Below are 56805 nucleotides of genomic sequence, written 5' to 3'. Positions count from 1 at the left end.
CCCATCGGGCGGTCCTCGCGGCGGTGGAGGCCCATGGCCAGCGAGAGTCGGGAGGAGTTGCCGTCGGCGGCGACGACCAGCGGGGCGTGGAAGGTGACCGGGGTCTTCTCCTCGCCCAGCTTCGCCTCGACGCCGGTGATGCGGCCCGTGCGGTCGTCGATGACGGGCGCGCCGACGTTGCAGCGCTCGTACAGCCGGGCGCCGGCCTTGACGGCCTGCCGGGCGAGCTGCTCGTCGAAGTCGTCGCGCTTGCGGACCAGTCCGTAGTCCGGGAAGGACGCCAGCTCCGGCCAGTCGAGTTCGAGGCGGACGCCGCCGCCGATGATGCGGAGGCCCTTGTTGCGCAGCCAGCCCGCTTCCTCGGAGATGTCGATGCCCATCGCCACGAGCTGCTTGGTGGCGCGCGGGGTGAGGCCGTCGCCGCACACCTTCTCGCGCGGGAAGGCCGTCTTCTCCAGGAGGAGGACGTCGAGGCCGGCCTTGGCCAGGTAGTACGCGGTCGTGGAGCCGGCCGGGCCCGCCCCGACGACGATCACATCAGCGCTGTGTTCGGTAGGGGTCTCGGTCACGGCGGCTCTCCCGTTCGGCAAAGGGGATTCGGCAAGGGACGGTCACTGCCGGGTCGAGTCTATGAGCCGGGCGGGTACGGACGGTCGCGAGGTCCGCCGTTACCCACCCGGCTCTACGGTTTCGGTACGACGGATCAGCTCGCGTTGTACGGACCGACCCACCAGAAGCGCAGCGCTGTGTCGAAGATCTGCCGCGCCTCGGGGTAGAAGCGCTCGCGCTCGGAGAACATGACGGCGTATTCGGTGCCGGACTCGTCCACGTACGCCTGGTTCATCGCCCGCATGACCTCGCCGTTCTTCTCCTTCCAGGTCCACTCCCAGAGGGCGCCGGGGCGGCCGAGGAAGGTGTTGCGGGTCATCGTGACCCGCGTGTAGCCGTCCTGCTGGGAGACGTTCTTCTCCAGCTCCTGGAAGTGGTCGTACGAGGACTTCCCCTCGCTCGGCACGATGCCGATCCGCAGCTGGCCCGGGCCGGTGGGGCCGTGGTAGTCGATCTGGTCGCCGCCCTTGGTGTAGCGGCGCCAGTACTCGGGGACCGCGAGGGAGAAGCCCTCGGGGGAGGTCATCCGGATGTAGCCCTTCGGGGGCTCGCCCGTCGGGGGCTTGGGCTTGGCGCCGGGGTCCGGCGTCGCGGGGGTGGGGGCGGAGGGCCCGGTCGTGGGGACGGAGGGCTCGTCCGATGCCGAAGTCGACGGCGGCGACGTGGGTGACGACGGGGACTCCGGGGACGACACGGTCGGCGGCTGTGCCTTGTCGTCGGCCTTTCCGCTGCCGCTGTCGTTGCCCACCAGCATCACGCCCGCCGTCACGGCACCGCCGACCAGGAAGGCCGCCAGACCGGTGGCCGCCCACAGGAACGGGCTGCGCGCGGAGCCCGCGCGAGGGGGGACGGGTGCGGGGGCGACGGGTACGGGGGCGGGTGCGGCGTACGCCAGGGGCACGGGAGCCGTCGGGGGCTCCGGGGGCACGGTGGGCTGCGCGACGGGCGCCACGGGCGGAGCAGGCGTCACTGGCGGAGCAGGCGTCACGGGTGGAGCAGACGGAACGGGCGGGGCGGGCGGGGCCGTAGGCGGCTTGGCCGGTACGGGCGGCTGCGCGGGCACCGGGGGCCGGTCCGGCGCGGGCGGCACCACGGCCGCAGCCACACCCACCACACCCACACCGCTCGTCCCCTGGCGCCCCAGCACTCCTGCCAGCAGCACCGCGCCCGCCGTCCACAGCAAGCCGAACAGCAACAACTCCCCGGCGTTCGTGCCGACCGACGCCTCCATGCCCCGCAGGCGCCCCGAGAAGGGAGAAGAAGAACCGGAGGCCATCCGCATGTCGCCGCCGGAGACGAACGACAGCAGCCACACCGCCGCCAGGAAGAACGCCCCGGACAGCACCTGCTCCACCCGGTCCGCCGAGCGCCGCGCCGCCAGGACGGCGAGGATCACCGCGCACACCACGCCCAGCGCCACGGCGCCGGCCTGGGCCCAGCCGCCCGCCAGTTCACCTATCTCGGAGAGGCCGAGGGTGCCGCCCACATGGCGGCTGTGCTCGGTGGACGAACCCTCGACGCCCGCGCCCCAGGAGGCGCCGAGCGCCATCAGACCGAGGTTGACCAGCACCGGGAGCGAACCGACGACGGTCCAGCCGCCCACCTCGTCCTGGTGCGTGGCGAGGACGACGAACACGACCAGCGCGCAGAGCGCCACCGACAGCCCGAGGGCGCGCAGGGCGGTGCCCCACGCCCGTATGACCACCTGTGCGCCGGCGCCCAGGCGCTCGACGAGCCTGTCGCGGCACAGCATCGCGCCGCTCACCGCGCCCGCCAGCGCGCACGAGAACAGCGCCGCGAGACCGGGCGAGGTGGAGACCGACAGCTGCTCGGCGTCCGGCTGCCCGCACAGGGCGAGCACCAGCACCGCCGCCCCGCACAGCAGCGCGACGCGCACGGCGGCCTCGGCCACCCCGCCCGCCCCGTTCGTCACTCCGGTCACGCGCCGCAGCCGGGCCGTGCCCAGAGCCACCGCTCCGGCCCACAGAATCGTGACCGTCAGCGGCCATATGGAGAGATAACCGCTGCCGCGCAGGAACATCGACATCAGGGTGTCGCCACCCCGCAGCTCCACGTCCAGGGTGCCGCCGAGGCCCTGGACCAGCAGGGCGAGGACGACCTGGAAGCGGTCGGACCAGTCGCCGAGGCGCACGCGGTCGAACTCGTCCGAGGACGGCAGCGAGATCACGACCGCGAGGACGAGGAGCAGGGCGGACGGCCACGCTGCCGCCCTCGCCGCCCCCGCCCAGTCCCCGGCGACCGTACGGCGCAGGAACAGCGCACCGCGCGAGGGCGGGGCGCTCAAGGGTGGCGGGGGATACGACGGCGGGGGTGGCGCGGTCGGCACAGTGCCTCCGGGGCTCGGGAAGGGTCATGGGCAGGGCGGTCAAGATCGTATCGATCTTGACCGCCCTGCCCATGACAATCGCCCTCGGTCCGGCCGCCCACCCGTCGGTACGGCCGCCCCTCCGTACGGCCGCCCGTCAGTCCTGCGGCTTGAACCCCCGGTGCAGCGCGACGACGCCGCCCGTCAGATCGCGCCACGCCACCTTCGACCAGCCGGCCTTCTGGAGCCGCGCGGCGAGCGCGGGCTGGTCGGGCCACTCGCGGATCGACTCGGCGAGGTAGACGTACGCGTCGGGGTTGCTGCACACCGTCCGGGCGATCGGCGGCAGGGCGCGCATCAGGTACTCGCTGTAGACCGTGCGGAACGGCGCCCAGGTGGGCTGGCTGAACTCGCAGATCACCACGCGCCCGCCCGGCTTGGTCACACGCAGCAGCTCGCTCAGCGCGGTGTCGGTCTCCTGGACGTTGCGCAGCCCGAAGGAGATGGTCACGGCGTCGAAGACGCCGTCCGCGAAGGGCAGCTTCGTGGCGTCGCCGGCGGTCAGCGGCAGCCAGGGGTTGCGCTTCTTGCCCTCGCGCAGCATGCCGAGCGAGAAGTCGCACGGGACGACGTAGGCGCCGTCCATGGCGAACGGGAGCGAGGACGTGCCCGTACCGGCGGCGAGGTCGAGAACCTTCTGCCCCGGGCGGGCGTCGACGGCCCGTGCCACGGCCTTGCGCCAGATCCGGGCCTGACCGAGCGAGATGACGTCGTTGGTCAGGTCGTACTTCGCCGCCACGTCGTCGAACATCGCGGCGACTTCGTGCGGCTGCTTGTCCAGGGATGCTCGGGTCACGGACCCATTCTTCACCACGGGCCCGAGGGACCTCGGGCGGGGACGGCAGGACCTTGGACGGGATCTTGGACAAGGCCTTGGACAGGACCTTGGACGGGGACGGCCGCCCCGGGAAGGACCGGCCGTCTCGCGGTGCCGATTGCGCTCGCTCCTGTGGGCCCGCCCCGAGAACGTCCGGTCCCCCCACCCGCGGCCCCCTCGGCAACGGGTTTCCTACCGGTCGTGCGCGTTCTCGCGGCCTGTCATCCGACGACTGGGCCCGTCACACCTTCGCACCGCGGGACGACCGAAGCGGCCGTCCCCGCGATCACCATCCTGCCGGGCGGAAGCGGTACGGACGGCTCCTCTTGATGCCGCCCTGACGTGCGGGGATGTGGTCCTTACGGATCACTGACGGGTGGCGGTCAGAGTTCGACGAGGGTCGCCAGGTCGATGGTGACGGGGAACGGGACGTCGGTTTCCAGCTTGCCGCGGTGCACGGGGTGCAGAGGTGCCGGGATGTAGGCACGCTTCCCGACAGGAAGCCAGAACTCGTGCACCTCGGGCAGTCCGTCATCACCCCGCTCCACGCGCCAGTAGTACTGGACACCAGCCGCCGCGTACATGGCCGGCTTACGGACCCGGTCGTCCTGGCGTGAGCCCGGAGAGACGACCTCGATGAGGAGGACAGCTTTCTCGACCGGGACGTACTCCGCATCGAGGAGGTCGAAGCCCTGCTTCTCGAAGACGACAACGTCAGGAACGGGGGGGTTGTATTCGTCGACCAGAACGCACTGTTCAGCGAGAACGGCGTAAGGCTCGGTGCGGCAGTCCTCAAGATGCCGTTCAAGAGAAGACCTCACCTTGTTGTGCCACGGCACAGCCCTACCCCGAACCACGACCACTCCGTCCACAAGTTCCCAGTCGAAGGGCAGTTCCAAGTCCTTCACCTGGTCGAACGTCCACCCCTCTGCAGGCGGGAACATCCAGTTCTCAGGAGTGGCCTTCTCCAGCCGTTCTGCGATCATCACTGCTCCCATAGACGCGAGTGTGGACGCGGGTGCGGATCGCGGTCCCATATACGACGGTAGCGTCACCCGAAGTAATGAACGGGCTCCCTCGCCGCCCTCAGCGGCGCCGGTGGACCAGGCGTCCCGCCAGGACCGTGGCGACGCACGTGCCCGCGCCGCGCTCCAGCAGCGCCGCCTCGTCCGGTACGTCGAAGACGGCGAGGTCGGCGCGGCCGCCGACGGTCAGAGGGGACGCGACGGCGTCCGCCAGCGCCGTCACCCCGCGCAGGGGGTCGAGGTCCGGTTCGCCCGGCGTGGCGACGGGCAGCACCCGCAGGCCGGAGCGGGCGATGGCCGTCGAGAGCGGCAGGCTGTCGAACGCCCCCGCCACCGCCGTCGTGCCGTGGCGCAGCATCTGCTGAAGACCCCGGCGGAAGCTGCCGGACCAGCGGGTGTCGTCCATGGCCAGCGCGGCCAGCCGGTCGCCGGTCAGGGGCCGCTCGCCCAGCTCGGCGTGCTCGCGCGGGTCCGGGTGGTAGGCGCCGGTCAGCAGGGCGGCCGCCCGCCGCTGCACGAGCCCCGGCACGATCACCCCCGGCCAGCGCCGCACCCGCGCCCGCGGGTACGCCGCCGTGAGCTCCTCGTACGGGCCGAGCGCCGCGACCGTGTCGCCGTCGACGACCACCGCCCCGCCCGGCACGGGGGCCGTGCCGGGGACGGCGATCAGCAGGTCGGCCGCGTGCAGCGTCAGCAAGGGATCAGCCCGTCAGCTCGCCTCAGCTCGTCTCAGCTCGCCTCGACGATCTTCAGCTCGGGGTGGGCCGTGCCGCCCTCGATCGCGGTCGAGGACAGGTGGGAGACGACGCGGTCGTCGACCGGGTCGTTCGCCGGGTCGTCGTGGACGAGCAGGTGCTCGTACGTCGTGGCGCGCTGCGCCGGGACGCGGCCCGCCTTGCGGATGAGGTCGATGATCTCCATCCGGTTGGAGCGGTGCTTGGCGCCGGCCGAGGAGACCACGTTCTCCTCCAGCATGATCGAGCCGAGGTCGTCCGCGCCGTAGTGCAGCGACAGCTGGCCGACCTCCTTGCCCGTGGTCAGCCACGAGCCCTGGATGTGGGCGACGTTGTCGAGGAAGAGCCGCGCGATGGCGATCATGCGCAGGTACTCGAAGAGGGTCGCCTGCGTCCGGCCCTTCAGGTGGTTGTTCTCGGGCTGGTAGGTGTACGGGATGAAGGCGCGGAAGCCGCCCGTGCGGTCCTGGACGTCACGGATCATGCGCAGGTGCTCGATCCGCTCGGCGTTGGTCTCGCCGGTGCCCATCAGCATGGTGGAGGTCGACTCGACGCCCATGGTGTGGGCGATCTCCATGATCTCCAGCCAGCGCTCGCCCGACTCCTTCAGCGGCGCGATGGCCTTGCGCGGCCGCTCCGGCAGCAGCTCGGCGCCGGCACCCGCGAAGGAGTCCAGGCCGGCGGCGTGGATGCGGCGGATGGCCTCCTCGACGCTCACGCCGGAGATCCGCGACATGTGATCCACCTCGGACGCGCCGAGGGAGTGGATGACGAGCTGCGGGAACTCCTTCTTGATCGCCGCGAAGTGCTCCTCGTAGTACTCCACGCCGTAGTCCGGGTGGTGGCCGCCCTGGAACATGATCTGGGTGCCGCCCAGCTCGACCGTCTCCGCGCAGCGGCGCAGGATGTCGTCCATCGGGCGCGTCCAGACCTTCTCGCTCTTGGGAGGGGCGTAGAAGGCGCAGAACTTGCACGCCGTGACACAGGCGTTGGTGTAGTTGATGTTGCGCTCGATGATGTACGTCGCGATGTGCTCGATGCCCGCGTAGCGCTTGCGGCGCGCGGCGTCGGCGGCCGCGCCGAGGGCGTGCAGCGGAGCGGAGCGGTAGAGCTCGAGCGCCTCCTCCGGGGTGATCCGGCCGCCGGCTGCGGCGCGGTCGAGGACGGACTGAAGGTCGGCGTTCTCGGTCACCGGGCGTCCCTTCGGAGGGGGTATGCGAATACTGGGTCAGAGCCTACGCGAGGGGCTTCTACGGGCCCGATACCGGGCCGGTCAGCCACGGCTCTTCGTCAACGTCGCCCTGATCTTGCCGCCCCTCACGTCGCCGGAGGTGAAGCCGAGGGTGCCGTCCGGTTCGAAGGTGTACGTCACGTTCGCGGTCTGGCCCGTGCAGCCGGGCCCGGCGGTGCCGTCGGTGCTCTCCTCCAGGGTGATCCTCCCGGTGGTGGCCGAGGTCAGTCTCGCCTTGCTGTGGCACTGGATGACGCCGAGCACGTCGTAGGTCGTACGGACGGCGTAGGGGGCCTTGGGGTCGGCGGTGATGACGCTGGTCATGGTGCCGTTGGGGGTGCCGTCGGACTGGACGACCTGGCCGGTCCACGTGCCGGCGAAGTCCGTGAGGACGGTGGACGACGGTGCGGCGGCGCTCGCGCTCGCGCCCGCGCTCGCGGCCGGGGGTGCGGGTTTGCCCGCCTCGGCGCGGCCGCCGGCGGTGCCTGTGCCTGTGCCCGTGCCGGGCAGCAGGCCGAAGGCGAACAGGGCCGTGGTCGTGGCTACGGCCAGGGCGGCGGCGACCGTCAGGGCGAGGGTGCGGCTCAGTTTCCGCTTCTGCTTCCGCTTGCCGCCGACGGCCACGGCGGCTTTGGCGGGCGCGGTCGGCGCGTGGGCGAGGTCTTGCCCCTGTCCCGCCCTTTCACCGTTTCTTTCGGGGGCTCCGCCCCCGGGCCCCCGCTCCTCAAACGCCGGAGGGGCTGGAATCGGGCCCCGCCCCCGGGCCTGGTCCTCAAACGCCGGAGGGGCTGGATTGTTCGCCGGAGGGGCTGGGGCTTCCGCCCCCTGAACCTCCAGATCCAGTAGCTCCACCGCCTGCCTGCTCACCCGTTCCACCAGCGGGCCCGGCAGCCAGCCCGGGCCGATGAGGGCCGACGCGCCCGCCGGGCCGGCGAGGCGGCGGGACAGCTCCCCCGGGGTCGGCCGGGCCGCCGGGTCCTTGGCCAGGCAGGCCCGTACCAGCTCCCGCAGCTCGCCCGTCAGGGCCGGGCCCAGCACCGGCTCCTCGTGGACGACCTTGTAGAGGAGAGCGGCCGAGTGGCCGCCGGTGAAGGGCGGCTCGCCCGTGGCCGCGTAGGTGAGGACCGCGCCCAGGGAGAAGACGTCGGCGGCGCCCGTGACGTCCTCGCCCACGATCTGCTCGGGGGCCATATAGCCGGGCGAGCCGATGGAGACGCCGGTCGCGGTCAGGGACGCGGTGCCGTCCGTGGCGCGGGCGATGCCGAAGTCGATCAGGCGGGGGCCGTCGAGGGCGAGCAGCACGTTGGAGGGCTTGACGTCCCGGTGGACCAGGCCCAGCCCGTGCACCGCCGCCAGCGCCTCCGCCAGGCCCGCCCCGACCGCCCGGACCGCCGGCTCCGGCAGCGGGCCCACATCGGCGACGGCCCCGGTCAGCGAGGGCCCGGCGACATAGCCGGTGGCCACCCACGGAACGGCGGCGTCCGGATCGGCGTCGAGCACGGGCGCCGTCCACGCGCCCCCGACTTTCCGGGCGGATTCCACTTCTCGCCGGAAACGCGCCCGGAATTGCGCGTCCAGGGCGAAATGCGGGTGCACGGCCTTGACGGCGACGGTACGGCCGCCGGCGCTGCGCCCCAGATACACCCGGCCCATCCCGCCCGCCCCGAGTCGCCCCAGCAGCCGATACGCGCCCATGACCTGCGGGTCTTCCTCCGACAGCCGTTGCATCGGGACCTTTGCCTCCCCCTTGAGCGGGCCCTGCGACCCCGATTTTCAGCCTATGACTCAATTCACGGGACGTCCGAGGAACCCCGGACCCTGGTTTGCCCATCAACTAGGACGGAACAAACCGTCATGTCCTTCGGGGCAGCAGCAGCATCCGGAGCGACGCGATGGCTCACTCACCCAACGGGGGCTACCGGCCCAACGGGGGATATCAGCAGCAGGGCGGCGGCTACCCGCAGGGTGGCGGCTACGGCCCGCCGCAGGGCGGCCACCCCCAGCAGGGTGGCGGCTACGGCGGCCAGGACCGCGGCTACCAGCAGCAGGGTGGCGGCTACCGTCAGCAGGGCGGCCCGGGCACCTACCCGCCGGCCGACGGCTACGGCCCCTACAACGGCCAGGACGGCCGGGACGACCAGTACGGCGGTCAGTACGACGACCAGTACGACGGTTCGTACCAGTCGCAGGGCCGGCGTCGCGCCTCCCGGGCCAAGATCTGGACGATCGTCGTGGCGTCCATAGCCATAGTCGGCCTGATCACGGGTGGCGTGCTGAAGTACCTGGAGATCGGCCCGTTCTCCAAGAAGGGCGACCCGGTCAGCTTCGGCCAGGGCGCCGACAAGAACGGCGGCCAGGCCGGCGGCACCGACGGCGGGTCCAGCGACTCCAAGACGCTGATGCCGACGGGCCCGGCGGCTCAGTTCAAGAACGCCAACACGCTCGGCGACGGCACCGAGATCGGCGTCGTGACCATCACGGGCAAGAAGTCCGGCTTCACGGGCAAGGTCTGGGTCTGGGCGCCCAAGCAGTACAAGGACCCCAAGTACGCCAAGAGCGGCTTCCCGGTCCTCATCGCGCTGCCCGGTGGCCCCGGCTACCCGAACAACTACTGGATGGGCACCGACCTCGGCCTGGAGTCCTCCATCGCCAAGTGGTCGGACGAGGGCAAGAGCAAGCCGTTCCTGCTGGCCATGCCCATCCTCAACCCGAACGACAAGAACTACTACGACGGCAGCGACATCCCCGGCCAGGCCAAGATGGGCACCTGGCTCACCGAGGACGTCCCGGACCTCATGAAGCAGAACTTCCGCACGCTGAAGTCGCGTGACGGCTGGGCGTTCATGGGCTCCTCCTCCGGTGGCTTCGCCGGCTTCAAGGCCGTCATGAAGCACCCGGACAAGTTCAAGGCCGTCATCGCCTCCGGCCCGGACATCGTCCCGGACTCCCCGCTGTGGAAGGGCTACGACGCCGAGAAGCGGGAGAACAACCCCGAGGTGCTCTCCCAGCGGCTGATCGACACCAAGTCGAAGAACGACGTCTACATCGCGTTCCAGTACGGAACGCTGGAGGCCGCCATCACACGGCAGGGCGTCGACAAGTACATCGCCCAATACGGCAACAAGGGCCCCATCCACACCCATCTCGAGGTCATCCAGGGCGGCAAGCACGACGCCAAGACCTATGTGAAGGGGATGGGCAACAGCAGCATCCAGTGGATCAGCGAGCAGATGGAGGGGCCGACGCCCTCCTCCTGACCCCTGACCCGCGCGGCCGGGCCCCGGTGGTTCCACGGGGCCCGGCCGTCGGCATACGGAACCGTCGGCGTACGAAGCCCTGATCCCTCTCCGGAGGGGTCAGGGCTTCAGCAGTTCCACCCGGATGTCGGCGGGGAAACCGGTCGTCGGGCCGGTGCGGCGGGCGAACTCCGACACGCCCGCCAGCTGGTCCGGGCCGAAGCGGAAGTCCAGCGTGGTGAAGTAGCGCTCCAGCAGCGCGGCGTCGAAGGACTCCCAGCGGGCGGCCTGCTCGGCGACCTTGCCGACCTCCTCCAGGGAGAGGTCGCGGGAGGCCAGGAAGGCCTGGTGCACCTGGGCGACGAGCTCCGGCTCCCGGGCCAGGTAGTCCTTGCGGGCGGCCCAGACGGCGAAGACGAACGGCAGGCCCGTCCACTCCTTCCACATCGTCCCCAGGTCGTGGACCGTGAGGCCCAGCCTCGGGGCGTCGTGCAGCGAGGCCCGCAGGGCGGCGTCGCCGATCAGGACGGCCGCGTCCGCCTCCTGCATCATCGCGGCGAGGTCCGGCGGGCAGGTGTAGTACTCCGGCGACACGCCGTAGCGCTCGGCGAGCAGCAGCTGGGCGAGCCGGACCGAGGTGCGCGAGGTGGAGCCGAGGGCGACCCGGGCCCCGTCCAGCCGGTCCAGCGGCAGCTGGGAGACGATGACGCAGGACATGACGGGGCCGTCGCAGCCGACCGCGATGTCGGACAGCGCGACCAGGTCGTCGGCGTTTCTCAGGAACTCGACGAGCGTGACCGGCGCGATGTCCAGCTCCCCGGCGATCAGCTGCTCGCTGAGCTTGTCGGGGGTGTCCTTGGTCAGGTCCAGGTCCAGCAGCGTGCCGGTGCGGGCGAGCCCCCAGTAGAGGGGCAGACAGTTGAGGAACTGGATGTGGCCGACACGCGGCCGCTCCGGCACATCGACGGCGGTCGCTACATCTGAGGCTGAATTGTCCACATCCGGAGGCTAGCCCCGCCTCCCCCGGACCGCCGGGCCGGGGTGCCGCTACAGGTGCCTGACAGGCGATCTTTTCCGCTGGGAAGGGCCGGAAAACCCGCCTTGGGCGTGATCTTCAACTCCTTCCCCGGAACAACGTCGCGTGCTAGGCTCGCCGCAAGTTGCAGTTTGGTTTCCCTTGCAGTACAGAGCCTGCGGAGCATGTGACCCCGCAGGCTTTTGTAGTTTTCAGACTTCTCGCAGGTTCTGGAGCAGGGCAACCCTTTGGCCCAAGGAGGGCTTATGGCTACCGGAACCGTGAAGTGGTTCAACGCTGAAAAGGGCTTTGGCTTCATCGCCCAGGACGGCGGGGGCCCCGACGTCTTTGTCCACTACTCCGCGATCAACGCCGCTGGCTTCCGCTCCCTCGAGGAGAACCAGCAGGTCACCTTTGACGTCACGCAGGGCCCGAAGGGTCCGCAGGCGGAGAACGTCACCCCGGTGTGATTGCCCGATCCCCGGTTCTCCGGGGATCACCTAAGGAGCCCTGCCTTCCGCTTCGGCGGAGGGCAGGGCTCCTGCCTTTTCGGGCGTTCACAAAGTTTTTATACGGGCACACCGGACCGGCACATCGGAGCGGCTTCCTCCGGTAAAACGTTCACTCACTCGTGCCACTTATTTCACTTTCGAACCTGTCTTCGTACCTGTCTTCGTACAACGCCTCGATTTCTGCGGCATAGCGCTCCGCGACCGCCGTCCGGCGGAGTTTCAAGGTCGGCGTCAGGGTGCCGTTCTCCACGCCGAAGTCCCCGGCCAGGATCGTGAACGCCCGTATCCGGGCGGGCCGCGCCACCCGCTCGTTGGCCGCCGCCACCGCCTCCTCGCACAGCCGCCGCACCGCCGGGTGCCGGGCAGGCCCTCCGGCGTCCCCTCCGGCGTCCCCTCCGGCAGCGAAATCCACCCCTTCGCGGGCTGCCCAGGCCATGATTTCCGCTGTGTCGAGGGTGAGCAGCGCCACCGGGTACGGCCGGCGGTCCCCGACCATCACCGCGCGGGAGATCCAGCGGGACTGCTGAACGGCGAACTCCCACAGCGAGGGCGTCAGGTTCTTGCCGCTGGACGTGATGATCAGGTCCTTCTTGCGGCCGGTGATACGGAGGTAGCCCTCCTCGTCGAGGGTGCCGATGTCGCCGGTGCGCAGCCAGCCGTCCGCGTCGAGGGCACCGGCGGTGGCGGCCGTGTTGCCGTGGTAGCCGGCGAAGACGCCGGGGCCCCGGGCCAGGACCTCGCCGTCCTCCGCGATCCGCAGCTCACAGCCGGGGATGGCCTGCCCGACCGTGCCGGGGCGCACGGCCCCCGGGTGGTTGGTGGTGATCACGCCGGCGGCCTCGGTCATGCCGTAGCCCTCGTAGACGGCGAGGCCGCAGGCGCGCAGGAAGTCCAGCGTCTGCGGCGCGATGGGCGCGGCCCCTGTGAGGGCCCAGCGCAGTCTGCCGCCGAAGAGCGCCCGCGTGGGGGCGAAGACGCGTCTGTCGGCCGCCTCCCAGGCGGCGCGCAGCGAGGCGTCCGGCTCCTCGCCCCGCTCGCGGAGCCGGGCCGTCTCCAGGCCGACGCGGACGGCCGCCTCCAGGCGGGCCCGGCCCTCGGGGCCGTGGGCCTCGGCGAGGGAGACGGCCCCGGCGTGCACCTTCTCGAACAGCCGGGGCACGGAGGGCAGGTGGGTGGGCCGGACCTCGGCGAGTTCGGCGAGGACGTTCTCGACCCGGCCGCCGAAGTAGCAGAGCGCGCCGCCCCGGCGGAGCGTGGTCAGCTGGATGAGCTGGCCGAAGATGTGGGCGAGCGGCAGGTAGAGGTAGGTGGTGTCGCCGGGGCCGGCGCCGGTGAGGTCGGCGGTGGCGTCCTGGTTGGAGACGACATTGGCGTGGGTGAGACGGCAGCCCTTGGGGAGGCCGGTGGTGCCGGAGGTGTAGACGATGGTGCACAGGTCGTCGCCCTTGCGCGCGGCGGCGCGTGCGAGGAGCTCGGCCAGGGGCGCGGTGGCGGGCAGGGCGGGGAGGACGTGGGTGTCGGGGGCGAGGAGGTGGGTGTCGGCGGGGAGGACGTGGGTGTCGGCGGGGAGGCCGGCGGGCACGCCGGTGGGATCGCCGTCCGTCGGTACGTCGCCGTCCATCAGCACCAGGTGGCGCAGCCCCGGCAGTCCGTCGCGGACGGCCGTCACCCGGGCCGCCTGGGCGGCGTTCTCGCAGATGACGACGGACGCGCCGGAGTCGCCCAGCACCCAGGCCAGTTCCTCCTGCCCGGCCGTGGGGTAGACGGGCACGACGACCGCGCCCGCGGCCAGCGCGGCGAACTGGGCGTGGGTCCACTCCGGCCGGGTCTCCCCCAGGATCGCCACCCGGTCGTCCGGGCGCACCCCGAGCCCGATCAGGCCCCGGCCGAGGGTGCGTACGGTCTCGCGCAGCTCCTCGTGGCTCGTCTCCGCCCACTCGTCGCCCCGGCGGAAGCGCAGCGCGGGCAGGCCCCCGTACCGCTCCGCCGTCCATTCGGTGAACTCGGCGAACGTATCGGGACGTTGCTGCGGCATGGGGCCTCCCGGACGGATATGCGGGTTGGGAACGCGCGAACAGAATCCTGCGTACCGATGTACCCAGCCGGCATGGTCCACCCCACCCGCCCCCGCCGGGATGACCGGAATCGTCAGCCCCGCTGACCCGGGCGTTCAACGGGGTTACGGTGCGGTGCATGAACAGCCGGACGATCAGCAGCCGGACGGTCGCCGTGCACCAGGTACGGGCCGCGCTCGGTGGGGCGCTGCGGCTGGGTCTCGACAGCGCGCCGCTGCTCCAGCGGGCCGGGATTCCGCCGCTGACGCTGGGCGACGAGCGGGCGCGGGTGACCGCCGAGCAGTTCGCGCTGCTGGTCCGCGCGGTGCAGCGGGCCACGGGGGACGAGTTCATGGGGCTGGGCACGGTGCCCAGCAGACCGGGGACCTTCGCCATGATGTGCTACGCCAGCATCGGCTGCCGGGACCTGGGCACGGCCCTGGAGCGAGCCGTGCGGTTCTACGGGCTCTTCCCCGCCGGCCCGGACCTCGCGCTCGAACGCGGCGGGGAGGAGGCGGAGTTCGCCGTCCGCAACGATCTGCGCGACCACGCCGAGGGGCGGTTCCTGGCCGAATGCGTGCTGGTGATCTGGCACCGGCTGGCGAGCTGGCTGATCGGGCGGCGGATCCCCCTGCGCCGGGTCCGCTTCGACTGCCCGCCGCCGCCCCACGCGGGCGAGTACGGGGAGGTCTTCGGCTGCCCGGTGGGATTCGGCCCGGGGCGGACGTTCCGGGCGAGCGCCCGGTTCGACGCCCGGTGGCTGGCGGCGGCGCCGGTGCGGGACGAGGCGGCGCTGGAGGAGCTGCTGCGCGCGGCACCCGCCGTGCTCATCGGCCGCCACGAGTACGGCACGACGGTGACCGAGCAGGTGCGGCGGACGTTCACGCGCGCCCTGCGCGAGGGCCGCACCGCGCGAGGGCGTCCGGCCCGGCTGCCGGAGCTCGAACGGCTGGCGGCCCGGCTGGCGGTGAGCCCGGCGACACTGCGGCGCCGGCTGCGGGAGGAGGGCACCTCGTACCGGCGGCTGAAGGACCAGGTGCGGCGGGAGGCGGCGCTGGCCGGGCTGGCAGGGGGACGGGAGCCGATCGTGGAGCTGGCGGCCCGGCTGGGGTTCTCGGAGGACGCCGCCTTCCACCGGGCGTTCCGCCGCTGGACGGGAACGACGCCGGGGGCGTACCGGCGCGGCCAGGAAAGCCACGGCCAGGAAAGCTGAGCGTTCCGGTCAGCGCCGCCCTACCGGCGGGTCACTACGGTCACCAACCAGCCGTTTCCACACGGTAGTTGTCTCACAACAGTCGATCACACCAGTCGATCACGACAGTGGGGAGAGCCGCATGCACCTGCGCAGAACGGCCCTCGCGGCGGTCGCCGCGCTGGCCGTCGCCCTCGGCCTGCCGGGCGGCGCCTCGGCGGCCGGCCGTACGGACACGGGGTCACCGGGCGACATCGTCAGCGCCGCCCCGACCTCCTTCCATCCGCTCCCGGGCCAGCCCACGAACACCCGGGCCTGGCACGTCACTTACCGCTCCACCACGGCCAAGGGCACCCCGAACGTCGTCTCCGGCACCGTGATCGTCCCCCAGGACGGCCGCACCGGACCCCGCCCGCTGATCACCTACGCCGTGGGCACCGTGGGGATCGCCGACCAGTGCGCCCCCTCGGCGGGCTTCCCGCGCGGCACCACGCTGGAGGCCAACCTCATCCAGCTGCTCACCGCCCGCGGCTGGGCCGTCGCCGTCACCGACTACGAGGGCCTGGGCACCCCCGGCGACCACACCTACACCGTCGGGCGCGCCGAGGGCCACGCCGTCCTCGACGCCGCGCGCGCCGCGCTGCGGCTGCCGCAGGCGGGGCTGGGCCCGGACACGCCCGTCGGCATCATGGGCTACTCCCAGGGCGGCCAGGCGAGCAGTTGGGCGGCGGAGCTCCACGACTCGTACGCGCCCGAACTCGACGTCCGCGGCACGGCGACGGGCGGTGTGCCCGCCGATCTGCCGAAGGTCGCCGACGCCAACGACGGCGGCATAGGCGCCGGCCTCGTCCTGATGGCCGCGGTCGGCCAGAACGCGGCGTTCCCGGAGCTGGGGCTCGACTCCTACCTCAACGAGAAGGGGCGTTCGTACGTCGATTTCCTCAAGCGGCACTGTGTGGTCGTCGACGCCGTCGCGGGGCTCTTCAAGCGGATCGGGGACGTGACGGTCAGGAACCCGCTGTACGAGGCGGACTGGCAGCGGGTGCTGCGGGCGTCCGCGCTGGGCACCCATGCGCCCGATCACCCCGTGTACCTCTATCACGGGGTGATCGACGAGCTGATCCCTTACGAGGTGGGGCGGAAGCTGCGGGCGGACTGGTGCGGGAAGGGGGCGACGGTGCAGTGGAAGTCGCTGCCGTTGGCCGAGCACGTCGCCGGGGTCATCGCGGAGTCGATACCTGCTGCGAACTGGTTGGCGGAGCGGTTCGCCGGACGGTCGGTGCGGGGTAACTGCTAGGGGGTGTTGCCCCGGTCCCGCCCCTTCCCGTTTCCTTGGGGCAAGCCCCCAGACCCCCGATCCGCGCTGACGCGCGTCGTCCTCAAGCGCCGGACGGGCTGATTCCAGCCCGTCCGGCGCTTGAGGCGTCCTCACCGCTCGTACAGCGAACCGATCTCCGCCGCGAAGTCCCGCGCGATCGCTTCCCTCCGCAGCTTCAGCGACGGCGTCAGGTACCCCGCCTCCACCGAGAACTCCACCGGCAGCGCCGCGAACCGGCGGATCGACTCCGCCCGTGACACATACCCGTTCGCCTCCTCCACCGCCTCCCCCAGCTCCGCCCGGAGCGCCTCGTCGTGGACGAGCTCGTGCACCGGCACGTCGTCGAGGCCCCGCATCCGGGCCCAGTGGTCGAGGCCGTCGCGGTCGAGGGTGATCAGCGCCGTGACGTAGGGGCGGTTGTCGCCGATGACAATGCACTGGTCGACCAGGGGGTGGGCGCGGACACGGTCCTCCAGGGGCGCCGGGGCGACGTTCTTGCCCCCGGACGTGACGATGAGTTCCTTCTTCCGGCCGGTGATCGTGAGGTAGCCCTCGGGGTCCAGCGCGCCGAGGTCGCCGGTGGCGAACCACTCGTCCGCCCCGGACGCCGGGACCGCCTCCGCCTTCTCCGCGTCCCAGTAGCCGGCGAAGACATGGCCGCCGCGCAGCAGGATCTCGCCGTCGGCGGCGATGCGGACGGCGCCGCCGGGCAGGGGCCAGCCGACGGTGCCGGGGCGGGGGCGCAGGGGTGGGGTGAGGGTGGCGGCGGCGGTGGTCTCGGTGAGGCCGTAGCCCTCGAAGATCCCGATGCCGGCGCCGGAGTAGAAGGCGGTGAGCCGGGTGCCCAGGGGTGAGCCGCCGCTGATGACGTAGCGGACGCGGCCGCCGAGCGCGGCCCGGATCCGGCGGTAGACCAGCGGGTCGTAGAGGGCGTGGGCGGCGCGCAGCCGCAGCGTGGGGCCGGGGCCGGTGCGGGCGAGCCCGGCGGCGGTGGCCTCGGCGTGCTCCCGGGCCACGGCGGCGGCGCGGTCGAAGGTCTCGGCGCGGCCGAGCCGCTCCGCCGTCGCCCGTCCGGTGTTGTAGATCTTCTCCAGGACGTAGGGGATGGCGAGGAGGAACGTCGGCCGGAATCCGGCCAGGTCGGAGCGGAGTTCGTCGCCCCGGAAGGAGTCGGTGTGGCCCAGGCGCACCCGGGCGCGGAGGCAGCCGACGGCGACCATGCGGCCGAGGACGTGGGAGAGCGGCAGGAAGAGCAGGGTGGAGGCGGGTTCCTTGCTGACGGAGGTGAAGACGGGGTGCAGCAGCGCGATCGCGTTGTCGACCTCGGCGAAGAAGTTGGCGTGGGTGAGGACGCAGCCCTTGGGACGGCCGGTGGTGCCGGAGGTGTAGATGAGGGTGGCGATGTCCTCGGGGGTGCGGGTGGCCCGGCGTTCGGTGATCACCCGGTCGGGCAGTGCCCGTCCGGCGGCGGTGAAGCGGGCCACGGCTCCGGTGTCGAGCTGCCAGACGTGGGCGAGGGCGGGTAAGTCCGGGCGGGCGGCGGCGACGAGGCGGAGCTGTTCGGGGGTCTCGACGACGCACGCGGTGGCGCCGGAGTCCGCCAGGATCCAGCGGACCTGGTGGCCGGAGGAGGTGGGGTAGACGGGGACGGTGACCAGGCCGGCGGCCCAGGCGGCGAAGTCCAGGAGGGTCCACTCGTAGCGGGTGCGGGCCATGATGGCGAGCCGGTCGCCGGGCCGCAGCCCGTGGGCGACGAGGCCCTTGGCGACGCCGCGCACCTCGGCGGCGAAGCGGGCGGTGGTGATGTCGCGCCAGAGGGCGCGGCCGGGGCCGGGTTCCTTGCGGCTGACGGCGACGGCCTGGGGGTCCTCGGCCGCGTTGTCGAAGGGCAGGTCGCCGAGCGTGCCGTGGTGGACGCGCGGGGCGAGGGCGGGGACGGCCGCCTCGCGGACGGTCCCGGCGACGGCGGTCGTACGGGGCGGGACGAGCGGCGGGGGCGCGGCGGCGCCGGGCGTTGCGGACACGTGCGGCTCCTGTTCGGGACGGCAGGCGAACGACAGGCGAAACCGGCAGGCGACATTACTCGGCAGTAGATGCCTGGCCGTAAAGGTACGCCTGCGGGCCCACGCCCGACCAGCCCCCGTCCCGCATCCACGAAGGGCCTCCCCGAACCCGCGCGCCCCCGAAGGACTCACCGGGCCGGGCCCCCACCACCGGGGAGACCCCGTGAAGGCCCTGCGGAGCCCCGGGGAACCCCCCGGGAGGGGACGCGTCTCAGGGCCGGGTGGCGTGGGTCCAGCGCCGCCCGGCCCTGAGGTTCTCCAGCCCCACCCAGGCGACGTTCATCAGGGTCGCCGCGGTCTCCTTCGCCGAGGGGACGGCGCCCGTACGGGTGTTGGCCCACCCCGCGAGCGACTCGGCGGCGCCCACCAGCGCGTGCGCCAGCCCGGAGGCCTCGTGTCGGGCGAGGGCGGCGCTTCCGTCCCCGCCCGCGCCCTCGGCACCGCTCGCGCCCTCGCCCTCGGCGGCTGTGGCGGCGATGAGCCGGGTGACGAGGTCGACCATCTCCTGCCGCAGCTCGCCCACCACGGGCGCGAACGGCTCCCCGTTCGTGCGGGCCTGGCAGCTGAGCACCGACCAGCCGTCGGGGTGCTCGGCGGTGTGGGCGAAGAAGGCGCGCAGCCCGAGCCACAGCCGGTCGTCGGCGGAGGCGTCGGGCTCGATCGCGGCCCGCACCGAGGCCATCAGGGCGTCGGCCTCGCGGCGGACGCAGGCGCCGAAGAGGTCTTCCTTCGAGTTCAGATACAGATAGACCAGCGGCTTGGAGGCCCCGGCCAGTTCGGCGATCTCGTCCATGGACGCGGCGCGGTAGCCGCGCCGGGCGAAGACCTCCACGGCGGCGTCGAGCATCTGCCGTTCGCGCACCTCCCGCGGCATCCGCCGGATCTTCCCGGTGCCGCGTTTGCGCCGGGGAACCGGCTCCTGCGGCGGCGCCCCGCCCCCCGGCTCGGCGGCGCCGTCGCGCGTGGTGCTCTCCGCGCCCCTTGGGGCCTTTGCGACCTGTGCGTTACTCACGACCGTCACGACAAAAAATCCCTCCCCCCCGTCACACTACCGGCAGGTAATATCACGGGGAGGAGGGACGTCAAGGGCCGGGAACGAGCCTCCGGGGGGCCGGACGGCCCCTTCTTACCGGTCCGTCAGGCCGCGACGGGCGCGGTGCGCGCCTCGGCGACGGGCTCGTCCTCCAGGTGGGAGCCGTCGGCCGTGTCGTAGGCGGCGCGGTCCAGGATCTTCTCCCGGGAGGCCACGATGATCGGGATCACCGACTGGCCCGCGACGTTCGTGGCGGTGCGCATCATGTCCACGATCGGGTCGATCGCCAGCAGCAGGCCCACGCCCGCCATCGGCAGGCCCAGCGTCGAGAGCGTCAGCGTGAGCATCACGGTGGCGCCGGTGAGGCCGGCGGTCGCGGCCGAGCCGATGACGGAGACGAAGGCGATCAGGATGTAGTCCTTGACCTCCAGCGGCACGTCGAAGACCTGGGCGACGAAGATCGCGGCGATGGCCGGGTAGATCGAGGCGCAGCCGTCCATCTTGGTCGTCGAGCCGAAGGGCACCGCGAAGGACGCGTACTCCTTGGGCACGCCGAGCCGCTCGGTGACCTTCTGGGTCAGCGGCATGGTGCCGACGGAGGAGCGGGAGACGAAGGCCAGCTGGATCGCGGGCCAGGCGCCCTTGAAGAAGCGCAGCGGGTTGACCTTGGCGACGGTCGCGAGGAGCAGCGGGTAGACGCCGAACAGCACGATGGCGCAGCCGACGTAGATGTCGGCGGTGAACGTCGCGTACTTGCTGAGCAGGCCCCAGCCGTACGTCGAGATGGCGGTGCCGACCAGGCCGACCGTGCCCAGCGGGGCGAGCTTGATGACCCACCACAGGGCCTTCTGGAGCAGCTCCAGCACGGAGTGGCTGAAGGTGAGGACGGGCTGGGCCTTCTCACCGGTCTTCAGGATCGCGATGCCGACGACCACGGCCATGAAGACGATCTGGAGGACCTTGAGCTGGGTGAAGGGCGTGACGATGTCGGTGGGGACGATGCCGGTGAGGAAGTCGAGCCAGGAACCGTGCTTCTTGGGCTCGGCGCCATCGGCGGCGGTGAGGCCGGTGCCGGCGCCCGGGTCCGTGACCAGGCCGATCATCAGGCCGATGACGACCGCGATCAGCGACGTGATCATGAACCACATCAGGGTGCGGGTGGCCAGCCGGGCGGCGTTGGAGACGTTCCGCAGATTGGTGATCGAGACCAGGATCGCGAAGAACACCAGCGGCGCGATGACCAGCATCAGCAGCTGGACGAAGAGGTCTCCGACCTTGCCCAGCGTGGTGCCGAGCCAGCCGATGTCACCGCTCTTGGCGGCCCAGCCGAGCAGGGCGCCCAGCACGAGGCCGAGGAGGATCTGGGCCCAGAAGGGCACGCCGATGATGCGGGATATGCGCCCGCGCGAGGCGGCCGCCGTGGGGGACGGTGACGTCGACATGCCGATTACCGTAACACTCATGCTTTGAGCAACCCAAAGAACTTCTTTGAGGCGCACACCCATCAGAACGCGCCGGAACGCGCCTGCGCCCCGCGCCGGAACGGGAGTTCCGGCGCGGGGCGCAGGTAGGGGTATGTCGTATATGTGAGGAGCGTTACTGGACCGCGTCCTCTTACTGGACCGCGTCCTCCTGGCCCGCGTTCGCGGCCATCTTGGCCTTCGCACGGTCCACCCGGTCCACGATCTGCTCGGACATGGCGTCCCGCTGCTTGCGCAGCAGGACCCAGCTCAGCGGCGCGGAGAGGATCAGGGCGAGCAGGATCATCCAGACCAGGTTGGAGTTGCCCACCCCGAGCGGGATGACGTGCGCGTAGCACAGCACCCAGACCACGGCGAAGCAGCCGGCCAGCAGGCCGAACCGCAGGGCGGTGTAGCGGAGCGACGCGAACTTCTGGCTACTCACGGTCGGGACCTTCTTCTCGACGACAACCGAAACGTGCAATTCCAGTAGTACAGCACGCCCAGAAGTGGATCTCAGACCCGCATCGGCTGCGGCGATTCCCGCAGCGAGGCGTCCGGGCCCGGGTACTCGCGGATGGTCTCGTAACGGGTGTTGCGCTCCACCGGACGGAAGCCGGCCTCGCGGATCAGCTCCAGCAGATCGTCACGGGTGAGCTTGTTCGGCGTGCCGTAGTTGTCGGCGTCGTGAGTGATCTTGTACTCGACGACCGAGCCGTCCATGTCGTCCGCGCCGTGCTGGAGCGCGAGCTGGGCCGTCTGCACACCGTGCATCACCCAGAAGACCTTGACGTGGGGGACGTTGTCGAACAGCAGCCGGGAGACGGCGAAGGTCTTCAGCGCCTCGGCGCCCGTCGCCATCGACGTCCGCGCCTGGAGCCGGTTGCGGATCTTGCCGTCCTTCATGTCCACGAAGTCGTGCTGGTAACGCAGCGGGATGAAGACGTGGAAGCCACCGGTCTCGTCCTGGAGCTCACGCAGGCGCAGCACGTGGTCCACGCGGTGGCGCGGCTCCTCGATGTGCCCGTAGAGCATCGTCGCCGGGCCCTTGAGGCCCTTGGAGTGGGCGAGGCGGTGGATGCGCGACCAGTCCTCCCAGTGGGTGTCGTGGTCGACGATGTGCTGCCGCACCTCCCAGTCGAAGATCTCCGCGCCACCGCCGGTCAGCGACTCCAAACCGGCGTCGATCAGCTCGTCGAGGATCTCGTCGGCGGGCAGCCCGGAGATCTTCTCGAAGTGCTGGATCTCGGTGGCGGTGAAGGCCTTCAGGGAGACGTTCGGCAGCGCCTCCTTGAGCGCGCGCAGCGAGCGCGGGTAGTAGCGCCAGGGCAGCGTGGGGTGGAGGCCGTTGACGATGTGGAGCTCGGTGAGGTTCTCGCTCTCCATGGCCTTGGCCAGGCGGACGGCCTCCTCGATGCGCATCGTGTACGCGTCCTTCTCGCCCGGCTTGCGCTGGAACGAGCAGTACGCGCACGACGCCGTGCACACGTTGGTCATGTTGAGGTGGCGGTTGACGTTGAAGTGGACGACGTCGCCGTTCTTCTTCGTCCGGACGTGGTGGGCGAGCCCGCCCAGCCAGGCCAGGTCGTCGGACTCGTAGAGGGCGATGCCGTCCTCACGGGTGAGCCGCTCGCCCGCGTAGACCTTCTCCTCGAGCTCACGCTTGAGTCCGGTGTCCATGCGTCCGCCCTCTCCGATACTTCCGATTTCGCAACCCCGTCGAGACTACTCCCCCGCCCCTACGCGTCCTCGGGCAGCTCACCCACGCGGTTCTCCCACTTGGTGGAGAGCACGATCGTGGTACGGGTGCGGCTGACGCCCTTGGTTCCGGAGAGCCGGCGGATGGTGCGCTCCAGCCCGTCCACGTCGCCGACCCGGACCTTGAGCATGTAGGAGTCGTCGCCCGCGATGAACCAGCAGTCCTCGATCTCCTCCAGGTCCCGCAGCCGGCGCGCCACGTCCTCGTGGTCGGCGGCGTCCGAGAGCTGGATGCCGATCAGGGCGGTGACGCCCAGGCCCAGCGAGGCCGCGTTCACGGTCGCGCGGTAGCCCGTGATGACGCCCGCCGCCTCCAGACGGTTGATCCGGTCCGTGACGCTCGGTCCGGACAGGCCTACCAGCCTGCCCAGCTCCGCGTACGAGGCCCGGCCGTTCTCCCGCAGCGCCTGGATGAGCTGCCTGTCCACCGCGTCCATAGCCTGGCACCTTTCAATAATCAGCGAACTCGCCGGTTTCAGTGTAGAATCTAAGGCGTACGGGGCTCCAGGCCCCGCAAATCTTTCACCAGATCAGCGAATCAACGACGATCCTTCGATCTTCAGGAGTGAAGAGCCCGTGTACTCGATCGAGATGGCCTACGCCCGCATGCGCGAGCTCCAGGACCTGGCCAACCGCTCGCGTGCCCACCAGTCCACCCCGGCTCCGCGCCCCGCGGGAAAGATCCGCTTCCCGCGCGCCAAGAAGCGCTAGCCCTCCCCACGAGCGCTCGCTCCACCGAGCTCTCCTTCCCAGCGGCGGTACAGCCGGTGCGGCACTTCCGCCGCGTCCAGCGCCCGCCCGGCGACGAAGTCCACCAGATCCTGGATGTGCGTCGCCCCCGCGTAGAACGCCGGCGAAGCGGGCAGCACCACGGCTCCCGCGTCGTCGAGCGCCACGAGTTGCCGGAGCGTCTGCCCGCTGAGCGGTGTCTCGCGCACCGCGACGATCAACGGCCGACGCTCCTTCAGCGTCACGCTCGCCACGCGCTGGAGCAGATCCTTCGAGAGTCCCAGCGCCACTCCCGCCACACAGGCGGTGCTCGCCGGGACGATCAGCATCCCCTTGGCGGGATACGAGCCGGAGGACGGCCCGGCGGCGAGGTCCCCGGCCGCCCAGTGACGGACGTCCGCCAGAGCCGCCTCGTCGACGGCGAAGTGCTCCTTGCCGTCCGCGCCCAGCACGAGCCAGCTCGCGAGGTCCCGCTGCCAGTGCCCGTCCCGGAAGCGGATCCCGGTCTCGTCCAGCAGCGTCAGCCGGGCGGCGCGGCTGACCACCAGGTCCACCGCCTCGCCGGCCGCCAGCAGACCGCGCACCACGGCTGCCGCGTAGGGCGTCCCGGACGCGCCGGAGACCCCGACCACCCAGGGCCGGCGTCGCTTCGTGTGTTCGTACGGCTCCACGGGATCGAGCCTATCCGGACACCGCGGGCACGCCCGCCGGTGTCCCGGACGGGGGTGGCCGGGAGCGCGTCTTGACGGCGTCTTGGCGGAATAGTCCTTTGACATGCCTATTCGTCCTGGACTTAAGTGACCTTCGTATAAACAGGAACGGTCCAGAACGGTCCAGGGGGAACGTCATTCACACCACGCTCAAGGGTCTGGCCGCCGCCGGCTGCGTCGCCCTCGTCGCCGCCGCGTCCGTCGCCTGCGACCCCACCGACAAGCTGAGCCCCGAGGCGAAGGTCGAGCGGGCCTTCGACAAGCTGGGCGGCCAGCAGGCCGTCTCGGCCGACTTCGGCTTCGACGCCGGCGCCGACAAGCTCTACGAGGCGATGAAGGGCGAGGACGACTTCCAGCGCTCCGACGCCGAGACGCTGGCGAACCTGAAGCTCTCGTTCGCGATCAGCAACGACAAGCCGCTCAAGGACGTCAAGCCCGGCGACAAGAACGGTGCGGTGACGTTCAAGCTGGCCAAGAAGGACAGCGACAAGCCGCTGGTCGAGTTCCGTGGCGTGTCGCAGAAGCTCTACCTGCGCGGCGACCTCAAGGCCCTCGCCGAGTTCGGCGAGAAGAGCGAGAAGAGCAAGAGCGCCAAGGGCGCCAAGGGCAAGCAGGCCCTCGACGAGCTGCTGAAGAAGGCCGACCAGCTCCCGCCGTCCCTGGACGCCGTCAAGGGCGCCGTGAAGGGCGACTGGGTGTCCCTGGACACCAAGTCCTTCGAGGAGTTCGGCAAGTCCTTCGGCAAGGACAAGGGCGCCTCCGGGAACGGCTCGCTGAGCGACTCGCTCGACCCGGCGACCCAGAAGCAGGCCCTGGAGGCCATGCGCAAGGCCCTGATGGAGAACGCCAAGTTCGCCGACGCGGACTCCAAGGGCGGCGCCGACCACGTCAAGGTCACCGCCAACGCGAAGACCGTCGGCAAGAAGGTCGTCGAGGGCCTCAAGCCGCTGAAGGACAAGCTCGGCAGCAAGCGCTTCGACAAGCTCTCCAAGTGGGAGGACGCCCCGGACAAGGACGTCACCGTCGACGTGGCCATCAAGGACGGCATGCTCTCCGGCCTGTCCTTCGACGCCGCCAAGCTCGACAAGGACGCCAAGGGCGAGCTTCCGGTGACCATCGGCTTCAAGGGCGGCTCGGAGAAGGTCGAGGCCCCCGCCGGTGCCAAGGAGCTCAAGCCCCAGGACCTGATGGGCGCGGCCATGTTCGTCTTCATGGGCGACGCCAAGAACGGCGGCGCGAAGAGCCCGTTCGGCAGCGACGCGAACAGCCCGTTCGGCGGCGGCTCCTTCGGCGGCGGCGCGCAGGACCCATTCAGCAAGTCCGTCTGAGTCCGTCTGAAGGCCGCACACACAGCGAGAAGGGCGGCCCACCGAACACGGTGGGCCGCCCTTCTCGCTGTGTTTCAGACCGTCAGGCCGCGCACCAGCAGGTCCAGCAGGGCGCACGCGAAGAGCGCGATGCCGATGAAGCCGTTCACGGTGAAGAACGCCCGGTTCAGCCGGGACAGGTCGTGCGGCTTGACGATCGTGTGCTCGTACAGGAACGCCCCGGCGACCACGACCAGGCCCGCCCAGAAGAACACGCCCGCGTGCGTCGCCAGCGCGTACCAGACCAGCAGCGCCGTGGTGATGACATGGCAGACCCGGGCGCCGTACAGGGCGGCCGGGATGCCGAAGCGGGCCGGGGTGGACTTCACCCCGTGGGCACGGTCGGCGGCCACGTCCTGGCAGGCGAAGATCAGGTCGAAGCCGCCGATCCACACGCCGACCGCCAGCCCCAGGACCACCGCGTCCCAGGACCACTCCCCCGTGACCGCCAGCCACGCGCCCACCGGGCCCATGGCCTGGGCCAGGCCCAGGATCGCGTGCGGGAAGTTGGTGAAGCGCTTGCCGTAGGGGTAGACCACCATCGGGATCACGGCGATCGGCGCGAGCGCCAGGCACAGCGGGTTCAGCAGCGCGGCGGCGCCGAGGAAGAAGACCACGGCCACCCCCGCCCCGGTCCACGCCGAGCGCACCGACACCGCGCCCGTGACCAGCTCCCGGTTGGCCGTCCGCGGGTTACGGGCGTCGATCTCACGGTCGATGATGCGGTTGCAGGCCATCGCGAACGTGCGCAGCCCCACCATGGCCACGGTGATCAGCAGCAGCCGCACCCAGTGGATGTTCCGGTCGAGCTGGAACATCGCCGTCAGGGCGGCGATATAGGCGAAGGGCAGCGCGAAGACCGAGTGCTCGATCATGACGAGGCGCAGGAACGCTTTCGTCCGCCCCGGCTGGGCGACGGCGGCCGTGGTCACAGCCCGTACTCCTTCCACCGGCGGTCGACCTTCGCCGCCGTCTCCGGGTCCGACTCGACCATCTCCGGCCAGCCCCCGTCGCGCGTGTAGCCCTCCTCGGGCCACTTCGCGGTCGCGTCGATGCCCGCCTTGCCGCCCCAGAACTGCTGGTAGGAGGCGTGGTCGAGATGGTCCACGGGGCCCTCGACGACGGTCAGGTCACGGGCGTAGTCCGTGTTGCCCAGCGCGCGCCAGGCCACCTCGTGGAGATCGTGGACGTCGCAGTCCGAGTCCACCACGATGATCAGCTTGGTCAGCGACATCATGTGCGCGCCCCAGACGGCGTGCATGACCTTCTGGGCGTGCTTGGGGTACTTCTTGTCGATCGAGACGATCGCGCAGTTGTGGAAACCGCCGGCCTCCGGCAGGTGGTAGTCCACGATGTCCGGGACGATCACCTTCAGCAGCGGCAGGAAGAACCGCTCCGTGGCGCGGCCCAGCGGGCCGTCCTCGGTCGGCGGGCGGCCGACGACGATCGACTGGAGCAGCGGGCGCCGCCGCATCGTGACGCAGTCGATGGTGAGCGCCGGGAAGTCCTCCTGCGGCGTGTAGAAGCCGGTGTGGTCGCCGAACGGCCCCTCCGGCAGCATCTTCCCCGGTTCCAGCCAGCCCTCGATGACGACTTCCGCGTTCGCGGGGACCTGGAGCGGGACGGTCTTGCAGTCGACCATCTCGATCCGCTTGCCCTGGATGAAGCCCGCGAAGAGGTACTCGTCGATGTCGCCGGGCAGCGGCGCGGTGGACGCGTACGTCACGGCCGGCGGGCAGCCGAAGGCGATGGCGACCGGCAGCCGCTCGCCGCGCTTGGCGGCCACCTGGTAGTGGTTGCGGCTGTCCTTGTGGATCTGCCAGTGCATGCCGATGGTGCGCTTGTCGTGGCGCTGGAGGCGGTAGAGGCCGAGGTTGCGGACGCCGGTCTCGGGGTGCTTGGTGTGGGTGAGACCCAGGTTGAAGAAGGAGCCGCCGTCCTCGGGCCAGGTGAAGAGCGCCGGGAGCTTCTCGAGGTCCACGTCGTCGCCGGTGAGGACGACCTCCTGGACGGGCGCGTCCTTGACCTTCCGCGGCGGCACGTGCGCCATCGCGCCGAGCTTCCCGAAGGCCTCGCGCATGCCGACGAAGCCCTGCGGGAGCTCCGGCTTGAGCAGCCCGCCGATCTTCTCGCTGATCTCGTCGTAGGACTTCAGGCCGAGCGCCTTGAGGAGCCGGCGGTCGGTGCCGAAGACGTTCATGGCGAGCGGCATGGCCGCGCCCTTGACGTTCTCGAAGAGCAGCGCGGGCCCGCCCGCTTTGTTCACTCTGTCGACGATCTCCCCGATCTCCAGGTACGGGTCGACTTCGGCCTTGATGCGCTTGAGCTCGCCATCGCGCTCCAGTGCCCGGAGGAACGAGCGAAGATCGTCGTAAGCCATACGTTCCAGTATCGAGCACGCACTACCCTGGAGCGGTCACGGGGGCCGCGAAGCGGCCCGAAGCACCGCAACCCGGGGGCCGCCGCCATGCTCAGGTATCTGCCGTTCCTGCTGATCCTGGCACTGTGGATCTACGCCTTCATCGACTGCCTCAACACGCCCGAGAACGAGGTGCGGGGCCTGCCGAAGCTGGCGTGGGTGTTCGTCATCCTGCTCTTCGGCGAGGTCCTGGTGGGCCCGGTGGCCTGGCTGGTCGCGGGGCGCCCCAGGGCGCGCACGCGCCCGGCGCGGCAGCGCTGGGTGGCCCCGGACGACAACCCGGAGTTCCTGCGCTCGCTCCGGCCCGACGAGGACGGCCCGAAGGGCTAGCCCCGGCCCTCCCGGTACCGCTCGCGCAGCTCGCGCCAGCGGTCGAGCGTCCAGCGCGACCAGTCGGCGGGCTGCCCGCCGAGGGCCTGCATCAGGTACTCGAAGTGGTGGTGCCAGCCGGCCAGGCAGTCCAGCCGGCTGTCCTCCGGCCCGGTCATCTCGTTGGTGAAGTGCAGCAGCGTCCCGCCGACGCCCAGCGGCCCGGGCTCCAGCTCGAAACGGACGCGCCCGTGGACGTCCACGGTGTACTCCACCAGCCGCTTGGGCTCCCAGGCCGTCACCCGCCCCGGGGCCACCGTGGCATGGCCCTCCGCGTCCGTGTTCTGCCAGCGCAGCGTGATCGCCCCGCCCTCGCGCCGCTCGAACGGATCGGCGACGGCCAGCCAGGTGGGCAGCCCGTCGGGCGTGGCGATCGCGTCCCACACCTCGTCGACGGGGTACGGGATCGACAGCTCGTAGCGCAGGGTGTGGACGTCGCCCTTGCTCTCGGACGCGCCGTAGGGGGAGGGGATCTCCATGTCTCCAGCTCTAGCACGACGGCCCGCCTCCCGCGCGCTGGAAGCGGCGGGGGCGGGCCGTGGTGACGGGCCGGCGCGGCGGTCAGACGCCCGCGTACGAGTGCTTGCCGCTCAGCAGGATGTTCACGCCGTAGTAGTTGAAGAGGTAGCAGGCGAAGGCCAGCAGGGCCAGGTAGGCGGCCTTCCGGCCCTTCCAGCCGGCGGTGGCGCGGGCGTGGAGGTAGCAGGCGTAGGCGACCCAGGTGATGAAGGACCAGACCTCCTTGGGGTCCCAGCCCCAGTAGCGGCCCCAGGCCGCCTCGGCCCAGATCGCGCCCGCGATGATCGTGAACGTCCACAGCGGGAAGACGGTCGCGTTGATGCGGTACGCGAACTTGTCGAGCGTGGCGGCCGAGGGCAGACGGGAGAGGGCGTTGCCCCAGGCACCGCCGGACTCCTTGCCGGCCAGCAGCTTGGCCTCGTAGGAGTCGCGGAAGAGGTAGAAGAGCGTCGAGCACGCGCCCACCCACAGCGCCGCGCCGGAGATGATCGCGCAGGAGACGTGGATCCACAGCCAGTAGGAGTGGAGCGCGGGCACCAGCTGGTCGCTGCTGGTGTAGAGGACCGAGACGGCCAGGCCCAGGTCGAGCAGGATCGACGTGGTCAGCGGCAGGCCGAGCCAGCGGACGTTCTTCTTCGCGAGGAGCAGGCCGAGGTAGACGGCCACGGCGGTCATGCCGAAGGTCGTGGAGAACTCGTACATGTTGCCCCACGGCGCCCGCTGCACGGACAGCGCGCGGGTGAGGACGCCGCCCGCGTGGAGCACGAAGGCCAGCACCGTCAGCGAGACCGCGATCCGGCCGTACAGGTCGCCCTTCTCGCTGCCGCCGGCCGCGCCGGGGCCGTCGGGCACGTCACGGCTGCCGGGGGCGGCGCGCGTGATGACCTCGGGGCGTTCCAGGACGGCCGTGCCGCCGCCCTGTGCCTTCTTGACGGTGACGGTCACCGACGAGCGGGCGGCCTCGGCGGTGATCGCGGCGGCGGTGCGGGCGACGGTGCTGCGGCTGCCGAAGACCCACTCGGTGATGTGCGCGAGGAAGGCCAGGGTGTAGACGGCCATGGCCGAATAGATCAGCACATTGCTGATGTTGGCCAGGTTCTCGTTGGTTGCGGCGGCGAGATTCACGCGCGCGCTCCTTCGGACGATTCGGCGGGGTCGGAGGCGGGGCCGGAGGCGGCCTCGTCCGCGGCTTCGGCGGCTTCCGCGGCTTCGGCGGTTTCGGCCGCGGCGGGCGGGGCGTCGGGCTGGAGGGCGGCGGCGAGGGAGGCGAGCTCCTCGGGCAGCCGGGCGGACTCGCTGCGGCCGAGGCCGGCCAGCTCCACGACCGTACGGCCGTCGGCGCCGGCCGTGGCCCGCACCCAGACCCGGCGGCGCTGGATGAACAGCGAGCCGGCCAGGCCCAGCAGCGCGGCGACGGCACCGGTCAGGGCCAGCTCGTTGCCGGGCTTCTGGGAGACCTGGAAGGTCGCCCACTCCTTGATGGTGTCGAAGTGCAGCGAGCCGCCGTCGGGGAGCGTCATCGTGTCGCCGACCTTGAGCAGCTTGGCGAAGGGCGAGCCGTCCTTCTCCTTGAACTGCTTCATCTTGGTCACGTCGAGCTGGTAGACGTTCTGCGGCATGCCGGAGTCGGTGCCGAGGCTGCCGGAGTAGGCGGTGAGCACCAGGGCGGGGTTGTCCAGCGCGGGGAACTGGGAGGCCATCATCCCGGTCTTCAGGTCCAGCGTCGGCACGAAGTTGCCCTTGAAGCCGATCTGGGTCTTGTTGCCGTCCTTGTCCCGGTAGTCGCCGACCTTGGCGACGCTGGTCTCGGTGACGTTGCTGTCCAGCGGCAGCGAGGCCATGGGGCCCCGGAAGGCGATGTTCCCCCGGCCGTCCTTGACGGTCACCATCGGAGCGTAGCCGTGGCCGATGAGGTAGACCTTCGAGCCGCCCGTCTCCAGGGGCTCGTTCACCTTGATGGTGGCCTTGCGGGCCGGGCCGTCGGCGCCCTCGTAGTAGGTGATGTGGGCGGCGTAGTCGCGCGGGGTGCCCTTCTGGGGGCCGGTGCGCTCGTAGGTCCCGGAGAAGCTGTCCAGGTAGAAGCTGAACTTGTCGAGGTCGTCCGGGCGGAAGAGGGAGCCGGACTTGAAGTCGTCGTACTGGGTGAGGGTGTTCGAGAAGCCGTCGCCCTCGACGACGAGCTTGCCGCCCTCGGACTTCCACAGCTGGCCGGAGGCGAAGGCCACCAGCAGGACGATCAGGGAGATGTGGAAGAGGAGGTTGCCGGCCTCGCGCAGATAGCCCTTCTCGGCACCGACGGAGCCTTCGCTCCGCTCGACCCGGAAACGGCGCCGCTTGAGGAGCTTCTCGGCCGCCGCGACCACCTGCTCGGGCTTCGCGTCCGTGTGCCAGGTGGCGTGGGCGGGCATCCGGGTGAGGTGGCGGGGGGCGGCCGGCGGGCGGCCGCGCAGCTGGCCGACGAACTGCCAGGTGCGCGGGACGATGCAGCCGATCAGCGAGACGAACAGCAGGATGTAGATCGCGGAGAACCACACCGAGCTGTAGACGTGGAAGAGCCCGAGCTTGTCGTAGACCGACGCCAGGGTCTCGTGGTCGTCCTTCCACTGCTGGGCCTTGAGCGCGTCGACGCTGGTCTGCGGGACGAGCGAGCCGGGGATCGTGGCCAGGGAGAGCAGGAAGAGCAGGATCAGCGCGACCCGCATCGAGGTCAGCTGCCGCCAGACCCAGCGCACCCAGCCGGTGGTCTCCCGGGCGGTCCAGGCGAGCGCGCCGAGGAGGCCGGGCTTGCGGACGCCGCCGAAGGAGCCGGGTACCGCCTGGCCGTCACCGGGCCTGTCCTCGGCGGGAGCCGTGGACAGGGCCGATGTTGCTGCCGCTTCGTCCGTCACGGCGGTATCGGTGGCGGTGTCAGTGCCGGTATCGGTATCGGTGTCGGTGGAGTCGTTGGTCTTGGCCATTGATCAGATCCCGGGGGTGTAGCGCGACGACCACGTCTGGAGGTCCTGGACCATGCTGTCCCACAATCCTGTGACCAGGAGCAGGCCGACCGCGACGAGCATGCCGCCGCCGAGGCGCATGACCCACACGTAGTGCTTCTTGACCCAGCCGAAGGTGCCGAGCGCGCGCCGGAAGGCGATCGCGGCGAGGACGAAGGGCAGGCCCAGGCCCGCGCAGTAGGCGACGGTGAGCAGCGCCCCCCGGCCGGCGCTGGCCTGGTTGGAGGAGAGCGAGAGCACGGCGGCGAGCGTCGGCCCGATGCACGGGGCCCAGCCCAGGCCGAAGAGCACCCCGAGCAGGGGCGCCCCGGCCAGGCCCATCGTGGGCCGGGTGTGGAAGCGGAACTCGCGCTGGCCGAAGAGGTTGAAGGCGCCCATGAAGCCCAGGCCGAGCACGATCGTCAGCCCGCCGAGGACGAGGTTGATCGTCCCCTTGTAGCTCTGCAGCGTGTTGCCGAAGAAGCCGAACAGCGCGCCGCCGGAGACGAAGACGGCCGAGAAGCCCAGCACGAACAGCGAGGACCCGGCGAGCATCCGGCCCCGCCGGGCCTCGGCGAGGTCCGCGCCGCCGACGCCCGTGACATAGGAGAGGTAGCCGGGCACGAGCGGCAGCACGCACGGCGAGAAGAACGAGACGAGGCCGCCGAGCACCGCCACCGGCAGGGCCAGCAGCAGCGCTCCGGAGAGCACCGTCTGGTTCATGTCGCCGGCTGCGGCGAGCGTGGTGAGCACAGGGGTCGCGGTGGCCACGGTGGTCACGGGGTCACTTCTCCGCGACCAGCGGGTCGAGCGTCCGGCGCAGGTCGTCCTCGCTCAGCGCCTTGAGCGCGCGGGCCGCGATCTTCCCGTCCCGGTCGATGAAGACCGTGGAGGGGATGGCCTGCGGGTTGAGGCTGCCCTTGGGGAAGCGCAGCAGGAGCTTGCCGGCGGAGTCGTAGAGGCTCGGGTAGGGAACCCCGAACTCCTTCTCGAAGGCCATCGCCGGGGCCGGGTCGGGGTCGCGGGTGTCGAGACCCACGAACTCCACGCCCTTGTCCTTGTAGGCGTTGGCGACGGTGACGAGGTTCTTGGCCTCGGCCCGGCAGGGCGAGCACCACGATCCCCAGACGTTAAGGACGACGATCTTTCCCTTGTACGCCTTGGCGACGTCGAGTTCCTTGCCGTCGACGGTCTTGCCGGACAGCTCCGGCGCCGCCTGCCGGCCACCGCGGTCCTTGACGACGTCCACGCCGCCCTGGCCCTGGACGAACTGGGTCTGCCCCCCGCCGCCCGAGCTGCCCCCCGAGCCACAGGCGCTGAGCGTCAGCGCCGCCGTGATGGCGACGACAGCGGCCGGCACGGTGGAACGACGGCGGGAAAGTGGGCGTCGAAAGGCGCGGCGGGCACTCATGTGAAAAGTTTCGCATGGGCTGTTTAGGGATCTTCCGCACCCCCCTCGGAGTCGTCGCGCCCTTTGTTGGCCGCGGGAGCCGTGGGCACGTCGCCGCCCCTGGGCCCCACGGGCACCTCTCCGGCCTTCGGCCCGACGGGCGCCTCGCCGCGCGGCGCGGGGGTGTCGCCGCGGTTCCACGGCCGGTTTCCGGTCCCGCCGCCACCGCCCGCCCGGGGGTGCCACTTCTCACCCACGTCGAGCTGGCGCAGCTGCGCCAGGACCGCCGGGCTCTGGACGTCGAGCCAGTCCACGAACTGCCGGAAGGACACGAGCCGGACGTCCTTGCGCCTGTCGTCCGCCATGTACTTGAACGCCTCCTCCACGGCGTCCATATAGATCCCCCCGTTCCATTCCTCGAAGTGGTTGCCCACGAAGAACGGTGCCCTGTTCGTCTCGTACGCCCGGTCGAAGCCGGCGATGTACGACTCGATGGCCTGCCGGCGCCAGCCCGAGTAGTGGGCGGGCACGCCCCGCGTCGTGTTCTTCGACTGGTTGGCGAGGATGTTGTAGTCCATGGACAGGACCTCGAAGGAGTGCCCGGGAAAGGGCATCTGCTGGAGCGGAAGGTCCCACAGGCCGTGCTTCTTGCGGGGCCACACCTGCTCCCCGCCCGAGGAGCTCGCGTCGTAGCGCCAGCCCAGCCGCCGGGCGGTCGGCAGCAGGCCGTCCTGGTTCAGCAGACAGGGGGTGCGGCCGCCGATGAGCTCCTTGCGGTAGTCGAAGGGCAGCGGTTCGAGGTCGGTGAAGCCGGTGTGGGTGCGCCAGCGGGTGACGAAGGAGACGGCCTGCTCGATCTCCGACTCCCAGTCCTCGGGCGTCCAGTGCGCCACCGAGCCGTGCCCCGAGCAGAAGTGCCCGTTGAAGTGCGTGCCGACCTCATGGCCCTCCAGCCACGCCGCGCGCAGGTTCTTCAGCGTCGCCCGGATGTGTTCGTCGGAGAGGTAGCCGATGTCGGAGGCGCCGGGGGAGTTGTTCGGCGGCTCGTACATCCGCTGCTTGGCCTCCGGCAGGAGGTAGATGCCGGAGAGGAAGAACGTCATCCGGGCGCCGTGGTCCCGGGCGAGCTTGCGGAAGCGGGGGAAGAGACCGTTGCCGACCTCCCCCGCCCCGTCCCACGAGAAGATCACGAACTGGGGCGGGCGCTCCCCCGGCTCCAGCGGCACCGGCTTCGGCGGCTGGTTGGGCTGCGGCCCGGTGTCGGCCGTGGAGCCGTCGCCGATCAGTTTCGTCCGGGCCTTCGCCTCCGTGCTCGCCCGCGCCTTGGGGCGGGCACCCGTGCCGGTGGTGCCGGACGGCCCGTCCGAGCAGCCGGCCATCGCGCCCAGCGCGGTGGCCGTGCCCAGGCCCACGCCCAGTCCGAGCAGGCTGCGTCGGCTCAACTCGCGCATGTCGGCTCCGTCCGTGCTTGCGGCCCCATACCATACGCCGTCCATATAAATGGACATTAGGAGTGACGGCACGGTGGATTACGACGCTTGCGCTGTTTTCCCCGTCTTAACGGGTGCATTCGGACAAACGACGGCGCGGGCGCGCCGGGGCTCACGCCACCGGCGCACCCGCGCCGCCACTCACACTCCGGGCCGGACTCCTCAGGCCCCGAACGCCTTGGACCCGCCCTTGACCGGCTTCGCACCCGCCAGCAGATGCTTGGGCACCAGATCCCGCGCCGGCTCGCTGTACCCCACCGAAACGATCTTGTCGCCCCGGTAGGTGAACGTCGTCAGGCTCGCCAGCGTGCACTGCCGCTTCCGCGGGTCGTGCCACAGCCGGCGCTTCTCCACGAAGCTCCGCACGATCCAGATCGGCAGCTGATGACTGACCAGCACGGCCTCGTGCCCGCGCGCCGCGTCCTTCGCCGCGTCCAGCGCGCCCATCATCCGCACCACCTGCTCGACGTACGGCTCGCCCCACGACGGACGGAAGGGGTTCGTCAGGTGCTTCCAGTTCGCCGGCTTGCGCAGCGCCCCGTCACCCACACCGAAGGTCTTGCCCTCGAAGACGTTCGCCGCCTCGATCAGCCGCTCGTCCGTCGCCAGGTCCAGACCGTGCGCCTTCGCGATCGGCGTCGCCGTCTCCTGCGCCCGCTCCAGCGGCGACGCGACCACGTACGTCACGTCCCGGTCCGCCAGGTGCTCCGCCACCCGGTCCGCCATCCGGTGCCCCAGATCCGACAGGTGGTACCCCGCACGGCGCCCGTAGAGCACGCCCTCCGGGTTGTGCACCTCGCCGTGGCGCATCAGATGGACGACCGTGATGTCACCCGTGCCGCTCACTTGCCCTCCTCCGTCGCCTCGGCCGCCGCGCGCGCCGCGGCCGGCAGCGCCGCCGCGACCCGCTCGATCGCCACCGCGTCATGCGCCGTCGAGACGAACCACGACTCGAACGCCGACGGCGGCAGATAGACGCCCTGCGACAGCATCGAATGGAAGAAGGCGTTGAAACGGAACGCCTCCTGCGCCTTCGCCTCGGCGTAGTTCGTCACCTCGGACCCGGTGAAGAACACCGAGAACATATTGCTCGCCGTCTGCAGCCGGTGCGCCACGCCCTCCTTCGTCAGCGCCTCCGTCACCAGGGAGCCGATCTCCGCCGCGACCGCGTCCACCCGCTCGTACGCCGCGTCGTCCAGCAGCCGCAGCTGCGCCAGGCCCGCGGCCGTCGCCACCGGGTTACCGGAGAGGGTGCCCGCCTGGTACACCGGGCCGGCCGGGGCCAGGTACGCCATCACATCGGCGCGACCGCCGAAGGCCGCCGCCGGGAAGCCGCCGCCCATCACCTTGCCGAACGTCATCAGGTCCGGCTCGACGCCGTCGACCCCGAACCAGCCCGCACGGCTCGTCCGGAAGCCCGTCATGACCTCGTCGGAGATGTACAGCGCGCCGTTCTCGGCACAGGCCGCCTTCAGGCCCGCGTTGAAGCCCGGCAGCGGCGGGACCACGCCCATGTTGCCCGGCGACGCCTCCGTGATCACACAGGCGATCTCGCCCGGGTGCGCCCGGAAGGCCTCGCGCACGGCCTCCAGGTCGTTGTACGGCAGCACGATCGTCTCGCCGGCCTGCGCGCCGGTCACGCCCGGGGTGTCCGGCAGCCCGAAGGTCGCCACACCCGAGCCCGCCGCCGCCAGCAGCGCGTCCACGTGACCGTGGTAGCAGCCGGCGAACTTGATCACCTTGGCGCGGCCGGTGAAACCACGCGCCAGCCGGATCGCCGACATCGTCGCCTCGGTGCCCGAGGACACCAGACGCACCTGCTCGACCGGCGCGATCCGCGCGACGATCTCCTCCGCCAGCGCGACCTCGCCCTCACCGGGCGTGCCGAAGGACGTTCCCCGCGCCACGGCCTCCTGGACCTTGGCGATCACCTCGGGGTGGGAATGGCCGAGAATCATCGGCCCCCACGAACACACGAGGTCCACATATTCCCGGCCATCCGCATCGGTCAGATACGGACCGGTGCCGGACACCATGAACCGGGGCGTACCGCCCACGGCGCGGAACGCGCGCACCGGAGAGTTCACGCCACCGGGCGTCACGACCGACGCACGGTCGAAAAGCGTCTGCGAGACTGGGGCCGTGTATGGGTAGCTCATGCTAGCCATGGTCTCAGAGCCCCCGGCGAGTCGTGCCCGGGCGTTTCGCACGCCTTCTACGGGGGAGGTCTCTGAGACGATGATCGGGTTGCGCGGCGGGGGCTGTGCTGCCTCAATGTGCGGTCGGGCAATGTGCGGTCGGGTGGAGATATGCATCGCGGTGGCGGACTGGGCGAAGGCACGGACGACCTGGGCCCCGAGCGAGCCGAGCGCGCCAACAAGGGGCGGCACCGGCGCCGGGAAGAACGACGCGACGAGCGGCGCGAAGAGCGACAAGAAGAGAGCGGTGCGAGCAGGAGTGGCCGGGTGGGGGTGACCTACAAGTACTTCGGGGCACCGAACGGGGCGACCGCTGCCCGCGTCCCCATCTCCATGCGCCCCGAGGAGCTCGGCGGTGACGAGCTGGGCATGGGCGGGATGTTCACCAGGATCAAACCGGAGACCGTGGCCGCCATGGTCCTCACCGGCATCGAGGGCATACCCCTGCACAAGGTTCCCCCGCTCGAACTGGTCGTTCTCCACCCCGACTACGCGGTCGTCAAGCTCCCCATGACCGTCGTCGACCCGCTGCGCGGAATTGGCGAGGAATCGGTGGGCGCGGCGGCCTTCATCTGGTCCACGGTCCCCGACCGGGGCGGCCCGCGCGACGCCTTCGAGGTCTACCAACTGCTCCACGAATGGCAGGACTTCTCCCACCGGCTGCACGAGGCCGGCCACCAGCCCTACTGCCTGGTCTGGCCGTAGGGCGTCCCCGCCCCACAACGGCCCATACCCTGACACCCATGCTCAATCTCCGCTCCATCGCCCTGTTCGTCCTCGCCGCCCTCCTGGAGATCGGCGGCGCCTGGCTGGTCTGGCAGGGCGTCCGCGAGCACAGGGGCTGGGCCTGGATCGGCGCCGGGATCGCCGCCCTGGGCGCGTACGGCTTCGTCGCCACGCTCCAGCCGGACGCCCACTTCGGCCGGATCCTCGCCGCGTACGGCGGTGTCTTCGTCGCCGGCTCGCTGGCCTGGGGCATGGTCGCCGACGGCTACCGCCCCGACCGCTACGACGTCATCGGCGCGCTGATCTGCCTCGCCGGCGTCGCCGTGATCATGTACGCCCCCCGCGGCCGCTGACCGGCCGGGCCCGGCCTCCCCTGCCCGGGCCCCTATGCTGCGGATAGACCCCAGCCGCCCCAGGAGGCCCACCATGAGCACCCGCACCGCAGTGATCACCGGCGCGAGCAGCGGCATCGGCGCCGCCACCGCGCGACGGCTGGCCGCCGACGGCTTCCGCGTCGTGCTCACCGCCCGCCGCGAGGACCGTCTGACCGCCCTCGCCGAGGAGCTGACCGCCGCGGGCCACGACGCGCTCGTCCACGTCCTCGACGTCACCGACCGCGCCGCCGTGGACGCCTTCGCGCACACCCTGGACCGGGTCGACGTCCTGGTGAACAACGCCGGCGGTGCCATCGGCACCGAGACCGTCGCCACCGCCGACCCCGCCGACTGGCGCACGATGTACGAGACCAACGTCCTGGGCACCCTCAACGCCACCCAGGCGCTCCTCCCCCGCCTCGTCGAGGCCGAGGGCACGATCATCGTCCTCTCCTCCACCGCGGGCCTCGCCACCTACGAGGGCGGCGGCGGCTACGTCGCCGCCAAGCACGGCGCCCACGTCATCGCTGAGACTCTCCGCCTGGAGCTGTGCGGCCAGCCGGTACGCGTCATCGAGATCGCCCCCGGCATGGTCAGGACCGACGAGTTCGCCCTGACCCGCTTCCGCGGCGACAAGGACCGCGCCGACGCCGTCTACACGGGCGTCGCCGAGCCCCTGACCGCCGACGACGTCGCCGACACCATCGGCTGGACGGTCTCCCGCCCCGCCCACGTCAACATCGACCTCCTCGTCGTCCGCCCCCGCGCCCAGGCGTCCAACTACAAGGTCCACCGCGAGCTGTGACCCCGCCCGCGCTTGATGCGGGCACCGCCACGGCGCACTAGCTTCGTACGTACCGCCGCCCGACCCCCGGGCGGCCCGTACGGAACAGGGGGCACCCCATGCGCGTCACCGGGTTCGACCACCTCGTCCTCAACGTCTCCGACGTCGAGCGCTCCCTGGCCTTCTACACCGGCCCCCTGGGCCTGGAGCCGGTCCGCGCCGAGGAATGGCGCGCGGGCGAAGCCCCCTTCCCCTCCGTCCGCGTCTCCCCCACCACGATCATCGACCTGGTCGCCCACGAACGCGGCGAGTCCAACGTCGACCACATCTGCCTGGTCGTCGACCCCGTCGACTGGCACGAGGTCATCGCCTCCGGCACGTTCATCGTCACCGACGGCCCCGGCCCCCGCTACGGCGCCCGCGGCGCAGCCGAGTCGATCTACATCCTGGACCCGGACGGCAACACGGTCGAGCTGCGGTGGTACCCGCAGGACCGGGGGCGGGCGCAGGGCGCGTGACGCGCCCCTTGCCCTTGTCAGCCCTTCACACAGACGATCTGCTTGAGCTTGGCCACGACCTCGACGAGGTCCCGCTGCTGGTCCATGACCTGCTCGATCGGCTTGTACGCGGCCGGGATCTCATCGACCACGCCGCGGTCCTTGCGGCACTCGACGCCCCGCGTCTGCTCCGCCAGATCCCGCTCGGTGAAGAGCTTCTTCGCCTTGTTACGGCTCATCCGGCGGCCGGCGCCGTGCGAGGCGGAGTTGAACGAGGCCTCGTTGCCCAGGCCACGGACGATGTACGAGCCGGTGCCCATGGAGCCCGGGATGATGCCGAACTCGCCGCCGCCCGCACGGATCGCGCCCTTGCGGGTGACGAGCAGGTCGACGCCCTCGTAGGTCTCTTCCGCCACATAGTTGTGGTGACAGGAGATGACCGGCTCGAACATCGGCTTGGCCTTCTTGAACTCCTTGCGGACCACGTCCTGGAAGAGGGCCATCATGATCTCGCGGTTGTGCCGCGCGTACTCCTGCGCCCAGAACAGGTCGTGCCGGTAGGCGGCCATCTGCGGGGTGTCCGCGATGAAGACCGCCAGGTCACGGTCGACCAGGTTCTGGTTGTGCGAGAGCTTCCGCGCCTCGCCTATGTGGTACTCCGCGAGCTCCTTGCCGATGTTCCGGGAGCCGGAGTGGAGCATCAACCAGACAGAACCTGTCTCATCGAGACAAAATTCAATAAAGTGGTTGCCTCCGCCGAGCGAGCCCATCTGCTTCAGCGCCCGACTCTGACGGAATTTGACCGCTTCCGCGACCCCGTCGAACCGCCCCCAGAAGTCGTCCCACCCCGCCGTCGGCAGTCCGTGGAGCTGGCGCGGGTCCACCGGGTCGTCGTGCATCGCGAAGCCCACCGGGATGGCTTCCTCGATCTTCGACCGGAGCCGGGAGAGATCGCCCGGGAGGTCGTTGGCGGTCAGCGACGTCTTCACCGCCGACATGCCGCAGCCGATGTCGACGCCCACCGCCGCCGGGCACACCGCGCCCCGCATGGCGATCACCGAGCCGACCGTGGCGCCCTTGCCGAAGTGGACGTCGGGCATCACGGCGAGGCCCTCGATCCACGGCAGTGTGGAGACGTTCCGCAGCTGCTGCATGGCGACGGGCTCGACCGTGGCCGGGTCGGCCCACATACGGATCGGTACCCGGGCGCCGGGCACCTCGGTGTACGTCATAACTACCTCATTCCCCCGAAAAGTGTGGATAAAGCAAAAGCCGGACCTCTCACCTCATCCACGACAGCGGGACGGCGGGCGCGGCAGCGCTTGCGGTACACATTGTGTCCAGTCGCCACCCAGCGGCGACAACCGGTTTTCCGGTGGATGCAAGGCGAGAGGAGCCACGGACAGTGCAGCGAAGGGCGTACGCACCGGCAGCCGCACTGGCCTCGGCGGCGGTGCTGTCGGCGGTGCTCACCGGGTGCGGCGGAGGGTCCGGGTCCGGTGGCGGGGGCGAGGACCCCAAGCCGGGGCAGGCCGGGTCGTCGACGGCCGCGGCGGAGCCCGGGAAGTACCACAGCCTCCCCGAGCCGTGCCGCTACGTCAGCCGGGACACGCTGCGGCGGATGCTGCCCGGCGTGGGCGACGGCGACGAGGAGGAGGCCAAGCGGCTCCTCCAGGGCCAGGCGGCGATCACCTATGACACCGACCGCCGCGTGGGCTGCCGCTGGAAGCTGGAGACCCCCAACGGGACCCGCCACCTCTCGGTCGACTTCGAGCGCGTGGTGTCGTACCAGCCGGGCATGAGCGACGAGAACCGGGCCAAACAGCTGTACCAGCGCCAGGCCACCGCCGCGCACATCCCCAACGCCACCCCCTCCCCCACGACGTCCGCCAGTCCTGGTGGCAGCCCCGGCGGAAGCACCGGCGGAAGCCCGTCCGCGAGCGCCCGTACCGCCGACCCCGGGCCCGGGCCGCAGCTGGGGGACGCCACCGTCGCGCCGATGACCCCGTCGGCCACCCCCTCCGCCGACCCCAAGCTGGCCCCCCGCGTCCTCGACGACCTGGGGGACGACGCCTTCGTCGACGACAAGCTGGCGACGACGGGCTCGGGGGTGCACCGCGATGTGAAGGTGGTCTTCCGGGCCTCGAACGTGCTGGTCACCATCGCCTACGACCAGTGGACGACGGACGCCCTCCACATCCCGAGCAGCCAGGACCTCCAGGGCAAGGCCCATGGCCTCGCCCGTGAACTCGACGCGGGTCACTTCGGCAACTGAGGGACCCACCGGGAACCACCTGGGGGAACCAAGGGGGCGCGTTTCGGCGTGGCAGCCGCGTGCGGGCCGCGTACCGTGCCCGTAGGCAAGCCCCGAGCCCCCGCACCGCCCCCGCGTCACCGACACGAATGAGCGAAGGACCCATGCACCGACCCACAGCCCCGCGACTCGCCCGAATCCTCGCCTGCGCCGCAGTACCGGTGATGCTCGTCGCCACCGGCTGCTCGGACTCCGACTCGGGGTCCAAGACGAAGGAGTCGGGCAAGACCTCCGCCCCGGCCGCCACCCCGAGCGCCACCCCCTCCATGAAGGCGGCGACGTTCGCCAAGCTGCCGGAGGTGTGCAAGACGCTCTCCGAGAAGACCATCGACAAGCTGGTGCCCAAGGCGGAGAAGAAGGAGGGCAAGGCCCTCCCGTCCAGCGACACCAACGACTCGGCGAGCTGCTTCTGGAGCGGCCTGAACGACGAGGACGTCAAGGACCTCCAGTTCCGTACGCTGACCGTCTCCCTCAAGCGGTTCGCCTCCGACCCGACGCTGGGCACGGGCGAGAAGCGGGCGCAGGACTTCGTGACGAAGCAGGTCTCGGTGGCCACCACCGCGGACGGCGCCAAGGACGCGAAGACGGACAAGGCGTCGGGCATCGGTGACGAGGCCAGTGTGGTGAGCACGACCACGAAGAAGGACGACAACGACCACAAGAACGAGACGGTCGTGGCCCGCACGGCGAATGTCGTGGTGACGGTCAAGTACAGCGGCGCGGGGCTCCAGGGCGCGAAGACGCCGGACGCGGACGCGCTGAAGAAGGACGGCCAGGAGGCGACGAAGGAAGTCGTGACGGCGGTCGCCGCGGCGAACAAGTAAGTCCCCCGCAGGGGAAACGGGGAAGGGCCCCGGCCCGGTGATCTCAGCGTCACCGGGCCGGGGCCCTTGTCCGTAAGGAGTTACGCCGCCAGCAGCTTGCGCACCCGGTCCGCCCCCACCGCGAGGAGCAGCGTGGGCAGGCGCGGGCCGGTGTCGCGGCCGACGAGGAGCTGGTAGAGCAGGGCGAAGAACTCGCGCTGCGCGACCTTGAGCTCCGGCGTGGGCTTGGCGTCGGGCTCGAGGCCCGCGAGGACCTTGGGCACGCCGTAGACGAGCGTGGTCAGGCCGTCCAGGGACCAGTGCTCGTCCAGGCCGTCGAGGAGCAGCCGGAGCGAGGCGCGGGAGTTCTCGTCGAGCGTGGCGAGGGTCTCGTGGTCGGGCTCGGTGCGCACGACGGTGCGGGACTCGGCGGGGACCTGGGTGTTGATCCAGTGCTCGGCCTTGTCGAGGCGCGGGCGGGTCTCGTCCAGCGAGGTGACCGGGTTCTCGGGGTCGAGGTCGCTGAGGATGCGCAGGGTCTGCTCGTCGTGGCCGGCGGTGATGTCGACGACCGAGGCCAGCGTGCGGTAGGGCAGCGGGCGGGGGGTGGTCGGCAGCTCGCCGGCGGCCGTGCGGACGGCGCGGCTGTGGGCGGCGGCGTCGGCGGGCAGGACGGTGCCGTCGGCGACCTTGCCGCAGAGCTTGTCCCACTCGTCGTAGAGCCGCTGGATCTCCTGGTCGAAGGCGATCTTGAAGGACTGGTTGGGCTTGCGGCGGGCGTAGAGCCAGCGCAGCAGGGGGGCCTCCATGATCTGGAGGGCGTCGCCAGGGGTGGGGACGCCGCCCTTGGAGGAGGACATCTTGGCCATGCCGCTGATGCCGACGAAGGCGTACATGGGGCCGATGGGCTGTTCGCCGCCGAAGATCGGGCCGACGATCTGGCCGCCGACCTGGAAGGACGAGCCGGGCGAGGAGTGGTCGACGCCGGAGGGCTCGAAGATCACGCCTTCGTAGGCCCAGCGCATGGGCCAGTCGACCTTCCAGACCAGCTTGCCGTGGTCGAACTCCTTGAGGAGGACGGTCTCGGCGTGGCCGCAGGCGGTGCAGGTGTAGGCGAGCTCGGTGGTCTCGTCGTCGTACGCCGTGACCGTGGTGAGGTCCTTGTTGCAGGCGGTGCAGTACGGCTTGTACGGGAAGTAGCCCGCGTCGCCCGCGCTGCCGTCGTCCTCGGCCGCGGCGCCGGAGCCCTCGGCGGCCTCGAGCTCGGCCTCGTCGAGGGGCTTCTGCTGCTTCTTGGCGGGCTTGGCCTTGGTGCGGTACTGGGCGAGGATCGCGTCGATGTCGCCGCGGTGCTTCATGGCGTGCAGGATCTGCTCGCGGTAGGCGCCGGAGGTGTACTGCTCGGTCTGGCTGATGCCGCGGTACTCGATGCCCAGCTCGTCCAGGGCCTCGATCATGGCGGCCTTGAAGTGCTCGGCCCAGCTGCCGTAGGGGCTGCCGGGGGGCGCCGGGACGGCGGTCAGGGGCTTGCCGATGTGCTCGGCCCAGGACGGGTCGATGCCGGCGGGGACCTTGCGGTACCGGTCGTAGTCGTCCCAGGAGAGGACGTGGTGGCACTCGTGGCCGCGGCGGCGGATCTCGTCGGCGACCAGGTGCGGGGTCATGACCTCGCGGAGGTTGCCGAGGTGGATCGGGCCGGAGGGCGACAGGCCGGAGGCTACGACAATGGGTTTGCCGGGTGCGCGGCGCTCGCCTTCGGCGATGACCTCGTCGGCGAAACGGGAGACCCAGTCGGCCTCGGTGCTCTGAGCCTGAGCCACGGCACTTCCTTCCTTACGGTCCTGGCATGGCCATTGTCCCAGACGACCAGGGTGGCGGTCGGGTTGCCCGGGGGCGAGCGAATTACCGGGGGGCCTGTGATACGCGCATGGGATACTCGGGGGGTCGAATAAATGCCGCCTACCGGAATGGCTCCCATCCCATGGCTTCGGTTCCCTCGCTCGCTTCCACGCTCGACCAGCGCATCACGGACGCCCTCTCGGCCGCTCTGCCGGAGGCCGGTGCCGTCGATCCGCTGCTGCGACGAAGCGACCGGGCGGACTTCCAGGCGAACGGCATGCTGGCGCTGGCGAAGAAGCTCAAGGGCAATCCGCGGGAGCTGGCGGCGAAGGTCGTCGAGGGCCTGCCGGCCGGCGATCTGATCAAGGAGATCGAGGTCTCGGGCCCCGGCTTCCTCAACATCACCGTCTCCGACGAGGCGATCACGCGGACGCTGGCGGCCCGTGCGGCGGACGACCGGCTGGGTGTGCCGTTCTCGGAGAAGGCGGGCACGACGGTCATCGACTGGGCCCAGCCGAACGTGGCGAAGGAGATGCACGTCGGTCACCTGCGGTCCGCGGTGATCGGTGACGCGGCGGTGAAGATCCTGGAGTTCACCGGCGAGAAGGTGATCAGCCGCCACCACATCGGCGACTGGGGCACCCAGTTCGGCATGCTCATCCAGTACCTGATCGAGCACCCGCACGAGCTGGACCACAAGGAAGGTGCCTCCGGCGAGGAGGCCATGTCCAACCTGAACCGTCTGTACAAGGCGGCCCGGGCGCTGTTCGACGCGGACGCGGAGTTCAAGGAGCGTGCGCGTCGCCGGGTGGTGGACCTCCAGGCCGGGGACGAGGAGACGCTCGCCCTGTGGCAGAAGTTCGTGGACGAGTCGAAGATCTACTTCTACTCGGTCTTCGAGAAGCTCGACATGGAGATCCTCGACGAGAACGTCGTGGGCGAGTCGGGTTACAACGACATGCTGGCGGAGACCTGCCGGCTGCTGGAGGAGTCGGGCGTCGCCGTCCGTTCCGAGGGTGCGCTGTGCGTGTTCTTCGACGACGTGAAGGGCCCGGACGGCAATCCGGTGCCGCTGATCGTGCAGAAGTCGGACGGCGGCTACGGCTACGCGGCCACCGACCTGTCCGCGATCCGCGACCGGGTGGGGAACCTGAAGGCGGACACCCTGCTGTACGTGGTGGACGCCCGGCAGTCGCTGCACTTCAAGATGGTCTTCGAGACGGCCCGCCGGATCGGCTGGCTGAACGAGGACGTGCACGCGGTGCAGCTCGCCTTCGGCACGGTGCTGGGCAAGGACGGCAAGCCGTTCAAGACCCGTGAGGGCGAGACGGTCCGGCTGGTGGACCTGCTGGACGAGGCGATCGACCGGGCGGGTGCCGTGGTCCGGGAGAAGGCCCGGGACCTGACCGAGGAGGAGATCGCCGAGCGTGCCGCGCAGGTGGGCATCGGCGCCGTGAAGTACGCGGACCTGTCGACCTCGGCGGCCCGCGACTACAAGTTCGACCTGGACCAGATGGTGTCCCTCAACGGCGACACCTCCGTGTATCTGCAGTACGCGTTCGCCCGTATCCAGTCGATCCTGCGCAAGGCGGGCGAGGCGGGTCCGGTCGCGCGCCCGGAGCTGCCGCTGGCCCCGGCCGAGCGCGCCCTGGGTCTGCACCTGGACCAGTTCGCGGCGACGGTGGCGGAGGCGGCCGCGGAGTACGCGCCGCACAAGATGGCCGGCTACCTCTACCAGCTGGCCTCGCTGTACACGACGTTCTACGACCAGTGCCCGGTGCTGAAGGCCGAGTCGCCGGAGCTGGTGGAGAACCGGCTGTTCCTGTGCGACCTCACCGCCCGTACGCTCCACCAGGGCATGGCGCTGCTCGGCATCCGTACGCCCGAGCGCCTCTGAGCCTCATCCGGCCCCGAGCTCGAACCAGATGAGCTTGCCGACCAGCCCCTGGGGCTGGTCGCGCAGGGCGAAGCCGCCCCAGCTGTCGGCGCACCACTGCACCAGGCCCAGGCCCCGGCCCTGTTCGGCGCTGTTCTCGGCGTCGGGCAGGGTGACGCCGTCGAGGGCGGGGAGGCGGGGGTTGGTGTCCCAGACGGCGACCCTGACGCGGTCGCCCTCGCGTTTGACGCGTACGGAGGCGGGTCCGTCGGAGTAGCGGTAGGCGTTGGTGACCAGCTCCGAGGTGAGGAGCTCGGCGGTGTCGGCGAGTTCCAGGAAGCCGTGTTCCTCGAAGATGGTGCGCAGGGTGCGGCGCGCGATGCACGGCGCCATGGGGTCCGAGGGGACCTGAAGCGTGTACTCCCAGTCGTCCGTGAGTTCGGGGTCATGGCTCATGCACGCCTCCGGGGGATGAGCGCCGCGATAAGCGCCGGGGTAAGCGACCTGACACACACGGTAGTCATGGTCCGAGCGCGTACGCCGCGGCTCCGTCATTTCGCCAAGACTCGACCTGTGTGGGTGACGATCGTGAACTATGCGCCTCCTCTCGCGTGAGCTGCGCAAACGGGAAGCGGAAGCGAGGGCTTCGCAGGCCGGGTACGACGATGGCGGCGTTCCGGGGCCTCGTCGGCCGGGGAACGCCGCCATCGCGCTGCGTGACGGGCGGGGTGGGGGCGGCTAGAGCTGCCGCGCGACCTCCGTGGCCCAGTACGTGAGAATCATGTTCGCGCCGGCGCGCTTGATGCCGGTGAGGGTCTCCATGATGGCGCGGTCGCGGTCGATCCAGCCGTTGGCGGCGGCGGCCTCGACCATCGCGTACTCGCCGGAGATCTGGTAGGCGGCGACGGGCACGTCGACGCTCCCGGCGACCTTGGCGAGGACGTCGAGGTAGGGCAGGGCGGGCTTGACCATGACCATGTCGGCGCCCTCGGCGAGGTCGAGTTCGAGCTCGCGCATCGACTCGCGGAGGTTGGCCGGGTCCTGCTGGTAGGTCTTGCGGTCGCCCTGGAGGGAGGAGCCGACGGCCTCGCGGAACGGGCCGTAGAACGCGGAGGCGTACTTGGCGGTGTAGGCGAGGATCGACACGTCCTCGTGGCCGGTCTGGTCGAGGGCGTCGCGGATGACGCCGACCTGGCCGTCCATCATCCCGCTGGGGCCCACGACGTGGACGCCGGCGTCGGCCTGGACCTGGGCCATCTCGGCGTAGCGCTCGAGGGTGGCGTCGTTGTCGACGCGGCCTTCGGCGTCGAGGACGCCGCAGTGGCCGTGGTCGGTGTACTCGTCCAGGCAGAGGTCGGACATGATGACGAGCTCGTCGCCGACCTCGGCCTTCACATCGCGGATGGCGACCTGGAGGATGCCGTCGGGGTCGGTGCCGGCGGTGCCGAGAGCGTCCTTCTTGGCCTCCTCGGGGACGCCGAAGAGCATGATCCCGGAGACGCCCGCCTCCAGCGCCTCGACGGCGGCCTTGCGGAGGGTGTCACGGGTGTGCTGGACGACCCCGGGCATGGCCGAGATCGGCACCGGTGCGGCCGCGCCCTCCCGCACGAAGGCGGGAAGGATCAGGTCGGACGGGTGCAGCCGGTGCTCGGCGACCATCCGGCGCATGGCCGGGGTGGTGCGGAGCCGCCGGGGCCGGGACCCCGGGAACGTGCCGTACGTGGTGCTCAACTCCGTGCCCTTCTACGCGATCCGGGCCGCCGCTCGCTCGGGCGGGTGACCGGGTCGCCGGCCTCCAGGGCCGCGTCGCGCCGGGCCGCGCCGAACTCCGCGAGCGCCTCGGCCAGCTTGTGCACCGAGGGCTCGGGCGACAGCACGTCCACCCGCAGGCCGTGTTCCTCCGCGGTCTTCGCGGTGGCGGGGCCGATGCAGGCGATGACGGTGACATTGTGCGGCTTGCCGGCGATGCCGACGAGGTTCCGCACGGTGGAGGACGAGGTGAACAGCACGGCGTCGAAGCCGCCGCCCTTGATCGCCTCGCGGGTCTCGGCCGGCGGCGGCGAGGCCCGTACGGTCCGGTAGGCCGTGACGTCGTCGACCTCCCAGCCCAGCTCGATCAGGCCGGCCACCAGGGTCTCGGTGGCGATGTCGGCGCGGGGCAGGAAGACGCGGTCGATCGGGTCGAAGACCGGGTCGTAGGGCGGCCAGTCCTCCAGGAGGCCGGCCGCGGACTGCTCGCCGGAGGGGACGAGGTCGGGCTTCACACCGAACTCGATCAGCGACTTGGCGGTCTGCTCGCCGACGGCGGCGACCTTGATGCCGGCGAAGGCGCGGGCGTCGAGGCCGTACTCCTCGAACTTCTCGCGAACGGCCTTGACGGCGTTGACGGAGGTGAAGGCGATCCACTCGTAGCGGCCGGTGACCAGGCCCTTGACCGCGCGCTCCATCTGCTGCGGGGTGCGCGGGGGCTCGACCGCGATGGTCGGGACCTCGCTGGGCACGGCGCCGTAGGAGCGCAGCTGGTCGGAGAGCGAGGCGGCCTGCTCCTTGGTGCGCGGGACGAGCACGTTCCAGCCGAAGAGCGGCTTGGACTCGAACCACGACAGCCGCTCGCGCTGCTCGGCAGCGCTGCGCTCGCCGACCACGGCTATGACGGGCTGGGCGCCGTCGGCGGTGGGCAGCACCTTGGCGGCCTTCAGCGTCTGCTGGAGGGTGCCGAGGGTGGCGTTCCAGGTGCGCTGGCGGGTGGTGGTGCCGGCGACGGTGACGCTCAGCGGGGTGTCGGGCTTGCGGCCGGCGGCCACGAGCTCGCCGGCGGTGGCGACGACGCAGTCGAGGGTGGTGGAGACCACCGCCGTCACCTGGCTCGCGCCGACCTCGGCCCAGCAGGTGGCGGAGGCGGTGCGGGCGTCCACGAAGCGGACGTCGCCGCCCCGGCCGTCGCGCAGCGGCACGCCGGCGTAGGCGGGCACGCCGACGGCAGTGGCGACGCCGGGCACGACCTCGAAGGTGATGCCCTCGGCGGCGCAGGCCAGCATCTCCTCGGCGGCGTCGCCGTCGAGGCCGGGGTCGCCGAGTACGGCACGGACGACCCGCTTGCCGCCGCGCGCGGCCGACATGACAAGATTGGCGGTGTCCCTGAGAACGGAGACGTCAGCGGTTTTTGACGCCTCGTCGGTCACCGTCTGGACAGGCATGTCCACGGTGCTGCGGGCGTGGGTACGCACCACGTCGAGCACCTGCGGGTCGGCGATCAGGACGTCCGCGGCCGCCAGCGCCTCCACGGCACGCAGCGTCAGCAGACCCGGGTCTCCGGGGCCGGCACCGAGGAAGGTGACGTGCCCGTGCGGGGGGTGGTTCGGGGCGGTGGGGTTCAAAGTGCTCGCTCCCCCATAAGACCGGCCGCACCCTTGTCGAGCATCTCGGCTGCGAGAGCGCGGCCGAGGGCAAGGGCGTCCTCGTCGGACGCGGGTACGGGACCGGTGGTGGACAGCTGCACCAGCGTGGTGCCGTCGGTCGTGCCGACGACGCCGCGCAGGCGCATTTCGGTGACAGCCTTCTCGTCGCCCTGGAAATCGGCGAGCGCACCCACGGGTGCGCTGCATCCGGCCTCCAACGCGGCGAGCAGGGACCGCTCGGCGGTGACGGCGAGCCGCGTGCGCGGATCGTCGAGCTCGGCGAGCGTGGCGGCGAGCGGTGCGTTGGTCATGGCGCACTCGATCGCCAGGGCCCCCTGGCCGGGGGCGGGCAAAACTGTGTCGGGCGAGAGGAACTGGGTCGCCTCGTCGATCCGGCCGATCCGGTTGAGCCCGGCGGCGGCGAGTACGACGGCGTCCAGCTCGCCACTGGTGACGAAGCCGATGCGGGTGTCGATGTTGCCGCGGATCGGCACGGTCTCGATGCGGCGGCCCAGCGCGCGGGCCCAGGCGTTGAGCTGGGCCATGCGGCGCGGCGAGCCGGTGCCGATCCTCGCACCCTCGGGGAGGGTCTCGAAGGTCAGCCCGTCGCGGGCGACGAGCACGTCGCGCGGGTCCTCGCGGAGCGGGATCGCGGCAAGGGCGAGGTCGTCCGGCTGGGCGGTCGGCAGGTCCTTCAGCGAGTGGACGGCGAAGTCGATCTCGCCCGCGAGCAGCGCGTCGCGCAGCGCGGAGACGAAGACGCCGGTGCCGCCGATCTGCGCGAGGGCCTCGCGCGAGACGTCACCGTAGGTGGTGATCTCGACGAGCTCGACCGGGCGACCGGTGAGCCGTCGTACGGACTCGGCCACCATCCCGGACTGGGCCATGGCCAGCTTGCTGCGCCGGGTGCCCAGTCGCAGGGGCGCCGTGGCGGTGGTGTCGTTCATGCCGACTCCCGTGCTGTGTTGGGGCGACCGTGTTGCGGGTCCGCCTTGCTGACGGCGGCGACCGCCTGCGGGTCGAGGTCGAAGAGCTCCCGCAGGGCGTCGGCGTAGCCCGCGCCGCCGGGGGTCGAGGCGAGTTCCTTGACCCGGACGGTGGGCGCGTGCAGGAGCTTGTCGACGACGCGGCGCACGGTCTGGGTGATCTCCGCGCGCTGTTTGTCGTCGAGGCCGGGCAGCCGGCCGTTGAGCCGGGCCATCTCCCCGGCCACGACGTCGGCGGCCATGGTGCGCAGGGCCACCACGGTGGGGGTGATGTGCGCGGCGCGCTGGGCGGCGCCGAAGGCGGCGACCTCGTCGGAGACGATGGTGCGCACCTGGTCGACGTCGGAGGCCATGGGAGCGTCGGCGGAGGCCTCGGCCAGGGTCTCGATGTCGACGAGGGCGGCGGCGTCGAGGCGGTGGACGGCGGCGTCGATGTCGCGGGGCATGGCGAGGTCGAGGAGGGCCAGGGCCGCGCCGTCGCGGGCGGCCAGCGCGGCCCGGACGGTCTCGACCGTCAGCACCAGGCCCGTCGCGCCGGTGCAGCTCACCACGATGTCCGCGAGCGCCAGCTCGTCCGGCACGGCGGTCATCTCCACCGCCGTGGCCGTCACCGCGCCGGGGGCGCCGGGCTCGGTGAGGATCCGGGCGAGCCGTTCGGCCCGCTCCAGGGTGCGGTTGGCGACGGCGATGTGGGCGACGCCCGCGCGCGCGAGCGTGGCGGCCGCGAGCGAGGACATGGAGCCCGCGCCGATGACCAGGGCGCGCTTGTCCGCGGCCCACTCGGTGACGGGGGTGCCGTTCGCGAGCTGTTCCAGGCCGAAGGTGACCAGGGACTGGCCGGCCTTGTCGATGCCGGTCTCGCTGTGGGCGCGCTTGCCGACCCGCAGGGCCTGCTGGAACAGGTCGTTCAGCAGCCGGCCGGCGGTGTGGAGCTCCTGGCCGAGGGCGAGGGCGTCCTTGATCTGGCCGAGGATCTGGCCCTCGCCGACGACCATCGAGTCCAGTCCGCAGGCCACCGAGAAGAGGTGGTGGACGGCCCGGTCCTCGTAGTGCACATACAGATACGGAGTGAGCTCCTCCAGGCCGACGCCCGAGTGCCGGGCGAGCAGCGTGGACAGCTCGGCCACACCGGCGTGGAACTTGTCCACGTCGGCGTAGAGCTCGATGCGGTTGCAGGTGGCCAGGACCGCCGCCTCGGTGGCGGGCTCGGCGGCCAGCGCGTCGTGCGCGAGACGGGCCTGCGTCTCGCGCGCGAGCGCGGCCCGCTCCAGCACGCTCACGGGGGCGCTGCGGTGGCTGAGGCCGACGACCAGGAGGCTCATGCCGGCATCACGGCGGGGACGTCCCCCTCCGGTCCCTTTCCGCTCCCCGCGACCGGGGCCGTGCGCGCGGGCGCGCCGGGACGGGACGCCGCGGCGGCCGGGCCGCTCTCCTCGCCGGCCTTGCGCTGCTCGTGGAAGGCGAGGATCTGGAGCTCGATGGAGAGGTCGACCTTGCGCACGTCCACGCCGTCGGGCACGGAGAGCACGGTCGGCGCGAAGTTGAGGATCGAGGTGATCCCGGCGGCGACGAGCCGGTCGCAGACCTGCTGGGCGGCGCCGGCGGGGGTCGCGATGACGCCGATGGAGACGCCGTTGTCACGGATGATCGACTCGAGTTCGTCGGTGTGCCGCACGGGCAGCCCGGCGACCGGCTTGCCGGCCATCGCGGGGTCGGCGTCGATCAGGGCCGCGACGCGGAAGCCGCGGGAGGCGAAGCCGCCGTAGTTGGCGAGGGCCGCGCCGAGGTTGCCGATGCCGACGATGACGACCGGCCAGTCCTGGGTGAGGCCGAGCTCGCGCGAGATCTGGTAGACGAGGTACTCCACGTCGTAGCCCACGCCGCGGGTGCCGTAGGAGCCGAGGTAGCTGAAGTCCTTGCGCAGCTTGGCGGAGTTCACGCCGGCCGCGGCGGCCAGTTCCTCGGAGGAGACCGTGGGGACCGAGCGCTCGGAGAGCGCGGTCAGCGCGCGCAGATACAGCGGTAGCCGGGCGACGGTGGCCTCGGGGATCCCTCGGCTTCGGGTCGCCGGTCGGTGAGTTCGGCCAGTTGCCACGGTGCTCCTGCGGGTAGAGCGGGGCTGCGGGCAGCGCCTTGTCCCAGAACCGCCCTGTTGAACGCAGGCTATGCCTTTGTGAACGCGTGCACAAAGATGGTGTCCGATTTGCCCGGCCAAAGTGATGGGGGTCACGCGGTGATTCCCGTCAAGGCGGGAACCATGGACGGTGGCACCACGACTGCCACTCAGGCCACTCGCGCACCAGGAGCAGGTCGACGGGTACATGGACGTCCACTCCCTTCCCCGGCCCGGTCCGTTTCCTACCGGACGTCAACAAAACGCCCACGATGATAGTCGACTCAGGCATCCATTCCGGCCGTTTCCATGGCGCGGGCGCCTGCCAGAATGGCCGGCATGAGTCCGCTCCTGCGCCGCGGCGCCCGCAAGAATCCGGCCGACAGCGTCGTCACACTGATCGGCAAGCCCGGCTGCCACCTCTGCGACGACGCCGAGGCCGTCATCGCCGAGATCTGCGGCGAGCTCGGCGCCCGCTGGGAGAAGAAGGACATCACCGAGGACGAGGAGCTCCACCGCAAGTACTGGGAGCAGATCCCGGTGATCCTCGTCGACGGTGCCCAGCACGACTTCTGGCGGGTGAACCCCGACCGGCTGCGCAAGGCCCTGGGCGCCTGACCAGCCACACCACACCCCTCACGTCCCGCCGCGTCACCACCCCGACGCGCAGAGTTCACGCCATCACGGCGGAGGGGACTCCGGTTACCCCGAACAAACTGGCTATGCTCGCGGCATGGCCGCACTCGGATGGCTCACTTACCGCAGGCGTTCCGCCACCGCACGCAGCGTGCTGGCCGGCGAGGCGGCGGCGGAGGCAGCCCGCAAGTCCGCCCAGGAGAACGAAGAGGCCCTGGCCGGAGGCCCGGCCGCGCCCCCGGAGCCCGAGCCCGAGTTCCCCGTCGTGGGCGACGAGAAGGCCGCCGCGTTCTTCGATCTGGACAATACGGTCATGCAGGGCGCCGCCATGTTCCACTTCGGCCGGGGCCTGTACAAGCGGCACTTCTTCGGCAAGCGCGAGCTCGCGCGCTTCGCCTGGCAGCAGACCTGGTTCCGGCTCGCCGGCATCGAGGACCCCGAGCACGTACAGGAGGCCCGCGACAGCGTCCTGTCGATCGTCAAGGGCCACCGCGTCTCCGAGCTGATGACCATCGGCGAGGAGATCTACGACGAGTACATGGCCGAGCGCATCTGGCCCGGCACCCGCGCCCTCGCCCAGGCGCACCTGGACGCGGGCCAGAAGGTGTGGCTGGTCACCGCCGCCCCCGTCGAGACCGCGACGATCGTCGCGCGCCGGCTGGGCCTGACCGGCGCGCTGGGCACGGTCGCCGAGTCGGTCGGCGGCGTCTACACGGGCAAGCTGGTCGGCGAGCTGCTGCACGGCCCGGCCAAGGCGGAGGCCGTTCGCGCCCTGGCCGCCGCCGAGGGCCTGGACCTGGCCCACTGCGCCGCCTACAGCGACTCGGCCAACGACATCCCGATGCTCTCGCTCGTCGGCCACCCGTACGCGGTCAACCCCGACGGCCGGCTGCGCAAGCACGCGCGCGAGCACGGCTGGCGGCTGCGCGACTACCGGACGGGCCGCAAGGCCGCCAAGATCGGCATCCCCGCCGCGGCGGGCCTCGGCGCGCTCGCGGGCGGCGCGGCCGCCGGCATCGCACTGCACCGCCGCCGTCGCTGAACCCGTCCCCGCCGTGACGCCGGGCCCGGAAATCCGGGCCCGGCGTCCGCATTCGCCCGCCCACGGCCGGGTGGGCCACCGTCACCGGTACGGGCGACGTTGCGGCGCGCCTCCTCGCCACTGCCCGTAATCGCCTTGATCGCACAGGCAATCCTTTTGTCATACCCCCACATGGCCCCCGGCAGTCCTCGCGTGTCCGGATTGCCACAACACGCTGCCCAATCGGCCACACCCTCGCCAAATCCGGTCAACTTCCGTTTGTAGTTCGATATTTGATCGGCCATGAACCGTAAGAAGATCGAACGGAAACGATGATTTAGGCAACTCGGTGTAGCGCTGCCTGTACGAAGGGTTATTCTCCTCAGACGCAATCCGGTACCCGCTTGTCCCTACGACGAGTGAACGGTCCCGCACTGCACGTGATGGAAGCTCTGCCTCTGGGAGTCCCGTGTACCCACACGTCGGGGTTGACGCCTCGGGCCTGGCTACGCTGCGCGCAGCGGTCCTCGACCGTCTGCGCGTCTTCGTCCCCACCGCGTACGCCGTCCCTGCCTTCGCCACGCTCGCCCCCGTAGCGGTGGGCGGCCATGCCGGCCCCTGCTACGCCCTCGCCGAGAGCGGCGCCGCCGTCGGCAGACGAACCCGCCGAGGAGCCGCCACCGCCACGTCCACCGCCCCCCGCCGCCCCAGCGCCGACAGCGACAGCGCCCGCATGCTCGACCTGGTCGAGCGCGCCCAGGCCGGCGAGGCCGAGGCCTTCGGCCGGCTCTACGACCAGTACGCCGACACCGTCTACCGCTACATCTACTACCGCGTCGGCGGCCGGGCCACGGCCGAGGACCTGACCAGCGAGACCTTCCTGCGCGCCCTGCGCCGCATCGGCACGTTCACCTGGCAGGGCCGCGACTTCGGCGCCTGGCTGGTGACCATCGCCCGCAATCTGGTCGCGGACCACTTCAAGTCGTCGCGCTTCCGGCTGGAGGTGACCACCGGCGAGATGCTCGACGCCAATGAGGTCGAGCGCAGCCCGGAGGACTCCGTCCTCGAATCCCTTTCCAACGCCGCCCTGTTGGAGGCGGTGCGCAAGCTCAATCCACAGCAGCAGGAGTGCGTCACCCTCCGCTTCCTCCAGGGCCTCTCGGTCGCCGAGACCGCCCGGGTGATGGGGAAGAACGAGGGCGCGATCAAGACACTCCAGTACCGGGCCGTACGCACCCTGGCCCGGCTCCTGCCGGACGACGCCCGCTGACCCCACCGGACCCTTCACCGACCCGATGTCTGGATTCACTCACCGGCGGCCACCTCGCTCCGGCCGCGTAACCCGACTGCCGCGCCACTCGTTGTCCGGGATGCAGACTTCCCCAAGGCGCTCCGTGACCGTATTCACTCACTCAATCGAGTGGATGCGTTCACGGCGTGCAACCCTTCAGGTGCCCCGGGGAGTCGACCGTCATGACGAGAGGAGGTGCCGCCTGTGATCGCGAATGTATCGGCGCACCGGCGGGCGAACGCCTTCGCCCAGGCCCTGGAGGACCAGGAAGTCCAGGGTGCTGCGGCCGCACAGTCCGGCCCATCGCTGGAAGACACCGAGCAGACAAGGCTGTTGACGCTGACGGGCGGCCTCGGCGCGCTTCCGGCCCCCGAGCTGGACCCCGAGGTCAAAACCGTCCAGCGAGCGCAGCTGATCGCCGCCATGGAGGCCCAGTTCGCCGGGGGCGGCACCGTTCCGGCGCAGCGCACCGGGCGGGGTGCCCACCGGGCGCTGAGCCGGCTCAGGCCGCGCTCCCGCTGGTCCAAGGGGCTCGCCGCGGGCGGTCTCACGGTCGGCGTGGCGGCGGGGGCCTTTGGCGGTGTGGCCGCGGCGAGCGCCGGCGCCCTGCCCGGCGACACGCTGTACGGGCTCAAGCGCGGCATGGAGGACCTCCGGCTCGGCATGGCCGACGGCGACTCCGCCCGGGGCGGGATCCTCCTCGACCAGGCGTCGACGCGGCTCCAGGAGGCCAACCGGCTGATGGAACGCGGCCGCTCCGGGCAGCTCGATCACGAGTCGCTGTCGGAGATCCGCCGCACCCTCTCCGGGATGCAGCACGACGCCGCCGAGGGCCACCGGCTGCTGCACGGCGTCTATCAGCGCGACGGCTCGCTGGGCGCGATCCAGCGGCTCTCCTCGTTCACCGCCTCGCACCGCGAGGGCTGGAGCCGGCTGCGCGAGCGGCTCCCCGTCCAGCTCACCGACGTCGGGGACGGCGTCTCCTCGGTGCTCGACGCCATAGACGATGAGGTCGGGCCGCTGCGCGGGCTGCTCCACGAGAAGCAGGGCAAGCACGGTGGCGCCGCGGGCCCGTCCGGGGCCGCCCGCCAGGGCTCCCCCGGCAGCAGTGGCCAGGACAGCCCCGCGCCGAGCCCCAAGGCCCCCGCCACGGCCGACGGCAAGCACCCCAGCGGCAAGCCCGCCCAGTCCTCCCCCAGCGGCCGGGACGAGCACGAGGGCCTCCTGGGCGGTACGGGCCTGCTCCAGCCGTCCTCCGGCACGGACGGCTCGGGCGCGGACAGGTCGGCCCATGGCAAGGACGGCAAGCCGTCCAAGCAGCCCGACATCACCATCCCCCCGCTGCTGCCGAACATCCTCCCGGGGCTCGGCATCCACGGGGAGGACGACAAGTAGTCCGGCGTTTCGGGGGGGGGGGGGGGGGGGTGTTGGGGGGGGGGGGGGGGGGCGGAAACCCCCCCCCCCCCAACACAAACAAAAAAAACAAGGGTAGCTTGATAGATAAAAGAGAGAAGAGGCTGTTGGTCTATAACAAATAA

General features: G+C 71.1%; 52 protein-coding genes (1 of these 52 only partly in view). 18 read left to right on the top strand and 34 right to left on the bottom strand.

What is annotated here, in order from left to right; genetic code table 11:
- From ACFYZR_RS14455 to ACFYZR_RS14425, 7 genes are all read right to left on the bottom strand, one after another.
- Positions 1–569, bottom strand: the start of a protein-coding gene (locus ACFYZR_RS14455) for a geranylgeranyl reductase family protein (RefSeq protein WP_391909957.1). Its footprint begins 718 nt before the window's first position; the window shows 569 of its 1287 coding nt (coding positions 1–569); the start codon lies at positions 567–569; its stop codon lies off the left edge, out of view.
- A 134-nt stretch (positions 570–703) separates the two neighbouring features.
- Positions 704–2914, bottom strand: a complete 2211-nt coding sequence (locus ACFYZR_RS14450; RefSeq protein ID WP_391909954.1) for a hypothetical protein — start codon at positions 2912–2914, stop codon at positions 704–706.
- A gap of 178 nt (positions 2915–3092) precedes the next feature.
- Entirely contained in the window at positions 3093–3791 is a 699-nt protein-coding gene (locus ACFYZR_RS14445; protein ID WP_391909951.1) for a demethylmenaquinone methyltransferase, read from the bottom strand.
- Between the two features lie 404 nt (positions 3792–4195).
- Positions 4196–4798, bottom strand: coding sequence for a Uma2 family endonuclease (locus tag ACFYZR_RS14440; RefSeq protein ID WP_391909948.1), 603 nt, complete (start codon positions 4796–4798; stop codon positions 4196–4198).
- Positions 4799–4898: 100 nt separating this feature from the next.
- On the bottom strand, positions 4899–5534 hold the full coding sequence (locus ACFYZR_RS14435) for a hypothetical protein (protein WP_391909945.1): 636 nt from the start codon (positions 5532–5534) through the stop codon (positions 4899–4901).
- 32 nt (positions 5535–5566) lie between these two features.
- Positions 5567–6763 carry a cyclic dehypoxanthinyl futalosine synthase gene (gene mqnC, locus ACFYZR_RS14430; protein ID WP_229358303.1) on the bottom strand — a complete coding sequence of 399 codons (1197 nt, stop codon included), beginning with the start codon at positions 6761–6763 and terminating at the stop codon, positions 5567–5569.
- An 81-nt stretch (positions 6764–6844) separates the two neighbouring features.
- Complete coding sequence (locus tag ACFYZR_RS14425) at positions 6845–8530, bottom strand: serine/threonine-protein kinase (protein WP_391909942.1); 1686 nt, start codon at positions 8528–8530, stop codon at positions 6845–6847.
- Between the two features lie 164 nt (positions 8531–8694).
- Between ACFYZR_RS14425 and ACFYZR_RS14420 the strand changes: the two genes are divergently transcribed.
- The gene (locus ACFYZR_RS14420; protein ID WP_391909939.1) at positions 8695–10059 is read left to right on the top strand and encodes an alpha/beta hydrolase; all 1365 of its coding nucleotides are present in this window, start codon (positions 8695–8697) and stop codon (positions 10057–10059) included.
- 99 nt (positions 10060–10158) lie between these two features.
- Here the strand turns inward: ACFYZR_RS14420 and ACFYZR_RS14415 are convergent, their stop codons facing one another.
- Positions 10159–11037 (bottom strand): menaquinone biosynthetic enzyme MqnA/MqnD family protein, encoded by an 879-nt coding sequence (locus tag ACFYZR_RS14415; RefSeq protein ID WP_391909937.1) that lies wholly within the window; start codon positions 11035–11037, stop codon positions 10159–10161.
- A 282-nt stretch (positions 11038–11319) separates the two neighbouring features.
- Between ACFYZR_RS14415 and ACFYZR_RS14410 the strand changes: the two genes are divergently transcribed.
- Entirely contained in the window at positions 11320–11523 is a 204-nt protein-coding gene (locus ACFYZR_RS14410; RefSeq protein ID WP_366336196.1) for a cold-shock protein, read from the top strand.
- 151 nt (positions 11524–11674) lie between these two features.
- Here ACFYZR_RS14410 and ACFYZR_RS14405 read toward each other — a convergent pair whose 3' ends face one another.
- On the bottom strand, positions 11675–13600 hold the full coding sequence (locus tag ACFYZR_RS14405; protein WP_391909934.1) for an AMP-dependent synthetase/ligase: 1926 nt from the start codon (positions 13598–13600) through the stop codon (positions 11675–11677).
- Between the two features lie 158 nt (positions 13601–13758).
- Here ACFYZR_RS14405 and ACFYZR_RS14400 point away from each other — a divergent pair, with 158 nt between their 5' ends.
- Together ACFYZR_RS14400 and ACFYZR_RS14395 are read left to right on the top strand one after the other, a co-directional pair.
- Entirely contained in the window at positions 13759–14832 is a 1074-nt protein-coding gene (locus tag ACFYZR_RS14400) for an AraC family transcriptional regulator (RefSeq protein WP_391909932.1), read from the top strand.
- Between the two features lie 121 nt (positions 14833–14953).
- Positions 14954–16108 (top strand): lipase family protein, encoded by a 1155-nt coding sequence (locus ACFYZR_RS14395; RefSeq protein WP_391909929.1) that lies wholly within the window; start codon positions 14954–14956, stop codon positions 16106–16108.
- Between the two features lie 131 nt (positions 16109–16239).
- Here ACFYZR_RS14395 and ACFYZR_RS14390 read toward each other — a convergent pair whose 3' ends face one another.
- The 6 genes from ACFYZR_RS14390 to ACFYZR_RS14365 all read right to left on the bottom strand — a co-directional run bounded on the left by ACFYZR_RS14390 (position 16240) and on the right by ACFYZR_RS14365 (position 22880).
- Positions 16240–18153 carry an AMP-dependent synthetase/ligase gene (locus tag ACFYZR_RS14390; protein WP_391909926.1) on the bottom strand — a complete coding sequence of 638 codons (1914 nt, stop codon included), beginning with the start codon at positions 18151–18153 and terminating at the stop codon, positions 16240–16242.
- Positions 18154–18403: 250 nt separating this feature from the next.
- Positions 18404–19066, bottom strand: a complete 663-nt coding sequence (locus ACFYZR_RS14385; protein ID WP_391910685.1) for a TetR/AcrR family transcriptional regulator — start codon at positions 19064–19066, stop codon at positions 18404–18406.
- Between the two features lie 263 nt (positions 19067–19329).
- On the bottom strand, positions 19330–20667 hold the full coding sequence (locus ACFYZR_RS14380; RefSeq protein ID WP_391909923.1) for a dicarboxylate/amino acid:cation symporter: 1338 nt from the start codon (positions 20665–20667) through the stop codon (positions 19330–19332).
- A gap of 172 nt (positions 20668–20839) precedes the next feature.
- On the bottom strand, positions 20840–21130 hold the full coding sequence (locus tag ACFYZR_RS14375; protein ID WP_391909921.1) for a DUF4229 domain-containing protein: 291 nt from the start codon (positions 21128–21130) through the stop codon (positions 20840–20842).
- A gap of 71 nt (positions 21131–21201) precedes the next feature.
- Positions 21202–22365 carry an aminofutalosine synthase MqnE gene (mqnE, locus tag ACFYZR_RS14370; RefSeq protein ID WP_391909918.1) on the bottom strand — a complete coding sequence of 388 codons (1164 nt, stop codon included), beginning with the start codon at positions 22363–22365 and terminating at the stop codon, positions 21202–21204.
- A gap of 59 nt (positions 22366–22424) precedes the next feature.
- Entirely contained in the window at positions 22425–22880 is a 456-nt protein-coding gene (locus ACFYZR_RS14365) for an Lrp/AsnC family transcriptional regulator (protein WP_391909915.1), read from the bottom strand.
- A gap of 139 nt (positions 22881–23019) precedes the next feature.
- Here ACFYZR_RS14365 and ACFYZR_RS14360 point away from each other — a divergent pair, with 139 nt between their 5' ends.
- Positions 23020–23154, top strand: coding sequence for a hypothetical protein (locus ACFYZR_RS14360; RefSeq protein WP_391909912.1), 135 nt, complete (start codon positions 23020–23022; stop codon positions 23152–23154).
- Here the strand turns inward: ACFYZR_RS14360 and ACFYZR_RS14355 are convergent.
- The gene (locus ACFYZR_RS14355; protein WP_391909909.1) at positions 23151–23843 is read right to left on the bottom strand and encodes a UbiX family flavin prenyltransferase; all 693 of its coding nucleotides are present in this window, start codon (positions 23841–23843) and stop codon (positions 23151–23153) included. The two genes, ACFYZR_RS14360 and ACFYZR_RS14355, sit on opposite strands and share 4 nt — an antisense overlap.
- A gap of 98 nt (positions 23844–23941) precedes the next feature.
- Here ACFYZR_RS14355 and ACFYZR_RS14350 point away from each other — a divergent pair, with 98 nt between their 5' ends.
- Positions 23942–25210, top strand: a complete 1269-nt coding sequence (locus tag ACFYZR_RS14350) for a hypothetical protein (RefSeq protein WP_391909906.1) — start codon at positions 23942–23944, stop codon at positions 25208–25210.
- Positions 25211–25284: 74 nt separating this feature from the next.
- On the opposite strand, the gene mqnP is transcribed toward ACFYZR_RS14350, so the two are convergent.
- Together mqnP and ACFYZR_RS14340 are read right to left on the bottom strand one after the other, a co-directional pair.
- Positions 25285–26181: a menaquinone biosynthesis prenyltransferase MqnP gene (mqnP, locus tag ACFYZR_RS14345; RefSeq protein WP_391909903.1), complete on the bottom strand. Its 897-nt coding sequence runs from the start codon at positions 26179–26181 to the stop codon at positions 25285–25287.
- Positions 26178–27629, bottom strand: coding sequence for a menaquinone biosynthesis decarboxylase (locus ACFYZR_RS14340; RefSeq protein ID WP_391909900.1), 1452 nt, complete (start codon positions 27627–27629; stop codon positions 26178–26180). The genes mqnP and ACFYZR_RS14340 overlap by 4 nt, the downstream gene beginning before the upstream one ends.
- An 87-nt stretch (positions 27630–27716) precedes the next feature.
- On the opposite strand from ACFYZR_RS14340, the gene ACFYZR_RS14335 reads away from it, so the two are divergent.
- Positions 27717–27998 carry a PLD nuclease N-terminal domain-containing protein gene (locus ACFYZR_RS14335; RefSeq protein WP_391909897.1) on the top strand — a complete coding sequence of 94 codons (282 nt, stop codon included), beginning with the start codon at positions 27717–27719 and terminating at the stop codon, positions 27996–27998.
- On the opposite strand, the gene ACFYZR_RS14330 is transcribed toward ACFYZR_RS14335, so the two are convergent.
- The 8 genes from ACFYZR_RS14330 to hemL all read right to left on the bottom strand — a co-directional run bounded on the left by ACFYZR_RS14330 (position 27995) and on the right by hemL (position 36570).
- The gene (locus tag ACFYZR_RS14330; RefSeq protein WP_391909894.1) at positions 27995–28516 is read right to left on the bottom strand and encodes an SRPBCC domain-containing protein; all 522 of its coding nucleotides are present in this window, start codon (positions 28514–28516) and stop codon (positions 27995–27997) included. The two genes, ACFYZR_RS14335 and ACFYZR_RS14330, sit on opposite strands and share 4 nt — an antisense overlap.
- Before the next feature lie 82 nt (positions 28517–28598).
- A complete protein-coding gene (gene ccsB, locus ACFYZR_RS14325; RefSeq protein ID WP_391909892.1) occupies positions 28599–29681 on the bottom strand; it encodes a c-type cytochrome biogenesis protein CcsB in 1083 nt (360 codons plus the stop codon).
- Complete coding sequence (locus ACFYZR_RS14320; protein WP_391909890.1) at positions 29678–31513, bottom strand: cytochrome c biogenesis protein ResB; 1836 nt, start codon at positions 31511–31513, stop codon at positions 29678–29680. Before ACFYZR_RS14320 ends, ccsB begins: the two co-directional genes overlap by 4 nt.
- A 3-nt stretch (positions 31514–31516) precedes the next feature.
- Positions 31517–32254: a cytochrome c biogenesis CcdA family protein gene (locus ACFYZR_RS14315; protein ID WP_391910683.1), complete on the bottom strand. Its 738-nt coding sequence runs from the start codon at positions 32252–32254 to the stop codon at positions 31517–31519.
- Positions 32255–32315: 61 nt separating this feature from the next.
- Positions 32316–32942, bottom strand: coding sequence for a TlpA family protein disulfide reductase (locus ACFYZR_RS14310; protein WP_391909888.1), 627 nt, complete (start codon positions 32940–32942; stop codon positions 32316–32318).
- Positions 32943–32965: 23 nt separating this feature from the next.
- Positions 32966–34372: a hypothetical protein gene (locus ACFYZR_RS14305; protein ID WP_391909886.1), complete on the bottom strand. Its 1407-nt coding sequence runs from the start codon at positions 34370–34372 to the stop codon at positions 32966–32968.
- A gap of 201 nt (positions 34373–34573) precedes the next feature.
- A complete protein-coding gene (locus ACFYZR_RS14300) occupies positions 34574–35221 on the bottom strand; it encodes a histidine phosphatase family protein (protein WP_391910681.1) in 648 nt (215 codons plus the stop codon).
- Between the two features lie 32 nt (positions 35222–35253).
- Positions 35254–36570 (bottom strand): glutamate-1-semialdehyde 2,1-aminomutase, encoded by a 1317-nt coding sequence (gene hemL / locus ACFYZR_RS14295; RefSeq protein WP_391909883.1) that lies wholly within the window; start codon positions 36568–36570, stop codon positions 35254–35256.
- Positions 36571–36720: 150 nt separating this feature from the next.
- Here hemL and ACFYZR_RS14290 point away from each other — a divergent pair, with 150 nt between their 5' ends.
- The 4 genes from ACFYZR_RS14290 (at position 36721) to ACFYZR_RS14275 (ending at position 39011) form a co-directional block, all read left to right on the top strand.
- Entirely contained in the window at positions 36721–37314 is a 594-nt protein-coding gene (locus ACFYZR_RS14290) for a hypothetical protein (protein ID WP_391909880.1), read from the top strand.
- 38 nt (positions 37315–37352) lie between these two features.
- Positions 37353–37688, top strand: coding sequence for a YnfA family protein (locus tag ACFYZR_RS14285; RefSeq protein WP_391909878.1), 336 nt, complete (start codon positions 37353–37355; stop codon positions 37686–37688).
- A 73-nt stretch (positions 37689–37761) separates the two neighbouring features.
- Positions 37762–38514, top strand: a complete 753-nt coding sequence (locus ACFYZR_RS14280; protein ID WP_391909876.1) for an SDR family NAD(P)-dependent oxidoreductase — start codon at positions 37762–37764, stop codon at positions 38512–38514.
- 98 nt (positions 38515–38612) lie between these two features.
- Positions 38613–39011: a VOC family protein gene (locus ACFYZR_RS14275; protein WP_391909873.1), complete on the top strand. Its 399-nt coding sequence runs from the start codon at positions 38613–38615 to the stop codon at positions 39009–39011.
- 17 nt (positions 39012–39028) lie between these two features.
- Here the strand turns inward: ACFYZR_RS14275 and ACFYZR_RS14270 are convergent, their stop codons facing one another.
- Positions 39029–40222 (bottom strand): RtcB family protein, encoded by a 1194-nt coding sequence (locus tag ACFYZR_RS14270; RefSeq protein WP_391909870.1) that lies wholly within the window; start codon positions 40220–40222, stop codon positions 39029–39031.
- A gap of 173 nt (positions 40223–40395) precedes the next feature.
- Here ACFYZR_RS14270 and ACFYZR_RS14265 point away from each other — a divergent pair, with 173 nt between their 5' ends.
- Both ACFYZR_RS14265 and ACFYZR_RS14260 read left to right on the top strand, forming a co-directional pair.
- Positions 40396–41265: a hypothetical protein gene (locus ACFYZR_RS14265; RefSeq protein WP_391909867.1), complete on the top strand. Its 870-nt coding sequence runs from the start codon at positions 40396–40398 to the stop codon at positions 41263–41265.
- A gap of 143 nt (positions 41266–41408) precedes the next feature.
- On the top strand, positions 41409–42128 hold the full coding sequence (locus ACFYZR_RS14260; protein WP_391909865.1) for a hypothetical protein: 720 nt from the start codon (positions 41409–41411) through the stop codon (positions 42126–42128).
- 80 nt (positions 42129–42208) lie between these two features.
- Here ACFYZR_RS14260 and lysS read toward each other — a convergent pair whose 3' ends face one another.
- Complete coding sequence (gene lysS / locus ACFYZR_RS14255) at positions 42209–43927, bottom strand: lysine--tRNA ligase (protein WP_391909862.1); 1719 nt, start codon at positions 43925–43927, stop codon at positions 42209–42211.
- A gap of 161 nt (positions 43928–44088) precedes the next feature.
- On the opposite strand from lysS, the gene argS reads away from it, so the two are divergent.
- On the top strand, positions 44089–45843 hold the full coding sequence (gene argS, locus ACFYZR_RS14250) for an arginine--tRNA ligase (RefSeq protein WP_391909859.1): 1755 nt from the start codon (positions 44089–44091) through the stop codon (positions 45841–45843).
- Between the two features lie 3 nt (positions 45844–45846).
- On the opposite strand, the gene ACFYZR_RS14245 is transcribed toward argS, so the two are convergent.
- The 6 genes from ACFYZR_RS14245 to ACFYZR_RS14220 form a co-directional block, all read right to left on the bottom strand.
- Positions 45847–46278, bottom strand: coding sequence for an ATP-binding protein (locus tag ACFYZR_RS14245; protein ID WP_126914822.1), 432 nt, complete (start codon positions 46276–46278; stop codon positions 45847–45849).
- Between the two features lie 282 nt (positions 46279–46560).
- Positions 46561–47553: a porphobilinogen synthase gene (hemB, locus tag ACFYZR_RS14240; RefSeq protein WP_391909856.1), complete on the bottom strand. Its 993-nt coding sequence runs from the start codon at positions 47551–47553 to the stop codon at positions 46561–46563.
- The gene (locus ACFYZR_RS14235) at positions 47550–49199 is read right to left on the bottom strand and encodes a uroporphyrinogen-III synthase (RefSeq protein ID WP_391909853.1); all 1650 of its coding nucleotides are present in this window, start codon (positions 49197–49199) and stop codon (positions 47550–47552) included. Before ACFYZR_RS14235 ends, hemB begins: the two co-directional genes overlap by 4 nt.
- Positions 49196–50167, bottom strand: coding sequence for a hydroxymethylbilane synthase (hemC, locus tag ACFYZR_RS14230; RefSeq protein ID WP_391909850.1), 972 nt, complete (start codon positions 50165–50167; stop codon positions 49196–49198). Before hemC ends, ACFYZR_RS14235 begins: the two co-directional genes overlap by 4 nt.
- Positions 50164–51528 (bottom strand): glutamyl-tRNA reductase, encoded by a 1365-nt coding sequence (locus ACFYZR_RS14225; protein WP_391909847.1) that lies wholly within the window; start codon positions 51526–51528, stop codon positions 50164–50166. The genes hemC and ACFYZR_RS14225 overlap by 4 nt, the downstream gene beginning before the upstream one ends.
- Positions 51525–52301 (bottom strand): redox-sensing transcriptional repressor Rex, encoded by a 777-nt coding sequence (locus tag ACFYZR_RS14220; RefSeq protein ID WP_391909844.1) that lies wholly within the window; start codon positions 52299–52301, stop codon positions 51525–51527. Before ACFYZR_RS14220 ends, ACFYZR_RS14225 begins: the two co-directional genes overlap by 4 nt.
- Before the next feature lie 348 nt (positions 52302–52649).
- Between ACFYZR_RS14220 and ACFYZR_RS14215 the strand changes: the two genes are divergently transcribed.
- From ACFYZR_RS14215 to ACFYZR_RS14200, 4 genes are all read left to right on the top strand, one after another.
- Complete coding sequence (locus ACFYZR_RS14215; RefSeq protein WP_391909841.1) at positions 52650–52937, top strand: glutaredoxin family protein; 288 nt, start codon at positions 52650–52652, stop codon at positions 52935–52937.
- A gap of 115 nt (positions 52938–53052) precedes the next feature.
- On the top strand, positions 53053–53997 hold the full coding sequence (locus ACFYZR_RS14210; protein ID WP_391909838.1) for an HAD family hydrolase: 945 nt from the start codon (positions 53053–53055) through the stop codon (positions 53995–53997).
- 448 nt (positions 53998–54445) lie between these two features.
- Positions 54446–55246, top strand: a complete 801-nt coding sequence (locus tag ACFYZR_RS14205; protein WP_361702099.1) for an ECF subfamily RNA polymerase sigma factor, BldN family — start codon at positions 54446–54448, stop codon at positions 55244–55246.
- 225 nt (positions 55247–55471) lie between these two features.
- Entirely contained in the window at positions 55472–56662 is a 1191-nt protein-coding gene (locus ACFYZR_RS14200; RefSeq protein ID WP_391909835.1) for a DUF5667 domain-containing protein, read from the top strand.
- Positions 56663–56805: the final 143 nt, after the last annotated feature.

It is taken from the genome of Streptomyces sp. NPDC001678, assembly GCF_042892945.1.
Taxonomy (GTDB): domain Bacteria; phylum Actinomycetota; class Actinomycetes; order Streptomycetales; family Streptomycetaceae; genus Streptomyces.
This window is presented reverse-complemented; position numbering and strand designations above follow the sequence as displayed.

Coding starts and splice junctions, on each gene's coding strand:
- ACFYZR_RS14440 (WP_391909948.1), bottom strand. CDS start 4,798: ATGATCGCAGAACGGCTGGAGAAGGCCACTCCTGAGAACTGGATGTTC.
- ACFYZR_RS14425 (WP_391909942.1), bottom strand. CDS start 8,530: ATGCAACGGCTGTCGGAGGAAGACCCGCAGGTCATGGGCGCGTATCGG.
- ACFYZR_RS14420 (WP_391909939.1), top strand. CDS start 8,695: ATGGCTCACTCACCCAACGGGGGCTACCGGCCCAACGGGGGATATCAG.
- ACFYZR_RS14410 (WP_366336196.1), top strand. CDS start 11,320: ATGGCTACCGGAACCGTGAAGTGGTTCAACGCTGAAAAGGGCTTTGGC.
- ACFYZR_RS14405 (WP_391909934.1), bottom strand. CDS start 13,600: ATGCCGCAGCAACGTCCCGATACGTTCGCCGAGTTCACCGAATGGACG.
- ACFYZR_RS14400 (WP_391909932.1), top strand. CDS start 13,759: ATGAACAGCCGGACGATCAGCAGCCGGACGGTCGCCGTGCACCAGGTA.
- ACFYZR_RS14395 (WP_391909929.1), top strand. CDS start 14,954: ATGCACCTGCGCAGAACGGCCCTCGCGGCGGTCGCCGCGCTGGCCGTC.
- ACFYZR_RS14385 (WP_391910685.1), bottom strand. CDS start 19,066: ATGCCGCGGGAGGTGCGCGAACGGCAGATGCTCGACGCCGCCGTGGAG.
- ACFYZR_RS14380 (WP_391909923.1), bottom strand. CDS start 20,667: ATGTCGACGTCACCGTCCCCCACGGCGGCCGCCTCGCGCGGGCGCATA.
- mqnE (WP_391909918.1), bottom strand. CDS start 22,365: ATGGACACCGGACTCAAGCGTGAGCTCGAGGAGAAGGTCTACGCGGGC.
- ACFYZR_RS14365 (WP_391909915.1), bottom strand. CDS start 22,880: ATGGACGCGGTGGACAGGCAGCTCATCCAGGCGCTGCGGGAGAACGGC.
- ACFYZR_RS14340 (WP_391909900.1), bottom strand. CDS start 27,629: ATGGCTTACGACGATCTTCGCTCGTTCCTCCGGGCACTGGAGCGCGAT.
- ACFYZR_RS14335 (WP_391909897.1), top strand. CDS start 27,717: ATGCTCAGGTATCTGCCGTTCCTGCTGATCCTGGCACTGTGGATCTAC.
- ACFYZR_RS14330 (WP_391909894.1), bottom strand. CDS start 28,516: ATGGAGATCCCCTCCCCCTACGGCGCGTCCGAGAGCAAGGGCGACGTC.
- ACFYZR_RS14320 (WP_391909890.1), bottom strand. CDS start 31,513: ATGGCCAAGACCAACGACTCCACCGACACCGATACCGATACCGGCACT.
- ACFYZR_RS14315 (WP_391910683.1), bottom strand. CDS start 32,254: ATGAACCAGACGGTGCTCTCCGGAGCGCTGCTGCTGGCCCTGCCGGTG.
- ACFYZR_RS14310 (WP_391909888.1), bottom strand. CDS start 32,942: ATGAGTGCCCGCCGCGCCTTTCGACGCCCACTTTCCCGCCGTCGTTCC.
- ACFYZR_RS14305 (WP_391909886.1), bottom strand. CDS start 34,372: ATGCGCGAGTTGAGCCGACGCAGCCTGCTCGGACTGGGCGTGGGCCTG.
- ACFYZR_RS14300 (WP_391910681.1), bottom strand. CDS start 35,221: ATGCGCCACGGCGAGGTGCACAACCCGGAGGGCGTGCTCTACGGGCGC.
- hemL (WP_391909883.1), bottom strand. CDS start 36,570: ATGAGCTACCCATACACGGCCCCAGTCTCGCAGACGCTTTTCGACCGT.
- ACFYZR_RS14290 (WP_391909880.1), top strand. CDS start 36,721: ATGCATCGCGGTGGCGGACTGGGCGAAGGCACGGACGACCTGGGCCCC.
- ACFYZR_RS14285 (WP_391909878.1), top strand. CDS start 37,353: ATGCTCAATCTCCGCTCCATCGCCCTGTTCGTCCTCGCCGCCCTCCTG.
- ACFYZR_RS14280 (WP_391909876.1), top strand. CDS start 37,762: ATGAGCACCCGCACCGCAGTGATCACCGGCGCGAGCAGCGGCATCGGC.
- ACFYZR_RS14275 (WP_391909873.1), top strand. CDS start 38,613: ATGCGCGTCACCGGGTTCGACCACCTCGTCCTCAACGTCTCCGACGTC.
- ACFYZR_RS14270 (WP_391909870.1), bottom strand. CDS start 40,222: ATGACGTACACCGAGGTGCCCGGCGCCCGGGTACCGATCCGTATGTGG.
- ACFYZR_RS14260 (WP_391909865.1), top strand. CDS start 41,409: ATGCACCGACCCACAGCCCCGCGACTCGCCCGAATCCTCGCCTGCGCC.
- argS (WP_391909859.1), top strand. CDS start 44,089: ATGGCTTCGGTTCCCTCGCTCGCTTCCACGCTCGACCAGCGCATCACG.
- ACFYZR_RS14245 (WP_126914822.1), bottom strand. CDS start 46,278: ATGAGCCATGACCCCGAACTCACGGACGACTGGGAGTACACGCTTCAG.
- hemC (WP_391909850.1), bottom strand. CDS start 50,167: ATGAACGACACCACCGCCACGGCGCCCCTGCGACTGGGCACCCGGCGC.
- ACFYZR_RS14225 (WP_391909847.1), bottom strand. CDS start 51,528: ATGAGCCTCCTGGTCGTCGGCCTCAGCCACCGCAGCGCCCCCGTGAGC.
- ACFYZR_RS14215 (WP_391909841.1), top strand. CDS start 52,650: ATGGCCGGCATGAGTCCGCTCCTGCGCCGCGGCGCCCGCAAGAATCCG.
- ACFYZR_RS14210 (WP_391909838.1), top strand. CDS start 53,053: ATGGCCGCACTCGGATGGCTCACTTACCGCAGGCGTTCCGCCACCGCA.